Origin of the sequence: Advenella faeciporci (genome assembly GCF_014652395.1) — a bacterium.
Lineage (GTDB): Bacteria > Pseudomonadota > Gammaproteobacteria > Burkholderiales > Burkholderiaceae_B > Advenella > Advenella faeciporci.
This window is the reverse complement of sequence record NZ_BMYS01000003.1, coordinates 173,015-216,685: the sequence shown is the minus strand read 5'-3', so window position 1 is coordinate 216,685 and position 43,671 is coordinate 173,015. Positions and strand designations below refer to the sequence as shown.

Annotated in this window: 42 protein-coding genes and 3 tRNA genes; 22 read left to right on the top strand and 23 right to left on the bottom strand. The window is 50.3% G+C overall.

From position 1 onward, the window contains the following. Nucleotides 1-144: 144 nt before the first annotated feature. From mutS to IE074_RS04155, 4 genes are all read right to left on the bottom strand, one after another. Nucleotides 145-2,799, bottom strand: coding sequence for a DNA mismatch repair protein MutS (gene mutS / locus IE074_RS04170; RefSeq protein ID WP_189384191.1), 2,655 nt, complete (start codon nt 2,797-2,799; stop codon nt 145-147). 18 nt (nt 2,800-2,817) lie between these two features. Beyond that, nucleotides 2,818-3,741: an AEC family transporter gene (locus IE074_RS04165; protein ID WP_189384190.1), complete on the bottom strand. Its 924-nt coding sequence runs from the start codon at nt 3,739-3,741 to the stop codon at nt 2,818-2,820. Nucleotides 3,742-3,757: 16 nt separating this feature from the next. After that, the gene (locus IE074_RS04160) at nt 3,758-5,254 is read right to left on the bottom strand and encodes an AMP nucleosidase (RefSeq protein ID WP_189384189.1); all 1,497 of its coding nucleotides are present in this window, start codon (nt 5,252-5,254) and stop codon (nt 3,758-3,760) included. A gap of 99 nt (nt 5,255-5,353) precedes the next feature. Continuing rightward, on the bottom strand, nt 5,354-6,118 hold the full coding sequence (locus tag IE074_RS04155; RefSeq protein WP_189384188.1) for an RNA methyltransferase: 765 nt from the start codon (nt 6,116-6,118) through the stop codon (nt 5,354-5,356). A gap of 113 nt (nt 6,119-6,231) precedes the next feature. Between IE074_RS04155 and IE074_RS04150 the strand changes: the two genes are divergently transcribed. Further along, nucleotides 6,232-7,026, top strand: coding sequence for an inositol monophosphatase family protein (locus IE074_RS04150; RefSeq protein WP_189384187.1), 795 nt, complete (start codon nt 6,232-6,234; stop codon nt 7,024-7,026). A 16-nt stretch (nt 7,027-7,042) separates the two neighbouring features. Continuing rightward, nucleotides 7,043-7,897: an undecaprenyl-diphosphate phosphatase gene (locus IE074_RS04145; protein WP_189384186.1), complete on the top strand. Its 855-nt coding sequence runs from the start codon at nt 7,043-7,045 to the stop codon at nt 7,895-7,897. A gap of 101 nt (nt 7,898-7,998) precedes the next feature. Here the strand turns inward: IE074_RS04145 and IE074_RS04140 are convergent, their stop codons facing one another. The 3 genes from IE074_RS04140 to IE074_RS04130 are packed head-to-tail and all read right to left on the bottom strand — an operon-like array spanning nt 7,999 to nt 11,010. Next, nucleotides 7,999-9,210 (bottom strand): CaiB/BaiF CoA transferase family protein, encoded by a 1,212-nt coding sequence (locus IE074_RS04140; protein WP_189384185.1) that lies wholly within the window; start codon nt 9,208-9,210, stop codon nt 7,999-8,001. Beyond that, nucleotides 9,211-10,068 carry a MaoC/PaaZ C-terminal domain-containing protein gene (locus IE074_RS04135; RefSeq protein ID WP_189384184.1) on the bottom strand — a complete coding sequence of 286 codons (858 nt, stop codon included), beginning with the start codon at nt 10,066-10,068 and terminating at the stop codon, nt 9,211-9,213. Between the two features lie 27 nt (nt 10,069-10,095). Further along, nucleotides 10,096-11,010: an SDR family NAD(P)-dependent oxidoreductase gene (locus tag IE074_RS04130; RefSeq protein ID WP_189384183.1), complete on the bottom strand. Its 915-nt coding sequence runs from the start codon at nt 11,008-11,010 to the stop codon at nt 10,096-10,098. Between the two features lie 155 nt (nt 11,011-11,165). Here IE074_RS04130 and IE074_RS04125 point away from each other — a divergent pair, with 155 nt between their 5' ends. Both IE074_RS04125 and IE074_RS04120 read left to right on the top strand, forming a co-directional pair. Further along, the gene (locus IE074_RS04125; RefSeq protein ID WP_189384182.1) at nt 11,166-12,074 is read left to right on the top strand and encodes a LysR family transcriptional regulator; all 909 of its coding nucleotides are present in this window, start codon (nt 11,166-11,168) and stop codon (nt 12,072-12,074) included. A gap of 104 nt (nt 12,075-12,178) precedes the next feature. Beyond that, nucleotides 12,179-13,177, top strand: coding sequence for a Bug family tripartite tricarboxylate transporter substrate binding protein (locus tag IE074_RS04120; RefSeq protein WP_189384181.1), 999 nt, complete (start codon nt 12,179-12,181; stop codon nt 13,175-13,177). Nucleotides 13,178-13,252: 75 nt separating this feature from the next. Here the strand turns inward: IE074_RS04120 and IE074_RS04115 are convergent, their stop codons facing one another. The 7 genes from IE074_RS04115 to IE074_RS04085 form a co-directional block, all read right to left on the bottom strand. After that, the gene (locus IE074_RS04115) at nt 13,253-14,230 is read right to left on the bottom strand and encodes a Bug family tripartite tricarboxylate transporter substrate binding protein (RefSeq protein WP_189384180.1); all 978 of its coding nucleotides are present in this window, start codon (nt 14,228-14,230) and stop codon (nt 13,253-13,255) included. Between the two features lie 78 nt (nt 14,231-14,308). Beyond that, entirely contained in the window at nt 14,309-15,301 is a 993-nt protein-coding gene (locus tag IE074_RS04110) for a Bug family tripartite tricarboxylate transporter substrate binding protein (protein WP_189384179.1), read from the bottom strand. A gap of 35 nt (nt 15,302-15,336) precedes the next feature. After that, nucleotides 15,337-16,038 (bottom strand): 3-oxoacid CoA-transferase subunit B, encoded by a 702-nt coding sequence (locus IE074_RS04105; protein WP_189384178.1) that lies wholly within the window; start codon nt 16,036-16,038, stop codon nt 15,337-15,339. Then, nucleotides 16,031-16,705, bottom strand: a complete 675-nt coding sequence (locus IE074_RS04100; RefSeq protein WP_189384177.1) for a 3-oxoacid CoA-transferase subunit A — start codon at nt 16,703-16,705, stop codon at nt 16,031-16,033. The genes IE074_RS04105 and IE074_RS04100 overlap by 8 nt, the downstream gene beginning before the upstream one ends. An 8-nt stretch (nt 16,706-16,713) precedes the next feature. Next, nucleotides 16,714-17,676: a Bug family tripartite tricarboxylate transporter substrate binding protein gene (locus IE074_RS04095; protein WP_189384176.1), complete on the bottom strand. Its 963-nt coding sequence runs from the start codon at nt 17,674-17,676 to the stop codon at nt 16,714-16,716. A 66-nt stretch (nt 17,677-17,742) separates the two neighbouring features. After that, nucleotides 17,743-18,915 carry a thiolase family protein gene (locus IE074_RS04090; protein WP_189384175.1) on the bottom strand — a complete coding sequence of 391 codons (1,173 nt, stop codon included), beginning with the start codon at nt 18,913-18,915 and terminating at the stop codon, nt 17,743-17,745. 2 nt (nt 18,916-18,917) lie between these two features. Next, nucleotides 18,918-19,307 carry a Zn-ribbon domain-containing OB-fold protein gene (locus IE074_RS04085; protein WP_189384174.1) on the bottom strand — a complete coding sequence of 130 codons (390 nt, stop codon included), beginning with the start codon at nt 19,305-19,307 and terminating at the stop codon, nt 18,918-18,920. Between the two features lie 247 nt (nt 19,308-19,554). On the opposite strand from IE074_RS04085, the gene IE074_RS04080 reads away from it, so the two are divergent. The 3 genes from IE074_RS04080 to paaG are packed head-to-tail and all read left to right on the top strand — an operon-like array spanning nt 19,555 to nt 22,703. Next, a complete protein-coding gene (locus IE074_RS04080) occupies nt 19,555-20,745 on the top strand; it encodes an acyl-CoA dehydrogenase family protein (RefSeq protein ID WP_189384173.1) in 1,191 nt (396 codons plus the stop codon). A gap of 48 nt (nt 20,746-20,793) precedes the next feature. Next, nucleotides 20,794-21,906 (top strand): acyl-CoA dehydrogenase family protein, encoded by a 1,113-nt coding sequence (locus IE074_RS04075; RefSeq protein ID WP_189384172.1) that lies wholly within the window; start codon nt 20,794-20,796, stop codon nt 21,904-21,906. Beyond that, complete coding sequence (paaG, locus tag IE074_RS04070) at nt 21,903-22,703, top strand: 2-(1,2-epoxy-1,2-dihydrophenyl)acetyl-CoA isomerase PaaG (protein WP_189384171.1); 801 nt, start codon at nt 21,903-21,905, stop codon at nt 22,701-22,703. The genes IE074_RS04075 and paaG overlap by 4 nt, the downstream gene beginning before the upstream one ends. Nucleotides 22,704-22,709: 6 nt before the next feature. Here paaG and IE074_RS04065 read toward each other — a convergent pair whose 3' ends face one another. Genes IE074_RS04065 through IE074_RS04055 form a run of 3 tightly spaced genes read right to left on the bottom strand, consistent with a single transcriptional unit; the run spans nt 22,710 to nt 24,761 of the window. Further along, the gene (locus IE074_RS04065; protein WP_189384170.1) at nt 22,710-23,507 is read right to left on the bottom strand and encodes a UDP-2,3-diacylglucosamine diphosphatase; all 798 of its coding nucleotides are present in this window, start codon (nt 23,505-23,507) and stop codon (nt 22,710-22,712) included. After that, on the bottom strand, nt 23,500-24,126 hold the full coding sequence (locus IE074_RS04060; RefSeq protein ID WP_189384169.1) for a peptidylprolyl isomerase: 627 nt from the start codon (nt 24,124-24,126) through the stop codon (nt 23,500-23,502). Before IE074_RS04060 ends, IE074_RS04065 begins: the two co-directional genes overlap by 8 nt. A 2-nt stretch (nt 24,127-24,128) precedes the next feature. Then, on the bottom strand, nt 24,129-24,761 hold the full coding sequence (locus IE074_RS04055) for a tetratricopeptide repeat protein (protein WP_189384168.1): 633 nt from the start codon (nt 24,759-24,761) through the stop codon (nt 24,129-24,131). A gap of 194 nt (nt 24,762-24,955) precedes the next feature. On the opposite strand from IE074_RS04055, the gene cysS reads away from it, so the two are divergent. The 5 genes from cysS to IE074_RS04030 are packed head-to-tail and all read left to right on the top strand — an operon-like array spanning nt 24,956 to nt 29,840. Then, nucleotides 24,956-26,407 (top strand): cysteine--tRNA ligase, encoded by a 1,452-nt coding sequence (gene cysS, locus IE074_RS04050; protein ID WP_189384167.1) that lies wholly within the window; start codon nt 24,956-24,958, stop codon nt 26,405-26,407. 9 nt (nt 26,408-26,416) lie between these two features. Continuing rightward, on the top strand, nt 26,417-27,061 hold the full coding sequence (locus IE074_RS04045) for a DNA-3-methyladenine glycosylase family protein (protein ID WP_189384166.1): 645 nt from the start codon (nt 26,417-26,419) through the stop codon (nt 27,059-27,061). A gap of 38 nt (nt 27,062-27,099) precedes the next feature. Continuing rightward, a complete protein-coding gene (locus IE074_RS04040) occupies nt 27,100-28,056 on the top strand; it encodes an acetyl-CoA carboxylase carboxyltransferase subunit alpha (protein ID WP_189384165.1) in 957 nt (318 codons plus the stop codon). Beyond that, the gene (tilS, locus tag IE074_RS04035) at nt 28,019-29,098 is read left to right on the top strand and encodes a tRNA lysidine(34) synthetase TilS (RefSeq protein WP_229793874.1); all 1,080 of its coding nucleotides are present in this window, start codon (nt 28,019-28,021) and stop codon (nt 29,096-29,098) included. The genes IE074_RS04040 and tilS overlap by 38 nt, the downstream gene beginning before the upstream one ends. A gap of 46 nt (nt 29,099-29,144) precedes the next feature. Then, on the top strand, nt 29,145-29,840 hold the full coding sequence (locus IE074_RS04030; RefSeq protein WP_189384164.1) for a metallophosphoesterase: 696 nt from the start codon (nt 29,145-29,147) through the stop codon (nt 29,838-29,840). A 104-nt stretch (nt 29,841-29,944) separates the two neighbouring features. On the opposite strand, the gene IE074_RS04025 is transcribed toward IE074_RS04030, so the two are convergent. Together IE074_RS04025 and IE074_RS04020 are read right to left on the bottom strand one after the other, a co-directional pair. Beyond that, nucleotides 29,945-30,022, bottom strand: a tRNA-Arg gene (locus tag IE074_RS04025). 17 nt (nt 30,023-30,039) lie between these two features. Next, nucleotides 30,040-30,117: transfer RNA gene (locus tag IE074_RS04020), tRNA-Arg, on the bottom strand. A gap of 308 nt (nt 30,118-30,425) precedes the next feature. Between IE074_RS04020 and IE074_RS04015 the strand changes: the two genes are divergently transcribed. The 8 genes from IE074_RS04015 to IE074_RS03980 all read left to right on the top strand — a co-directional run bounded on the left by IE074_RS04015 (nt 30,426) and on the right by IE074_RS03980 (nt 39,077). After that, nucleotides 30,426-31,640 carry an MFS transporter gene (locus IE074_RS04015; protein WP_189384163.1) on the top strand — a complete coding sequence of 405 codons (1,215 nt, stop codon included), beginning with the start codon at nt 30,426-30,428 and terminating at the stop codon, nt 31,638-31,640. A 49-nt stretch (nt 31,641-31,689) separates the two neighbouring features. Continuing rightward, nucleotides 31,690-32,568, top strand: coding sequence for a LysR substrate-binding domain-containing protein (locus IE074_RS04010; protein ID WP_189384162.1), 879 nt, complete (start codon nt 31,690-31,692; stop codon nt 32,566-32,568). A 271-nt stretch (nt 32,569-32,839) separates the two neighbouring features. Further along, a complete protein-coding gene (locus IE074_RS04005; RefSeq protein ID WP_189384161.1) occupies nt 32,840-34,063 on the top strand; it encodes an aromatic ring-hydroxylating oxygenase subunit alpha in 1,224 nt (407 codons plus the stop codon). A gap of 14 nt (nt 34,064-34,077) precedes the next feature. Further along, nucleotides 34,078-35,046 (top strand): PDR/VanB family oxidoreductase, encoded by a 969-nt coding sequence (locus IE074_RS04000; protein WP_229793873.1) that lies wholly within the window; start codon nt 34,078-34,080, stop codon nt 35,044-35,046. Between the two features lie 22 nt (nt 35,047-35,068). Continuing rightward, the gene (locus IE074_RS03995; RefSeq protein ID WP_189384160.1) at nt 35,069-35,941 is read left to right on the top strand and encodes an NAD-dependent epimerase/dehydratase family protein; all 873 of its coding nucleotides are present in this window, start codon (nt 35,069-35,071) and stop codon (nt 35,939-35,941) included. A gap of 45 nt (nt 35,942-35,986) precedes the next feature. Further along, nucleotides 35,987-36,601: an NAD-dependent dehydratase gene (locus IE074_RS03990; RefSeq protein ID WP_189384159.1), complete on the top strand. Its 615-nt coding sequence runs from the start codon at nt 35,987-35,989 to the stop codon at nt 36,599-36,601. A gap of 12 nt (nt 36,602-36,613) precedes the next feature. Beyond that, nucleotides 36,614-37,789 carry an oxamate carbamoyltransferase subunit AllG family protein gene (locus tag IE074_RS03985; RefSeq protein WP_189384158.1) on the top strand — a complete coding sequence of 392 codons (1,176 nt, stop codon included), beginning with the start codon at nt 36,614-36,616 and terminating at the stop codon, nt 37,787-37,789. After that, nucleotides 37,770-39,077: an amidase gene (locus IE074_RS03980; protein WP_189384157.1), complete on the top strand. Its 1,308-nt coding sequence runs from the start codon at nt 37,770-37,772 to the stop codon at nt 39,075-39,077. The genes IE074_RS03985 and IE074_RS03980 overlap by 20 nt, the downstream gene beginning before the upstream one ends. 212 nt (nt 39,078-39,289) lie before the next feature. Here IE074_RS03980 and IE074_RS03975 read toward each other — a convergent pair whose 3' ends face one another. Further along, the gene (locus IE074_RS03975) at nt 39,290-39,724 is read right to left on the bottom strand and encodes a hypothetical protein (RefSeq protein WP_189384156.1); all 435 of its coding nucleotides are present in this window, start codon (nt 39,722-39,724) and stop codon (nt 39,290-39,292) included. Between the two features lie 310 nt (nt 39,725-40,034). After that, nucleotides 40,035-41,414 (bottom strand): MFS transporter, encoded by a 1,380-nt coding sequence (locus IE074_RS03970; RefSeq protein WP_189384155.1) that lies wholly within the window; start codon nt 41,412-41,414, stop codon nt 40,035-40,037. Nucleotides 41,415-41,730: 316 nt separating this feature from the next. Here IE074_RS03970 and IE074_RS03965 point away from each other — a divergent pair, with 316 nt between their 5' ends. Both IE074_RS03965 and gloA read left to right on the top strand, forming a co-directional pair. Continuing rightward, nucleotides 41,731-42,663, top strand: coding sequence for a LysR family transcriptional regulator (locus IE074_RS03965; protein WP_189384154.1), 933 nt, complete (start codon nt 41,731-41,733; stop codon nt 42,661-42,663). An 87-nt stretch (nt 42,664-42,750) separates the two neighbouring features. Beyond that, on the top strand, nt 42,751-43,155 hold the full coding sequence (gloA, locus tag IE074_RS03960; protein WP_189384153.1) for a lactoylglutathione lyase: 405 nt from the start codon (nt 42,751-42,753) through the stop codon (nt 43,153-43,155). 14 nt (nt 43,156-43,169) lie between these two features. Here gloA and IE074_RS03955 read toward each other — a convergent pair whose 3' ends face one another. Both IE074_RS03955 and IE074_RS03950 read right to left on the bottom strand, forming a co-directional pair. Continuing rightward, the gene (locus tag IE074_RS03955) at nt 43,170-43,367 is read right to left on the bottom strand and encodes a globin family protein (RefSeq protein WP_189384152.1); all 198 of its coding nucleotides are present in this window, start codon (nt 43,365-43,367) and stop codon (nt 43,170-43,172) included. A gap of 125 nt (nt 43,368-43,492) precedes the next feature. Then, nucleotides 43,493-43,585 (bottom strand) — tRNA-Ser (locus IE074_RS03950). Between the last annotated feature and the right edge of the window lie 86 nt (nt 43,586-43,671).

The following is a 43,671-nucleotide window of genomic DNA, read 5'->3' as shown; positions in this document are numbered from 1 at the left end:
GAGGCGATAGCCACTCTGGCCGGACAGATACTCTTGGACTAATTTGATTTTGAACGGCAAATCATATTTTGTCATTGAAAAGACCCCTAAAAGTTGAATGGGTGTCCAACTTTTTGGGGTCAGTTCACTCCTGCGTGGGAATGCCTACTCCTTCTGCCCAAAAAGATTACGCAGTTTATACAGGGCATCCAAAGCCTCCCGTGGGCTCATGCTGTCAGGGTCAAGATCGTTAATGGCTTCCCGCAGGGCCTGCAGTTCAAGCTGGTCATCGCTGGCCTGGTCATTGGCCGGGGCGGTTTCGGCAAATAAATCCAGTTGTGCCGTGTTGCTGGCCTGGTTTTCAAGGCGTTCCAGTTCACGCTTGGCCTGGCGGATAACCGCAGCGGGAATGCCGGCCCGCTGGGCAACCTGGATCCCATAGCTTCGGCTGGCTGGGCCTTCCTGGACTTCATGCAAAAAAACAATGCCACCGGGTGATTCGGCGGCGGCCAGATGAACGTTGACGGCGGCCTCGTTTTGTTCGGGCAGGCGCGTAATTTCAAAGTAATGGGTGGCAAACAGGGTAAGCGCCTGGTTGTGGGTTAACAGGCGGCAGGCAATTGACCAGGCTAAAGACAGGCCATCATAGGTCGAGGTGCCGCGCCCGATTTCATCCATCAGTACCAGACTGTGTGGCGTGCTGGCGGCCAGGATCGCAGCGGCTTCGGTCATTTCCATCATGAAGGTGGAGCGGCCGCCGGCCAGGTCATCGGCAGCGCCAATGCGGGTGAAAATACGGTCTATCATGCCAATGCGGGCAGACTGGGCCGGTACGAAACTGCCCATGCGAGCCAGCAAAACAATCAGGGCAATTTGCCGCATGTACGTGGATTTACCCCCCATATTGGGGCCGGTAATCAGCAACATGCGCCGGTTGGGGTTCATTTGGCAGCTGTTGGGGGTGAAGCGTTCTATGCTGCGTTCAACCACCGGATGGCGGCCCGCCTCAATCTCAATAATGGGGGCCTCGCACAATTCAGGGGCCACCCAGTCATTGTTGCGGGCATGTTGCGCCAGTGATAAATACACGTCAATTTCAGAAACGGCCTGGGCGCATTGCTGCAGCGCCGGTACGGCCTGGGCCAGTTCTTCCACCAACTGTTCGTAAAGCCATTTTTCCCGGCTTAATGAACGGTCCTTTGCCGACAGGATCTTGTCTTCCCAGGCTTTCAGTTCGGGTGTAATGTAGCGTTCAACATTTTTAAGGGTCTGGCGACGGCGGTAATCATCGGGGACTTTGTCAATCTGACCTTTGGACACTTCAATAAAGAAACCATGGACCCGGTTGTATTCAACCCGCAGGTTGGCAATGCCGGTGCGGCTGCGTTCCCGGGCTTCCAGCTCCAGTAAGTAGGTGCCATTGTCGCTGGCCAGGGAACGCAGTTCATCCAGTTCGGCATCAAAGCCCGCGGCAATCACGCCACCTTCACGGATTAGCGCAGCGGGTTCTGTATCAATGGCCTGGTGCAGGCGCTGTTGCAGGGCCGGGTCTATGGCCAGAGCTGAAAACAGTGTCTCCATGCGCGGGGTAGAGGCAATGTGCTCATTGAGCAATTGGTGCAAATCGGGCAGGCGGGCCAGCGCATCGCGCAGGCTGGCCAGCTCGCGGGGGCGAACTGATTGCAGCGCAATACGGGTGGCAATGCGTTCCAGGTCGGGGAATGATTTTAATAACTGGTTGATTTTTTCCAGCACGATGGCCGGGTGCATGGGACTGTCTGATTTGCCCATCAGGAAAGCCTGAACGCAGGCCTGTCTGGCCACTACCGGTTCATTGGCACGTAGCGGGTGGTGCAGCCAGCGGCGCAGCAGACGACTGCCCATGGGGGTTTCGCAGGCGTCCAGCAAAGAGAACAGGGTTGGGCTTTCTTCGCCGCTAATGGTTTCGGTAATTTCCAGGTTTTTGCGGGTTACCGGGTCCAGGACCAGGTAATCGCTGGCTTGGTCAACGCTAATGCCCTGCACATGGGACAGCGACTGGGTTTGCGTTCTTTCGGTGTAACGCAGCAGGGCACCGGCAGCGGTGACTGCCGAAGGCATGTCGTGAATACCGAAACTGGCCAGGGAATCAATACCAAAATGCTGGCATAGCAGAGTGTTGGCTTCGTTTTGGTCAAAGTGCCAGTCTGCGGTTGTGCTTAAAGTGCCTTGCCAGCTGGTTTCCGGTTGAAAAGAGTCTGCATGCACGATTTCGGCCGGGGCAATACGGTGGATTTCAGAATCCAGCGAAGCCACATCGCATTCGGTAAGACGGAATTCGCCACTGGCCAGATTCAGCCAGGCCAGACCATACTTGGGCTGGCGGCCTTTATGGGGCAGGTAAATGGCCATTAAAGGACGGTCGGATTTGGACGGCAACAGGGTTTCATCGGTCAGGGTGCCGGGGGTGACAATACGTACAATCTTGCGCTCAACCGGGCCTTTGCTGGCAGCCGGGTCACCAATCTGTTCACAAATGGCCACCGATTCACCCATGGCCACCAGGCGTGCCAGATATTGTTCCATGGCATGCATGGGTACACCAGCCATGGGAATCGGCTCGCCATTGGAGGTGCCGCGCTTGGTGAGGGTCAGATTCAGCAGGCGTGCCGTTTTAATGGCATCGTCATAAAACATTTCATAAAAATCGCCCATGCGATAGAACAGCAATATTGAGCCTGCTTCTTCTTTAAGGGCAAGGTATTGCTGCATCATGGGCGTGTGGCCGGCAAAACGGTTAGGGACCGCTTCGGCTTTGGAAGAAAGGGACTTTGTGCTCATAGAGGGGTATTGTAGCGGTTAAAACCAGGAAATAAGCAATGAAATGGTCAGGACCGAGATGACCGTAGACAGGAAAATGCTTTGGGAAACCAGCTGTGAATTGCGCTTGTACAGGGTGGCCAGCATGAAAGGGCCCGTGCCGGTTGGCAGTGCGGCCAGCAGGATGGCGGCTTGCTGGTAAACCAGCGGCATATCAAAAACGTAAAACACCAGAAGTGCCGTAAAGGCGGGCAATAGCAACAGTTTCAGGGTAAGTACGGTCACCGTGCCGGTTTGCAAACCCTTATTGGGGGTTTGTGCCAGAAAAAGGCCAATGGTTACCAGGGCACAGGGGCTTGCCGAAGCGCCCAGCAAACGGGTAAATTCCAGCAGTGGGGCCGGAATGCTTACAGGGCTTGCCGCCACCACACCACCCAGAACCGGTGCGGCAATAAGCGGATTTTTAGCCAGGGAAAGCGCGGTTTTGCGCAGGGTTTCACTGAGTTTGGGTGAAGACTGAATGCCAAACTCAATGAAAATAATGGCCATCGCAAACAGCACGCAGGCGGTTAATAGCATGGAAATGATAGCCGGTATCAGTCCTTCCGGCCCAAATACAAGCGCGCATAAGGGAAGACCCATATAACCGGTATTGCTGTAGGCGGCGCTTAGGCTGTTAATGCTCCGGTCGGCTAGTGGTGCTGTTTTTTTCTGCCAGACCAAAAACACAAGAAAGACAATCAGCATGGAGCCCATGGAGGCACTAATGAAGCCCGGCTGGTACAGTTCTTGCCAGGGCGTGGTGGCCATGGCCTGAAACAGCAGCGCAGGCAGGGCCAGCCACACCACGTAAAGATTCAGGTGGTGGGTGGCCTCATGACTGAGTATTTTCTTTTTCGCAGCCAGATAACCGATCAGGATCAGGGAAAAAATCGGTATTACCGCATTTAATACAGCCGTCAAGCTGAAAATTCCTTTGTTATTTGAAAGCGGTTTCTATAAAGCTGCGTAGTTTACGCGATTGCAGGCGTTCGCGTGGCATTTCACGCAAAATTTCCAGGGCTCGCATGCCAATATATAAATGCTGGTTAACCTGTGTACGGTAAAAATCGGTGGCCATGCCGGGCAGTTTCAGTTCGCCATGCAGGGGTTTGTCTGACACGCACAGCAAAGTGCCATACGGAACCCTGAACCGGAAACCGTTGGCGGCAATGGTTGCCGATTCCATATCCAGCCCAATGGCGCGCGATTGCGACAGCCGTTGGACCGGCTCATCGTGATCACGCAATTCCCAGTTGCGGTTGTCAATGCTGGCTACGGTGCCGGTGCGCATAATGCGTTTGAGTTCCCAGCCATCCAGACCGGATACCTGGGCGACGGCTTCTTCAAGGGCAACCTGGACCTCAGCTAGGGGTGGAATGGGTACCCATAAAGGCAGGTCGGCGTCCAGTACGTGATCATCGCGCACATAACCGTGTGCCAGTACGTAGTCACCCAGTCTTTGGGTGTTGCGCAGGCCTGCGCAGTGGCCCAGCATGATCCAGGCAGAGGGGCGCAGTACGGCAATGTGATCGGTAATGGTTTTGGCATTAGAGGGGCCTACACCCATGTTGACCAAGGTGATGCCGTTGCCATCAGGGCGTTTAAGGTGATAGGCCGGCATTTGTGGCAGGCGCACCGGTTGACTGCCTGCTTTGGGGCTATGTGTGGCGGTGGTGACCAGGTTGCCTGGCTCAACCAGTTCGCTGTAGCCACTGCTGGGGTCACGGACCAGTTCGCGGGCTTTGTTGCAAAAGGCATCCACATAAAACTGGTAGTTGGTAAACAGCACAAAACCCTGGAAGTGTTCAGGGGCCGTTGCCGTATAGTGTTGCAGGCGGTGCAGGGAGTAATCAATGCGCGGAGCGGTAAAGGGAGCAAGTGGCGCCGGCGTATTGGCTTCGGTTTTCAGGGTGCCATTGACAATGGCATCATCCATGACCGCCAGGTCAGGTACATCAAAATAGTTGCGCAGGGTCAGGGTGTTGGTATTGCCATATACCCCTTCCACATACTGGCTGCCAGTAAATGCAAAGTGCAGTGGAATAGGCGTCTTGGATTCGCCAATTTCAACCGCGAGCCCGTGGTTTTTAATCAGCAGGCTGATTTGTTCCAGCAAATACGATTTATACAGTTCGGGTTGGGTAATGGTGGTGGAGTAAATGCCTGGCTCGGTGGCGTAGCCGTAAGAAAGACGGGAGTCAACTTCCTTGTGATCGGTAACGCGTAGCCGAATGGCCGGGTAAAATGCCCGGACGCTATATTCGGGCGGGATTTCGTTATTGATGAAATGCGTAAATGCCGTGCGAATAAACCGGGTGTTACGTTGATAAATAAATACCAGCTGCTCATAAGCCTTTTCAGCATTGTCGAAGGCGGTAAAAGCAATATGCTCCGGGGTAGAGATTGCCTTGGGAGAAAGATGAGTATGTGTCATTGCAGTAACGGTTCTATTTTGTTATTGGAATTCAAGGAATCAAGTGATTTTTCTTTCCGGACAGTATAGCGTCATATTATGACAATGACAGCACGCTCATTATTTTTTGCTGGCATGTTTGATGATATTGGTGCAAACACCGCGCATCATGTCCACTTCTTCCTGGCTCATGTGAATGCGGGTGAACAGGTAGCGCATGCGGGGCATGAGTTTTTTCGGGTGTGCGGGGTTCAGGAAATCAATGGCGACCAGGGCCTGTTCCCAGTGTTTAACCAGGGCTTCCACTTTTTCACTGGGGGCATACGCTGCTTCAGGCGGTATGTCGCTGGCCGGTGTGGCAGTGGAATTGCTTTCCATCAGGGCGTAACGCAATTCCCAGGCGGCCAGCTGCAAGGCTTGGGATACATTCAGGGAGCTGTAGGCCGGGTTGGCCGGAATGTGACAGATTCGGTGGCAACGGCTGATTTCATCATTCTCAAGGCCGGTTCTTTCCGTACCCAGTACCACCGCCACTCGGTTTTCGGGGGCGCTGGCCAAATGACGGGCGCTTAATTGGGCGCTTTGGCGGATGTCCAGGGCTGGCGGGCCCATGTCCCGGCTACGTGCGGTCAGCGCGAATGACAGCGTGACCGGGGCCAGGGCTTCATCCAGGGTTGAAACAAGGTGGGCATTGTGCAGGACATCGGTTGCGCCACTGGACAGGGCAATGGCTTCGGGGTTGTTTTTGATGTCCGGGTCTTTGGGAGACACCAGTACCAGCTCGTTAAAGCCCATGGTTTTGATGGCCCTGGCGGCGGCACCGACATTGCCGGGATGACTGGGTGCCACCATGATAAAACGGGTATGGGCAAAGCTGGGAAGCATGATATTCCTTCAAAAACCATATATTCTAGTGAAAAACAGGTGTTTGGCTAGAACTTGAGGCGGTTGTCATTTAAAATGCCTATTTTACCCAACTCGATTAAAACAGAACAAATATGCATCCAATGCTCACCATTGCCATCAAGGCAGCAAGACGTGCCGGCGCAATCATCAATCGCGGCAGTCTTGATATTGATAAAATTCAAATCGCCCGTAAAGGCCATAATGATTATGTGACTGACATTGATCACGCTGCAGAAGAGGCGATTATTGATGTGTTGCGCGATGCTTACCCTGATCACGCCTTCCTGGGGGAAGAGTCCGGCTTTGTATCCGCACAAGATGGCGACGCCAGTGCCGCTCCCGAATATCAATGGATTATTGATCCGCTTGATGGCACCAAAAATTTCATTCACGGTTTGCCTAATTATGCGGTTTCCATTGCCCTGGCGCATCGTGGCGTCATTACACAGGCCGTTATTTATGATCCGGCCCGCAATGAAATGTTCACCTCTACCCGTGGTGGTGGCGCTTTCCTTAACGACCGTCGTGTACGTGTTGCCAACCGTGCCCGTTTTTCCGACGCCATGCTGGCTGGCCGCTTCCCTTCCGTGACCAGTTCCAATCGCAAAGGAGCCGAGCGTTTTTATCCCCTGATTGATGAAAGCTCGGGTTTTCGCCGTTTGGGTGCTACGGTGCTTGAATTGGCCTATGTGGCCTGCGGGCGTCTTGACGGTTTCTGCGGTGTCAACCTGAAACCCTGGGATATTGCGGCAGGCAGCTTGCTGGTTCTGGAGGCCGGTGGCCTGATTGGTGACTTTGAAGGAGAGCAAACCTGGATGAAAACTGGCAATTTGCTGGCAGGTGGTCCCAAAGTATTTACTCAAATGATTGCTGCTTTGCAAGAATAACGCCAAGAAAACCTGAATGGAACAGTTTATTTATTTACTGAAGGCGGCCTTCCTCGGGGTGGTGGAAGGTCTGACCGAGTTTTTGCCTATTTCAAGTACGGCGCATTTGTTAATTCTTGGCGACTGGATCAATTTTGATTCGGGTGACTTCAAGGTTTATGAGATTGTCATTCAGCTGGGTTCCATTCTGGCGGTTATGTGGATTTTCAGGTATCGTCTGTGGCAGGTCATACGGGGTACTTTTACCGGTGATCGCACCGAGTTGCTGTTTACACGCAACCTGATTCTTGCTTTTTTGCCCGCCGCCGTTATTGGGCTTATTCTGATCAAGCAGATTGCCCAGTTGCTTGATGGCAAGTTTATTATTTATGCATTTACCCTGGTACTGGGTGGCATCCTGATGTTGTGGGTTGAACGCCGCCCCGATATGGCCAAGCATGCTCCCGCCAATTCCGAATCCCAAAGTGCCAAGGTGCAACGCCTGGAAGACATTACCTGGAAACAGGCGTTGGTGGTGGGTTTTGCCCAGTGCCTTGCCATGATTCCCGGTACGTCCCGTTCGGGCGCCACCATTATTGCCGGCATGATGGCGGGCATACACCGCAGAACCGCCACCGAGTTTTCTTTCTTTCTGGCCATGCCTACCATGCTGGGGGCTACGGTCTTAAGCATGTATAAATATGGTGGCGAGCTTAGCGACAGCAATATGCTGGCCGTGGTGATTGGTTTTATTGCGGCTTTTATCAGTGCCCTGTTGCTGGTTCGTGCCTTGCTTAAGTTTATTAGCGTTTATTCTTATCGGCCGTTTGGCTGGTATCGTATTGTGCTGGGCCTGATTGTCGGCCTCTGGGTGTGGTCGGCAGCCGCGTAAGGTTCTCTGCGACTCCCGGGGTTCTGTTAATTTCTGGTTCCCACGCGGGAGCGTGGGAACGAGTAGCGTGGAACGAGTAAACGAGTAAACGAGTAACGAGCTTATTGGTTCAGCTTGTACTGGTCATCCAGATTGAATTCACGCAGGATTTCTTCAGTATGCTCACCCAATAAAGGCGGGGCCATGCGATATTGAATGGGCGTTGCCGAGTAATTAATGGGGTTGGCCGTGGTGGGCGCAACACCGGCAATCGGGTGCTCAATCGTTTTCCAAATGTTTCTTGCCTTGACTTGTGGCATTTCAAAAACCTGGTCAATGGTATTGATAGGGCCACAAGGCACGCCTGCCGCTTTCAGTTTTTCCAGCCAGTTGTCCCGGGTATCGGTACGCATGATGAGTTCCAGAATGGCAATCAATTCCTTGCGGTTTTGCAGGCGACTGCTATTGGTCGTGTAATCCGGATTTTCTGCCAGATCGGGGCGGCCAATGGCCTTGCTGTAAGCGGCAAATTGACGGTCGTTGCCGACGGCGACAATCAAATGCCCGTCGCTGGAAGCGAAAACCTGATAGGGTACGACGTTCTGGTGAGCATTGCCTGCCCGTTTGGGGGCAACGCCTGAGGTCATGTAGTTCAGGTTCTGGTTGGCCAGCATGGCAATATGGCAGTCCAGCAAGGCAACATCAATGTGCTGGCCAAGCCCGCTTTTGTTGCGTTCTTGCAAGGCGCCCAGGATACCAATAGTGGCATACATACCCGTCATGAGATCGGTAACCGCCACGCCTGCCTTTTGCGGGCCACCGCCAGGCAAGTCGTCGCGTTCACCGGTAATGCTCATCAGGCCGCCCATTCCCTGGATGATGAAATCATAGCCGGGCTCCTTGGCCATGGGGCCAGTCTGGCCAAAGCCGGTAATGGAGCAATAAATCAGCCTGGGGTTGATTTCCTTGATGCTATCGTAATCAAGGCCGTATTTTTTCAGGCCACCGACCTTGAAGTTTTCAACCAGAATATCGCATGATTTGGCCAGTTCACGAACCAGATTGCTGCCTTCTTCACTGGCAATATCTATGGCGATAGAGCGCTTGTTGCGGTTGGCACTTAAATAGTAGGCCGCTTCACTGGTGTCGTTGCCTTGCGCATCTTTCAGGTATGGAGGCCCCCAGGCACGGGTATCGTCGCCCGTTTCGGGGCGTTCAACCTTGATGATATCGGCACCCAGGTCGGCCAGGTTTTGCGAGCACCAGGGGCCTGCCAGCACACGCGACAGGTCAAGCACCTTGATGCCTTCTAATGGTAATCCACGTTTAGTCATTTATTTAATCTCGGCAAAGCCATTGCTTAATACAATAATATTTCTTTCTTTGACTTTAGCCTGGAACTGGATTTCGTGCTCATTGCGTTTCCACATTTCACATACCAGCGTTTCACCCGGATAAACAGGTGCTGAAAAACGGGTATCAAAACGAACCAGACGCGCAGGATCATAGTCGCAGAAGGTCTTCATGATAGCATGAGCCGCTACACCATAGGTGCACAGGCCGTGCAAAATGGGTTGTGGATAACCAGCTGCACTGGCAACGGCCGGATCGATATGCAGGGGATTCGGGTCGGCATTGAGACGATACAAAATGGCCGCCTGCGGCAGGATGGGTAATTCACAGACCTGATCCGGTGCCGTATCGGGGACCTTGGGCAGGGCTGGGGGCGGTTCATCACTAACACCAAAGCCACCATCTGCACGGCAGAAGGTGGTTTGTTCGATGGTGGCCAGCAAGGTACCTGCCTCATCGTAAAGCTTGCGCTCGGTAATCACCAGGGCGCCTTTGTCGGCACCCTTGTCAATTACGTGGGATACCCTGATTTTACCGGTGATTTTTCCGCTGGCAGGCAGCGGTTGATGAATCGTGGTGCGTTGCTCGCCGTGAACCAGTTTTACCCAGGTAATGCCGGCGGCCGGATCTTGCATCCAGAAGCCGGGATAACCCAGAACAACCGCCATGGTGGGGAAGGCTTTGATGTTTTTCTCGTAAACAAATTGCAGCTGGTTTTCATCAAGGGGGTCTTGTCCCAGGCCAATACCCAGCGCGTACAGGATGCTGTCCTTGACAGTATATTCCTGCACGACATCGGGGAACGTCCAGTTTTTAATAAGGTTATAGTCTAAAGCCATTCTTGTCTCCTTGTTGATCAACAGGAATTAAATAGGATCCCAGTTGATGACTTCGGGAGAGCGCTCAAGTTTGAAGAAGCTGCCTTTCAGTGCAGGTGCGGCCACTTCGGCAATCAGTTCGGGCGTCCAGCCGGTAGACATGTGAACTGAACGGATAGGACGAGGCTGGCTGAACAGCATGATTTCGTTGGCACGTACACCAAAGATCTGGCCGGTTACTTCAGAAGCGGCGTCACTGCCCAGATAAACGGCCATTGGCGCGATTTTATTGGCTTCCATTTTTTGCAATTTTGCAACGCGTGCTTTTTCTTCGGGTGTTTCGGCTGGAATGGAGCTGGTCATGCGGCTCCAGGCAAACGGAGCAATACAGTTTGAACGTACGTTGTAGCGGGCCATGTCAAGGGCAATGGATTTGGACAGGCCAACAATTCCCATTTTGGCGGCAGAGTAGTTGGACTGGCCAAAGTTGCCAATCAGACCGGAAGTAGAGGTCATGTGCACGAAAGCACCGGATTCCTGTTCACGGAAGTAAGGCGCAGCGGCGCGGCTGACAAAGAATGAGCCATGCAGGTGAACATCAATCACCTGGCGCCATTCTTCTTCGCTCATTTTGTGGAACAGACGGTCACGCAGGTTACCGGCGTTATTAACAATAATGTCAATTTTGCCGAAACTGTCAATCGCGGTCTGAATGATATTGTTGGCACCTTCGTAGCTGGCAACGCTATCCAGATTGGGCACAGCCTGGCCACCCGCCTTGATGATTTCATCGGCAACCATTTTGGCCGGGCCGTCGCCACCGCCTTCACCGGTCAGGGAAACGCCAATGTCGTTTACGACAACTTTGGCACCTGCTTTGGCGTAAGCCAGGGCAATATCACGGCCAATACCGCCACCTGCACCGGTTACAACAACAACTTTTCCTTCTGCAATTCCGCTCATTTTTGATCTCCGAGGTTTTTTTAGGATATAAATAAGAGTTGAACCATAAAAACACGATGTTTTCAGGGTCTACACGTATGGTTGGAGTATAGTAGGCCATAAAATGAATTTTACTTATTCATATTTTTTAACTACCCCCTTTCAATTTATTTAAGATGCGCTACGATTTAACGGATTTAAAATTATTTATTAATATTGGTGAGACATCGAATCTGACTCGTGCTGCCGAAAAAACCTTTCTTTCTTTGCCGGCGGCCAGTGCTCGAATTAAGAATCTTGAAGAGTCACTGAAGGTGCGATTGTTGATCCGTCAGGTTACCGGGGTAAAAATGACACCCGCTGGCGAGATCCTGCTTAAATATGCAAAAGGGGTTTTTCAGCAGTTGGAGTGTCTGCATTCCGACTTGCAACCTTTTTCAACCGGTATCAAAGGCAAGCTTAGAATTCTTGCCAACATGACCGCCACCCATTCTTTTCTTTCTGAAGCCCTTTCTTCTTTCCTGCTTGAGAATCCTGATGTGGATATCGAGCTGGAAGAAAAACTGACCAAAGACATTGTTTCAGCCATTCGGGCCGGGTCTGCCGATTTGGGGATTGCGTCTGGCAGCATCAACCTGGATGGTTTGGATATTGTTCCCCTTTTTAAAGACGAACTGGTGGTGATTACCGATCTTGAACATGAATTAAAGGATGTTGAAGAAATCCGCTTTGAGGATTTGATCGAAAAATATCAGTTTGTCGGGATTCATCCAGAAAGTGTCATCCAGTCATTCCTGGAAGAAAAAGCGTACAAACTGGGCAAGCGCATTCACCAGCGTGTGTATGTGGGCAGTTTTGAAACGGTCTGCCGCATGGTTGACGCCAAGATTGGCCTGGCAATCGTACCCATAGAGTGTGCCCGTAATTACAGCAAGCCAGAGCGGTTGAATATGGTGCGCATCAGCAATGATTGGGCCAATCGTGAACGCTTCATCTGTCGTCCGGGTGGCAAGGATATTCCTGCTTTTGCCGAGAAATTCATCGAGCATGTGATGAAAATTGCCGGTAACATCAAGCGGCAGTAAGCATGGCTTTCAATTTAATGAGGGATGCCTTTCAAAAAGAAAACTATTAAAAACATGAATAAAAGGGATAATTAACAGTTAAGTATATAAAGGAGACGTTAGTGATGTCAGTTTTATTCAAATATCGCAGGGCAGTAATTAAAACATGTGCAGCCGTGCTTGTGTCGGGCTTGCCGTTGGGTGCCAGTTGGGCTGATGCCGGCAAATGGCCAGAGCAGGCGGTTAATTTCGTGGTGCCATTTGCACCAGGCGGCCCGGTTGATACGGCTGCCCGCATTGTGACTGCGCCTTTAAATGAGAAATGGAAGCAGCCCATTGTGATTGATAACAAGGCCGGTGCGGGTGGTATTGTGGGTGCCCGATATTCAGCCAAGGCCAAACCCGATGGTTATAACTATTTTTTTACCGCCATCCATCATGCGATTTTGCCCAGCATGAACGACAATCTGGGTTACGATGCCCAGAAAGATTTTGAACCTGTTGGGGGAGTTGCCCGTTTTCCTTTAATTCTGGTGGCCCATCCTTCGCTTAATGTGAAGTCAGTCCAGGAGCTGATTGACTTGGCCAAAGAAAAACCCAATACCATCTCTTACAGTTCATCGGGCACGGGGGGTGGCACGCACCTGGCTGGCGAACTGTTTGCCAGTATGGCGGGTGTACAGTTGCAGCATATTCCTTACAAAGGCAGTGCACCTGCGGTACAGGATCTGGTAGGCGGGCAGGTACAGCTGATGTTTGCCGATGCCACTTCTGCTTTGCCGTTTATTAAATCCGGTAAGGTAATCCCGTTGGGTGTGGGCAATAAAGAACGTTCTGCCTTGTCGCCCGATGTGCCCACCATCGCTGAGTCCGGTTTGCCGGGCTACGAGGCTTATTCCTGGAGTGGCTTGTTTGCGCCCAAAGGCACACCGGCTGATGTCATTGAAAAACTGAATGCAGACTTGAACGAAAGCCTGAATACGCCTGCAATTATTGAAAAAATGAATGGTTCCGGTTCTGAGCCTATGCCTACGACTCCTGAAGAGTTTGGTCAGTTCCTGGATGTGGAAATCAAGAAATGGCGCGATACGATCCAGAAGGCAAACATTAAAATTCAGGGTTGAAATTTGAGTTTTGGTAACTGACATAAAAAATCCGGCTATATAGCCGGATTTTTTGTCAGGAGCAGGTTTGCCGGATTATTGATTGGGCTGGATACCCGCTTTCTCAATCACCGCTTCCCAAAGCTTGTATTCACGGTCAACCTTGGCTTTCAGGTCGGTACCGTTGCTGAACGTACGGGTGTAGCCACCGGTCTCCATGAGTTTGTCGAACTCGGGGTTTTTGTCAATGTTTTGCAAGGCCACTTCAAGACGTTTGGTAATGGTGTCTGGCAAACCGGCAGGGCCAACCAGGGCATACCAGCCGGTCACGGCATAGTCTTCAATGCCTGCTTCAATCATGGTGGGTACATCGGGCAAAGCTTTGTTACGGGTAGCAGACGTAACGGCCAGCGGGCGGACTTTATCGCCGTTGATATAAGAAATGGCGGTGCCGCTAATGTCAAACATGAAAGAAATTTTGCCACTCATCACGTCAACCATGGCGGGTGCATTGCCGCGGTAAGGGACGTGCAGCATTTCAGTGCCGGTTTTTTGCTTCAGTAACTCGGCGGACAGCTGGTTGGAAGAACCAATACCGGCAGAGCCGAAAGAAATGGCGTTGGGGTTGGCCTTGGCGTATTCAACCAGTTCCTTGACCGATTTGATAGGCAAGTCTTTGTTGGCGACCAGAACGTTGGTGTAGTCAACAATGTTGCCAATATAAGTGAAGTCTTTATCAAGATTGATGTTGGCTGATTTCTGGATATGCGGTGTGATGGTGGGGGTTGGGCTGGCAATAAAATACAGGGTATAGCCATCGGGTTTGGAACGAATGACGTTTTCTGCGGCAATCATGCCACTGGCACCGGTTTTGTTTTCAATAACGACCGATTGCTTGAGTTCGTCGGACAGGAATTTCGCAAAGGAACGGGCAGCGGTATCAACCGGTCCACCTGCCGCATAGCCAACCAGCAGTTTTACGGGACGCTCCGGCCATTCTGCCGCAACGGCAGACATAGAGGCTGACAGTGCGGTAAGGGCAGTTGCTGCCACTAATAATTTCTTGACTAACATTGGGTCTCCAATAAATATCATCTTAAAATAAATACCTTAATATGATTTAGAATTAAAGTTTTTAATATGCCATCATTCTTATTGAATTTTGGCGCCTGATTTTTCAACAGCCACTTTCCATTTCTGGATTTCGCTGCTGATATGTTGTTTGAATTCGTCTGGTGTGGAACCTGCGATTTCGTAGCCGTAGCTGTTAAGCTGTTTTTTGATTTCCGGATCATTGGCAGCATCAACAAATGCCTTATTCAGTTTCTGGACAATGGCATCGGGTGTTTTGGCTGGGGCAATAATTCCGTACCAGCCGTCAACCGTAAAATCAGGAAGGCCCGATTCGCTAACGGTAGGCACATCGGGTAATACGCTTGAACGGTTCTTTCCGGTTACGGCCAGGCCCTTGAGCTTGCCACCTTTGACGTGCGGCATGGAAGTGGAAATGCTGTCAAACATCAGTGAAACCTCTCCGCCCAATAAAGCAACGACAGCCGGGCCGCTGCCCTTGTAAGGGATATGAATCATATCGGTATTGGTGGCTGCCTTGAACAATTCTGCAGCCAGGTGACTGGTATTGCCATTGCCCGCCGAGGCAAAAGTAAGGGCTCCCGGATTCTTTTTTGCGTAGTCGATGAGTTCACTGATGCTGTTGGCTGGCGTCTTGTGTGGGGCTGTGACCAGCATGGGCAAGGTGGCCAGCAGGGATACGGGTGCAAAGTCCTGTTCGGTGTTGTAAGGCAATGAGGCATACATGCTGGGGTTAATGGCGTGCGCTGCCAATACCATCAGGACAGTGTAACCATCAGGCTTTGATCTTGCCAATTGGGAAGTGGCAATACTGCCGCCAGCACCCGGCTTGTACTCGATCACAATGGGCTGGCCCAATGCTTTTTGCATTTGTGCGGCAACCGGGCGAGCCAGCATGTCTGCACTGCCACCCGGTGGGTAAGGAATAAGTAAAGTGATTGGCTGATTTGGGAAATTGTCGGTTTGTGCTTGGGCAACCGTCAATCCGCCACATAACAACATGGCCCCCATGCCAGCCAGCAGTTTTGCCATTATTTTATTTGATGAATTCATTTTATGTCTCCTCGCTATGTTTTTGTTGGAACCGCTTAGTTTTTGTAATAAGGCTGTTGGTTCTCGTCCAGGACGATTTTTTTGGGCGGGGACTCCGCCACCAGTTTGCCTTCGGTTTTTGCCTGCAGCTCCTCAAGGCTTAAACCGTCTATCATGGCATAGACATGAAAGGTATTATTCTTGACTTCAATGACGGCCAAGTCTGTATAGACCCAATCAACCACCCCGATACCGGTAAGCGGATAGGTGCAGGCATTCAGCAATTTGGGCTGCCCGTCCCGGGTGGTATGGTCTAACATGACGATGACATTTTTTGCGCCAACCGCCAGGTCCATGGCACCGCCAATGGCTGCGATGGCATCGGGTGCATCGGTAATCCAGTTGGCCAGGTCTCCGTTAACCGCCACCTGAAAACCGCCCAGAATGGAATAGTCCAGGTGACCACCTCGCATCATGGCAAATGAATTGGTGTGCTCGGTGATGGAAGCACCGTCCAGAAGCGTGATGGGCGTGCGGCTGGCATTGATAATGTCGTAATCAATTTCATGATCAATGGCCGTGCGACCCATCCCTAAAATGCCGTTCTCGCTGTGAAGAATGATTTCCCTGTCTTCGGGAAGGTAATCGGCAACCAGGGTAGGCATGCCAATACCCAGATTAACGTAGGCGCCATCGGGCAGGGTTTGGGCGACAAGTTTGGCAATCTGGGCCCGGTTCAATGAAGTAATACTAGACATTGCCGGCTCCTGCCAGAACAATTGATTTGACAAAAATACCCGGTGTCATGACGTGCTCGGGGTGCAGTTCACCCAGTTCTACAATCCTGTCAACCTGGGCAATCGTGTTTTTGGCTGCCGTACTCATAACCGGGTTGAAGTTGCGGGCGGCCCAGCGATAGGTCAGGTTCCCCCAGCGATCCCCCAAATGGGCTTTGATCAGGGCGAAATCACCGTGCAGGGGTTGTTCAAGAATATAGCCAATACCATCGACAACACGCTGCTCTTTTCCTTCGGCAACACGGGTGCCATAGCCGGTGGGGGTGAAGAAGGGTCCCAGGCCGGCACCGGCCGCACGCAGGCGCTCGGCCAGCGTGCCCTGGGGCATGCACTCGAGTTCAACTTTGCCGGCACGGTAGGCTTGGGCAAAAACATCTGACAAGGGCGGGCGTGGGTGCGAGCAGATGATTTTTCGAACCTGACCGTTTTTAATCAGGCCGGCAATGCCGTTCTCACGGGTGCCCGCATTGTTACTGATAATGGTCAGGTCTTTGGTGCCCAGTTTTCTCAGGCTTTCCAATAGCTCGAAAGGAATGCCGGCATCCCCAAAACCGCCAACGATGACGGATGCACCGTTGGGGATTTGTTCCAGTGCTTCAAGATGGGATGAAACGATTTTATTGATCATGCTACTTGTTAATCCATTTTCAGATTGGCAGCTTTGACGGTATCGGCCCACAAGGCTTGCTGATCTTCAATATATTTGGCGAATTCCGCGGGTGTGTTGCCGCCCGCCTGGCCACCCATGCCGGCAAAACGGGTTTTGACGTCTTCACTTTCCAGGGCAGCCTTGGCCGCTTTATGGAGTTTGTTAACCACTTCATCGGGTGTACCGGCCGGTGCCAGCAGGCCAAACCAGGCAGTCACAACCATGTTGTCAATGCCGGCTTCTTTCATGGTGGGCACGTTGGGCAGCTCTGCAACACGGGTGTCGCTGGTAACTGCCAGTGCCTTGAATTTGCCAGACTGGATGGAAGGCAGTGAGCTGGGCAGGTTGTCAATCATGAAGGTGTATTGATTGCCAAGCAGGGCACTAACGGCAGGACCAGCCCCTTTATAGGGAATATGCTCGGCATTCAGGTTGGCCCGTTGCAGGAACATTTCTGCCGACATGTGTGGAGACTGGCCTTTGCCAGACGAACCAAAGGTTTGATGCTGCTTGTTTTCTGAAACGTATTTGATCAGCTCGGCCACCGTCTTGACCGGTGTTTCTGCATTTACAACCAGAACATTAGGCACGGAAATAACCAGGGTGATGGGTGCAAAATCTTCTTTTTTGTATGGAAGCGAGTCGTACAGGCTGTAGTTAATGGCATTGGGGCCAATGTTACCCATGATCAGGGTGTAGCCATCGGGTTTGGCACGAACCAGTGCCTGGGTACCGATAATGCCAGCGGCACCCGCCTTGTTTTCAACCACAACGGTTTTACCCAGTTCCTTACCCATTTTTTCACTGATGATGCGGGTGGCAATATCCGTGGTCCCACCGGGAGCGGCGGGCACAATAATAGTGATATTTTGCTCTGGCCATTCTGCCATGGCAGAGGTGCTGAACAAAATGCCAAGCGAAAGGGCCAGTGCTGATTTAATACGTTTCATGAAGTGTCTCCAATCTTGGTGTTATTAGCCAGCCGGCCCATTGTTAAAAAGGGCCGGCTGGGTAAATTAAAGTGTTTCGGCCGTGCCCAGAATAGCGGTAGACTGGCTTGACAGTGTGCCGCCATTCCCATGGACAACCGCAAGTTTGGCGTCGTTCACCTGACGTTCACCGCAGCTGCCACGCAATTGACGCACTGCCTCGATGAGAATGAAAATGCCGTACATGCCGGGGTGAACGCATGACAGGCCACCGCCGTTGGTGTTAACCGGCAAGATGCCGCCTGGGGCAATATTGCCATTGCTCACGAATGCACCACCTTCACCTTTTTTACAGAAACCAAGGTCTTCCAGGAACAGGATTGTATTAATCGTGAAGGCGTCATACACCTCAACCACGTCAATGTCGGAAGGCTTGACCTGAGCCATTTCAAAGGCGATTTTGCCTGATTGTTGTGCGGCGGTAACGGTCAAATCATGCATGGAGGAAATCTGGCGATTCCAGCAGGCAGTAGAGTTGCCCAAAACATAGACCGGTTTTTGCTTCATGTTTTTGGCCCGGTCGGCACGCACCAGCACAAATGCGCCGGCACCATCGGTAACCAGGCAACAGTCACGTACAGTCAAGGGGTCGGAAACCATTTTTGAAGACAGGACGTCTTCAATGGAAAGCGGATCACGCATAGTGGCTTCCGGGTTCAGTTGTGCCCATTTGCGGGCAGCAACGGCGACTTCGGCCAGGTTTTCACGGGTGGTGCCGTATTGATGCATGTGACGTGCGGCAGCCAGGGCGTATGAGCTAAGCGGACTTAGCGGGTTGTACGGATTTTCGTAAGGCTGCGGATCCATTTGCTTGCGCATATTGCCAATGGCACTGCGGCTAAGCGTAGAGGTGCGTTGTGTGCTGCCATAGCAAACCAGTACGGCATTGCATTGGCCTGATTCCAGCGCCTGGATGGCGGGCATCAGGTGTGCAACAAAACTGGAACCACCAATCATGGTGCTGTCAATAAAAGTGGGACGAATGCCCAGGTGTTCGATAACCGGCATGACCCACATGGTGGAAGCCACACTGGCGGTGGCAATACCATCAATATCCTGCATGGTTAAACCTGCATCATCAACAGCACGCTTGGCTGCCTGGATCAGGATTTCCATTTCGGTATAACCGGTTGCCATGCCCAGGCCTGCCTGGCCTACACCTACAACAGCGGCAGCACCCCTTAGTTTTTTGTCAATCATTCTTATGCTCCTGCTGGTGTGAAAATGATGATGTTCTGGTCACCGGACTGGCGAATGCCCGCCTGTACTTTTTGTCCAATTTTGACGTCGTCTGGCGCTATGCCTTCAACATGCCCCATCATGCGTGGGCCTTCTTCCAGGTCGATCAGGGCAACGTTATAGTCACCACCGGCTTCAGGCTTTCTGCGTACAACGGTGGTCGAATAAACGGTTCCCTTGCCTGAAGGGGCGTACCATTCAAGCTCATCCGAACCGCAGTGCGGGCAGACCATGCGGGGAAAGAAAATGCTTTTGCTGCAGTCGTTGCAGCGCTGGATCAGGAAGTTTCCCTGTGCAAGTTGATCGTGGTAATGCTTTTCGGCACCCACGCTTAGTGTTTTATTTTGCGTCATGAAAATTCTCGTAAAGTGATAATAACGTGTCCATAGTGAGTAACAGTATTCCTTCATATGAAATTTAAGACAATCTTGATTTTATGAAGCCTGTCTTAAGGCTGATTTAATGATGGTTTCTACTAATACGAGGCGTTCAGCCTGGTTTTGCAGTTCAGTCTACCTTGAATGGGGGGTTCCAAAAATGTAAATTGTGAAACCTTGTTTTTTGTAGTGTCATAGCATGAATTAAAAAACGGAGGACATCATGGATCTGAATTTAACGCAGGAAGATATTGCATTTCGGGAAGAGGTCAGGCAGTTTGTGGCAAACGCCTTGCCCCAGGATATTAAAGACAAGGTGTTCAAACACCAAAGACTGGATAACAATGATTACATCCGCTGGCATCGTGCGCTGGATGATCATGGCTGGGGTGCGCCCAGCTGGCCGGTTGAGTTCGGTGGTACCGGCTGGAACGCATTGCAAAAACTGATTTTTGAAATTGAAAGCTTTAAGGGGGGCGCTCCCCGTTTGTTGCCATTTGGCCTAAGCATGATTGGCCCTGTCTTAATGAAATACGCCAGTCCTGAAATGCGGCAGCGCTTTTTGCCCCGCATGTTAAGAATCGAAGACTGGTGGTGCCAGGGGTATTCGGAGCCGGGCTCAGGTTCAGACCTGGCCTCACTGAAAACCCGTGCCGAGAAAACCCCCGAAGGGTATGTGGTTAACGGACAAAAAACCTGGACGACGCTTGGTCAGTATGCTGATTGGATGTTCTGCCTGGTTCGCACAGACCCTGATGCCAAGCCTCAGTGTGGTATTTCCATGCTGTTGATTGACATGCGTCAGCCTGGCGTGACGGTGCGCCCCATCAAAACGCTGGATGGCGGACATGATGTGAATGAGGTTTGGCTGGAAGATGTCAAAGTCCCTTATGAAAACCTGGTGGGTAATGAAAACGAAGGCTGGACCTATGCCAAGTATTTGTTGGGTCACGAGCGTACAGGTATTGCCGGTATCGGTCTGTGTTATCGCGAGTTGCAGATCCTTAAAAACCTGGCGGCCGAGGTGCAATGGAATGGCAAGCCGGCCAGCCAGGATGTTCGCATGAAAGACCAGATATCCCTGATCGAGGCGGATATTCTTTCCCTGGAAATGATGTTGCTGCGCGTGGCGGCAGACAGTACGCAAGGGCCTGGCCCACAGGCATCAGTCCTGAAAATCCGTGGTTCGGAAATCCAGCAGGATCTGGCACGCCTGCAGCTAGAGGTAATGGGCCTGAACAGCTGGCCTTATAGTCCATCATGGCTGGAGGCCGGCGAGGACGTTTTTGGTCCCGGCCACCCGTTTGCGGCAGCCGCATCGGCCAACTATTTCGATATGCGCAAAACCACCATTTATGGTGGCACCACAGAAGTTCAGAAATCCATTATTGCCAAGCAGATTCTGGATGTGTGAGCACTTGTGGAACGTACAACAAAGAACTAAGGGATATTGGAGAAAATAATGGATTTTGCATATAGTCAAGAGCAGCAAATGCTGGCGGAAAGCCTGGGCAGGGTAGTCAAAGAAGACTGGAGTTTTGAAAAACGGCGCCAGCGCCAGCAGAACAATGAACTGGACGGCAATAGCTGGAACACCCTGGCTGAATTGGGCGTACTGGGCCTGAGCGTGCCGGCCGAGTATGACGGTTTTGGTGAGTCGGCAGCTTCCTTGCTGGCGATTCATCAGGAACTGGGCCGTGGCCTTGTTTCAGAGCCGGTTGTGCCCAGCGCGGTTATTTGTGCCAGAATTCTGGCCAACAGCAACAACGAAGCGGTCAAGCAGCAATACTTAAGTGCAATTGCCAGTGGACAGGTCATTTTCAGCCTGGCGTACCAGGAAGGCCAGCGTAGCGACAATCTGGCAAACATTGGCACACAGGTGGTTAGCCAGGATGGCCAGTTGGCGCTGTCTGGACAGAAACAGGCGGTATGGCATGCCGGTGCCGCCCATGCCTTTGTGGTTAGCGCTTTGCTCAATAATGAACTGGTCTTGCTGGTGGTGCCGGCAGACGTGGAAGGAATTGTCATTAACGACTACCCCACCATGGATGGCAGCCGCTGCGGCAATGTGGATTTTGATGGGGTGCGGCTTGATGAAACCGCTTTGCTGGCAAGCGGTGAGGCTGCCTTGCAGTTGCTCAACCAGGGGCTGGATGACGGTATTGTTGCCTTGTGTGCCCATGCCGCCGGTGCGATGGATTATCTGCTGCAAATCACGGTTGATTATCTTAAAACCCGTCAGCAATTTGGCAAGCCGCTGGCCCAGTTCCAGGTGCTGCAACACCGTCTGGCTGATATGTACATCCAGAAAGAAGTGGCTTTGTCGATGGCTTATGTGGCTGCGGCCGGGGCAGGCGAGCCTGACCAGGATAAAAAGCGTCGCATGCTGTCTTCGGCCAAGATCAAGGTGGCGATGGCGGGCCGTTTTATTGGGGAGAGTGCCGTGCAGCTGCATGGTGGCATGGGTATGACCCATGAACTTGAAGTGGGCGATTATTTCAAACGCCTGATATTTATTGATTATTTACTGGGCGATACCAAGTATCACCTGAAACAGCTGGAGGCACTGGAATGATTGCCAAGTCATATGAAACCATTCTGTTTGCTTATCGCGAAGGCGTGGCTTACATTACCCTTAACCGGCCCGAGCGGTTAAACAGCTTCACTTCACAAATGCATGATGAGCTTAAGGATGTCCTTTCCCTGCTGGAGTCCCGGGTGGATTTGCGCGGCGTCATTTTGACCGGAGCCGGGCGGGGTTTTTGTGCCGGTCAGGACTTAAGTGAGCGTAAACCCCTGCAACCGGGTGAAGTGCGGGATTTGGGTGAAAGCCTTGAAAAAAATTACAAGCCGCTGGTTTTGCGCTTGCGTGCCTTGCCCGTGCCGGTCGTATGCTTTGTTAATGGGGTGGCTGCCGGTGCCGGGTTTAGCCTGGTGCTGGCCTGTGACATTATTTATGCCGTCGAGTCAGCCAAATTCATTCAGGCGTTTGCCAAAATCGGTTTAATTCCCGATGCCGGGTCAACCCACTTTTTGCCGCGTCTGATTGGAACACAGCGTGCCATGGCGGCCTCTATGCTGGCTCAGCCTATTTCTGCCCAGCAGGCGCTTGCATGGGGAATGATATGGAAATGCATCCCCGATGCATCTTTGCAGGAAGAAATGGCGCAAATGCATCAAACCCTGTTGAATGGGGCCACCAAAGCCCTGGCGGCTACCAAGCAGGCGATTTATGCCAGTAGTGAAAACTCACTGGAGCAGCAGCTTGACCTGGAAACCGAATTGCAGCGGGAAATGGGGGCAACCAAAGATTATCGCGAGGGCTCTGTCGCCTTTATCGAAAAACGGCCTCCTGTGTTTCAGGGTGCCTAGTCTTTGTTAATTTGCCACGCTTTGGGCGTTGGCAGGCAAGTCAAAGCGGTGTAAACAGACACCGCTTTTTTTTATTTCTATATAGCCACCGCGAACCGGTTCGTGGTCATATTCCCAATCGGGCAAGACCCAGCGTTCATAGAGGGCACCATGAAGCATAAGGGTGTGATGGCCTGGCATGTGGGTGTGGCCATGGATCAGGGTACGAACCTGGGTGTTTTCAAGGAAGGCCTGCTTTATGGCGCTTGAAGACACGTCGACCATGGTGTCGTTTTTAAAGGCGTGCGAATTTTTGCTTTGGCTGCGTATATGGCTGGCAAGACGGTGACGCAAACGGCGCGGCAGGGCAAGAAAAGTGGCCTGGATCAAGGGGTTATGCACGATTTTTCTGAAACGCTGGTAAGCCGGATCGTCGGTGCAGTATTCATCTCCGTGACTAAGACGGATGGGGCCGGCTGCCGATTCTATAATAACCGTGTCTGCCAGAAGGGTAGCGTTTATCTGTTTGGCCAGTTTGTGCCGGATAAGAAAATCGCGGTTGCCATGCATTAAATACAAGGGAATGTGGGTGGCTGTTTTTTTGAGTTGGTCAAGTGCTTCTTGCAGCCAGGGTTCGGATGATTTCAGGGCAATGTCGTCACCGGCCCAGAAATCAAAAATATCCCCGGCCAGTACCAGTGCATTGGCATGGGCCCGCGCACTGTCCAGGAAAGCATAAAAAGCCTGTCTGGTTCTGGGGATATGCTCGCCCAGATGAATATCCGAGGCGAGCCAGAGGGTTCCGTCAAGTGAAAGCTTATTCAACGATGCTTGCTTTCTGGATAACCACGTCATCAACCGGGACATCCTGGTGGAAGCCACGATTGCCGGTTTTTACTTTTTCAATCTGGTCAACAACTTCAGTACCTTCCACTACTTTACCGAAAACGGCATAGCCCCAGCCTTGTGCGGTAGGTGCTGTATGGTTCAGGAAATCGTTGTTATTCGAGTTAATGAAAAACTGGGCCGAGGCAGAGTGCGGGTCGTTGGTGCGCGCCATGGCAATGGTGTATTTGTCGTTTTTCAGGCCGTTGTTGGCTTCGTTGTTGATGGGTGCACGGGTGTTTTTTTCTTTCATGCCCGGTTGCATGCCGCCACCCTGGATCATGAAGTTTTTAATGACGCGGTGAAAAATAACGTTGTCATAGAAGCCTTCCTTGACATAGCCCAGAAAGTTTTCTGCAGTAACGGGGGCTTTTTCGGTATTCAGTTCAATAACGATATCGCCGTGATTGGTTTCCAGTTTGACACGGGGTAGTGTGCTCATTGTTGATTCCTTTGTTGATGGTGAGGTTTCAGCAGCCAGTGAAGCAGGCACCATGGCCAGCCCACTTAGCAATACTAGTGAACGGGCAAGCAGGCTTGCCCCGGAAAATAAATGCATGCTTAGTTTCCATTGATGATTTGTTTGGTTGCCGCAGCCTGTTTCGCGGCACTGGCTACACCGTTTTGTACGGCCTGGTCAAAAGAATGGTTGGCCATGATGAGCTGAACCAGACCCAGATTGCGATGGGCGATCCCGTATTTGGGATTGATGCCAATGGCCATTTTCAGGGATTCATACGCCTGATCCAGCAAGCCTGCCTTCAGTTGCAGGGTGGCCATATTGTTCCAGGGTTCGGCAAGCTCAGGATATTTGCCGGTCATGTCCTGGTAAACGTCAATGGCTTCGGCGGTTCTTCCCAGTCCGGTTAAGGCACGTGCGCGCAAGAAACGCAGCTGCACATCGGTACCGGGTTGTTCCATATAAGAAACCGTTGGCTGTTTTTTTTCAATTTCATCCAGGGCCTGCTGGAATTTTCCGCTGGCAATGAGCTGGTTGATGCGAATGCTGGCCTGTACCGGCGTTTCGGGAATGGAAGTGTCAACCGAGGGCTCAAGCTTTTTCAGTACATCCGCCAGCGCCTGCCAGCCACCGTCGGGTTTGCTGGCAGATAATTCTTGTGCGCTTGCTCCATGCATGAATAGTGAAATTGCAGCGATACCGGCCCATTTGAAAAAATTTAATCGTTGTCTCACTGATCATCCAAAAAATAATTGATCCATAAATTAAACCAGGTGCAGATATGCAGATGGAATTGCTATACTTCTGATATTGCGTATTTTAGCCTCAGTTCAGATTAGAACGTATTAAACTCTCACTGAACCTGATTAAATTCTTCGATTAACTGCATCCGTCATTTTTTCCGGATGATTTTCTGTTTCTTTTTTCTATGCATATCTATAACTCTTTATCCCGTACGAAAGAGCCGTTCAAGACGGTTGAGCCCAATAAGGTGCGCATGTATGTATGCGGGATGACAGTGTATGACTATTGCCATCTGGGCCATGCCCGGATGCTGGTCAGCTTTGATGTTGTGCAGCGCTGGTTGCGGGAAAAGGGATACGAAGTTACCTATGTGCGTAACATTACCGATATCGACGATAAAATCATTCGCAAAGCGGTAGCCACCAATAAAACCCTGGCTGAGGTGACCGGTTTTTATACTGATGCCATGCATGCCGATGAGCGGGCGTTGGGTGTTCAGTCGCCCGATCACGAACCCCGTGCCACCTTGCACGTGCCGGGCATGCTTGAAATCATCCAGCGTTTGCAAGACAAGGGCCTGGCCTATCAGTCTGATGATGGTGATGTGAATTTTGCAGTCCGTAAATTTGACGGCTATGGCAAACTGTCTGGCCGTTCATTGGACGATATGCGTGCAGGTGAGCGGGTGGCGGTTTCTTCCAGCAAGCAAGATCCGCTTGATTTTGTCCTTTGGAAATCGGCCAAGGAAGAGGAGCCTGATGACTCCAAATGGGAGTCCCCCTACGGGTTTGGGCGCCCGGGCTGGCACATCGAATGCTCGGCCATGAGTAAAGAATTGCTGGGCTTGCCCCTGGATATCCATGGGGGCGGTCCCGACCTGAAATTTCCTCACCATGAAAATGAAATAGCTCAGACCGAAGGTGCCTATGGCGGCAGTCTGGCCAATTTCTGGATGCATTGCGGTCCTTTAATGGTGGATAACGACAAAATGTCGAAGTCATTGGGTAACTTCCGTACCATTCGGCAAACCGTGGGTGCCCCTGAAGCGGCCAGTGAGTCGGCTGACTACGAGTGGAATTTGCGTGAAGCCGAAATGCTACGCTTTTTTATTGTGCGCAACCATTACCGCAGTCCACAAAACTTCACGCCTGACAACCTGTTCGATGCCCAGGCCGCCATTGATCGCATTTACCAGACACTTAACAATGTGGGCGTACAGGAAGCTGAGATAGACTGGTCTTCCAGCTACGCAGCCGCTTTCAGGGCCGCCATGGACGATGACTTCAACACGGCGGTTGCAGTTTCGGTGCTGTTTGAAATGGCTACCGAAGCCAATCGCCTGCGGTCAAAAGAACTGGCGGGCCAGATCAAGGCTTTGGGCGCTGTACTGGGCTTGTTATCACACGATCCTGAAACCTATTTGCGTTCGGTTACGCGTTATACCCGTAAAAACCGTGAGGCTGCCGAGTTGGCCGTGCTTAATGAAGACCAGGTCAATGCCATGGTTGAGCAGCGTTTGCAGGCCAAAAAAGACAAGGATTTTGTCCTGGCTGACCAGATTCGCAATACGCTTAAAGAAGCTGGTGTTGAACTGGAAGATAAACCGGGTGGACTGACGCAATGGCGCAGGATATAGGGGTAAAAAATGACACAAGCAATACTCCCCCAGCAGGCCTGTAAGCCTGATTACTGGGATGAGGCGGTTAACTATTTAATGAAACGGGACCGCATTTTGCGTAAGATCATTCCCGACCATGATGGTGTCTGGCTGGCCAGCAACAAAACGCCTTTCGTTACATTGGCGCGTGCCATTGTAGGGCAACAGGTGTCTGTCAATACCGCTGAAGCGACCTGGAAAAAATTTACCGCCCTGTGTGGCAGTCGTCCTGCACCGGCCAAGGTTTTGGAATATGATGTCGAGCAGCTTAGGGCTGCCGGTCTGGCAAAAAGGAAATCGGAATACATTCTGGATTTAGCCATGCATTTCAATGAAAAGAAGGTGCATCCGGCAAAATGGTCTAAAATGAGCGATGAAGAAATTGTTGATGAGCTGTGCAGCATTCGTGGCATAGGTCGCTGGACGGCAGAAATGTTTTTAATATTCAACCTGCATAGACCAGATGTTTTACCTTTAGATGACCCAAGGCTGTTAAAGGCAATCTCAATACATTATTTTAGTGGAGAGCCTGTATCCCGCTATGAAGCCAGAGAGGTGGCGCAAACGTGGCAACCCTGGCGAACAGTGGCAACCTGGTATTTATGGCGTAGCCAGGAATCCGTTGCCGAATAAGCCCACTTCCAGCCAGATTCATATTAAAATCAAAAACCATGAAATTTACATTTTTAGACTTTGAAAAACCCATTGCCGAGCTTGAGCAAAAAATTGAACAGCTGCGTCATGTGTCTTCTGATTCAGCCGTAGATATCTCAGAAGAAATCGGGCGTTTGCAGCAAAAAAGCGAAGCGTTGACCACCAATATTTATGCCAAGCTTACCCCTTGGCAAACAGCCTTGGTGGCACGTCATCCCCAACGCCCTTACACTTTTGACTACATTCGTGAAATATTTACCGATTTTCATGAATTACACGGTGACCGGATGTTCAAGGATGACCAGGCCATTGTGGGCGGGCTTGCGCGTTTTAATGGCGAGGCCTGCATGGTTATCGGTCACCAGAAAGGGCGCGACACCAAAGAGCGCGCCAGGCGTAATTTTGGCATGCCACGTCCCGAAGGCTATCGCAAGGCATTGCGTTTAATGCGCCTGGCCGAGAAATTCAATTTGCCCGTCTTCACTTTTGTGGACACTCCGGGTGCTTATCCGGGCATCGATGCCGAGGAGCGTGGCCAGTCTGAAGCCATTGGTCATAATCTGTATGCCATGGCAGAACTCAAAGTGCCTATTATTGCCACCATTATTGGTGAAGGCGGTTCGGGTGGTGCTTTGGCCATTGCAGTGGGTGACGTGGTGCAAATGCTTCAATATTCCACTTACAGTGTCATTTCACCCGAAGGCTGCGCTTCCATTCTATGGCGCAGTGCTGAAAAGGCTCCTGTTGCCGCCGAGGCCCTGTCAATCACGGCCAACCGTTTGCTTGAGCTGGGTCTGATCGATCGTGTTGTGCCCGAACCTGTTGGTGGTGCGCATCGTGATGTCACTGCCATGTCACGAACCCTGCGTCGTGCCCTAAGCGAGGCATTGCGTCAGGTTGTTAATATGGATCCACAGGAACTGATCAATAAACGTCTTGAGCGTTTGCTGTCATATGGCCGGGTTCAGGAATAAGCAATCCGATCAACAAAAAGCGTCTTTTCTTAAAGACGCTTTTTTATCAGCCCCCCTGCATACATTTTTTCGGATGGCCAAACGCCAGCACATCCCGATGGTGGCGGTGGGCGTTAGTGGCGGGCCTGATTCGGCCATGTTGCTGGTTTATGCTGCCCATATTGCCCGGCAATACCAGGTAATAGTTCAGGGTGTGCATGTACACCATGGCTTGCAGGCTATTGCCGATCAATGGGTTTTGCATACGCAGGCGTTGGCTAAAATGCTTGATGTGGATTGCAGCATTGAATATGTCAAGGTGGATGCGGCATCGGGCCTGGGCACAGAGGCTGCGGCACGAAACGCACGCTATCAGGCCTATGAAGATTTCGCGGCCAGAACTGGCATCCGGCATTTTTTGCTGGCCCATCATCTTTATGACCAGACTGAAACGGTTTTGCTGCGTCTGTTGCGGGGTGCCGGTGTGCAGGGGATGGCAGCCATGGGGCCATATACGCAAAGAGGTAATCTGCATTTTTATCGCCCCTGGCTGGAGGTAAGCCGCCAGAATATTCTGGGTGCGGCCGAGCAGTTTGCCCTGGAAACCGGCTGGCAGGCTGTGCACGATCCCACCAATCTTGATCCAAAATATACACGTGCCGCCGTACGTGAAATGTTGGTGCCCGCTTTGGATGAGCGCTGGCGGGGCTGGCGTAAAAACCTGGCCCGTCACAGTCGTTTAATGGCGGAAAATGCCTTGTTGCTAAGGGATCTGGCGCAACATGATTACGCGGTGCTGGATGCAGGCAGTGATAACCGCAGTTTTTCTTTAAGAAAATGGCGCGAGCTACCCGAGCATCGGCAAGCCAATCTGATGCGTTATTGGCTTGATCTGCAAAATATTGCCATGCCAACCGAAGCAAGGCTGAGCGAGTGGATAAAGCAGTTGCGACAGCTTCATCAAATGGGGTCTGACCGTAACCTGCGACTAAAACATGGTGATGCCGAAATACGTGTGGTCAAGGGCAGGGTTGTCATGGTTCCTGGCATATTGAAGGACTAAAATGAACCTGGGCTTTTCGTCAATATAAATACGGTCGTCGGGTTTCATGCAATTATCTTCGTTCAAATCTTTTCCTCTTAATACGCTTGGCCGCGATTTTGCGGTGGGTGACATTCACGGTATGTATTCCCTGCTGGAAAAAAAGCTGGTCGCGGTTAATTTCAATCCACAAAAAGATCGCCTGTTTTCGGTAGGAGACCTGGTGAATCGGGGACCGGAATCGTCCCGTGTCATGTCTTTTCTGGGGCAGCCCTGGTTTCATGCCATCAAGGGTAACCATGAAGATATCGCCATACGTTCGGCCACAGATCCGGATTATATGGATTTGATGCTAAGAATTGGTGGTGCCTGGTTAATGGATAAATCTCCAAAAGAACAAGCCAGGATTCGACAGACCTTTACTGCCTTGCCTTTAGCCATGGAGGTGCAAACACCGGCCGGAAAAATTGGCCTGGTTCATGCTGAATGCCCGCTGGACTCCTGGGATGACATGATTTTTCTGCTGAAAGCAGGCAAGCAGGACGCTTTGCATCTGGAAGAGAAACTGTGCTGGTCCAGAAGACGCTTTAAAGACCGGGATGAAACTCTCATACAAGGGTTACATGCCTTGGTGGTTGGGCATAACGTGGTTGAAGGTATGCAGATCATGGGCAATACCTATTATATTGAAACCGGTGCTTTTCTGCTGGACGGGGAGCATGGCATGACCTTGCTGGATTTGGTGGCATTAAAACCGGTGTAAACACAGATTGGTTTTTTTGTCACTGCCTGGAAATTAAGGATGTTTGTGCTGTTTGGACGGAATGTAAAAAAGCCACTTCATATGAAGTGGCTTTTTAGAAAAACTGGCGCGCCCGGCAGGATTTGAACCCACGACCCCTTGGTTCGTAGCCAAGTACTCTAATCCAACTGAGCTACGGGCGCATTTATTTAAAGATTGTTGGCGCGCCCGGCAGGATTTGAACCCACGACCCCTTGGTTCGTAGCCAAGTACTCTAATCCAACTGAGCTACGGGCGCATCTTTAAAGAAAGCTATTATGACTAATTTTTAAGGGGTAAGCAAGTAATTTGTTGGTGAAATAAAAAATAATAGGAAAAATGATGTTTTTTTGGGTGATAGTTGTTTTTTTTGTTTTTTTTTCACAACGAATTGAAAAAAATATTGCTTAATGAGTGGTGGCAGGGAAATTGGGTGCTTATTGAGTTATTGTCCTGTTTTGCCGGTCATTCTTGTAAATACCACCGGTGACACATACAATGACAGCCATTGCAATGCACAAAATCTCGTTGTGCAGTCTCAAAACTTAATCCAACAACTAAATAGTAATGCAAACCCTTCCCTTGAAACAATTAAGATTGATGCTGGCTTTTCTGTTAACCGGTTTCATTCTTAGTCAGGCATACCGGACGATTGGTGGTGTGCTTTCAGTACCCCTCAAAAACGAGTTTCAGCTTGATAATGAAACCTTGAGCAGTATTGTCGGCTCATTTCACCTTACTTTTGGCAGCTTGCAATTGCTGATTGGTATTTGGGTTGACTGTTTTGGTATTCGCAGAACGATTCTTTCTTTCGCCCCCTTCACCGTTATTGGGGCTGTGTTGTCAGGCATGGCCACTTCACCCGGCATGCTGTTGCTGGGTCAGATATTGCTGGGTCTGGGGTGTGCACCGGCATTCCTGGTATGTATTGTGCTTATTTCCAGAAATTTTCCGGCCCAGAAATTTGCGCCCATGTATGGTGTTGCGCTTGGCTTGGGTAGTATCGGACTGATATTTACATCTACCCCGGTGGCCATGATAAGTGATGCGTTTGGCTGGCGCGCCTGTTTTTATGTATTGGCGGCTGGCAGCTTCCTGTCGTGGCTGCTTATTTATTTTACGGTCAGGGATATTGACGATAGTGTTGATTTTTCTTTGAGTTTTAAACAAAAAATGTTTAATGCCATACATGCCGTCTCTGGCTATAAAGTGTTGTTCAAAATGAGACACACCTGGGGTATTTTTTCGTTGTTGTTTGTCTGTTATGCCGCTTTTCTTACCCTGCGTGGCTTGTGGCTGGGACCTTTGCTCGTAGAGCGATTCGGGCAAAGCCTGGTGTTTGCCGGAAACCTGGCGCTGGCGCTGTCCATTCTTTCTTTGTTCAGCCCTTCGCTTTTTGGTCGCCTTGATCCCGGCACCGGCAATCGATATCGATTCCTGTGTTTCGTTCCATGGATCATGGTGATAGGTTTTATTGTGCTGGCGTTCAGCACTTCGCTATGGGTTAGCGTGGCCTGTACCATTGTGATTGCTATCGTTAACAGTTGCAGTGTCTGGCAGGTGGCGGATATCCGCGATATTTACCCCAAGGAAATGCAGGGCAGGGCCTTGGCGTTGGGTAACAGTGCTTTCTTTTTAGGTGTGTCGTTCATGCAGTCCCTGTCAGGAAATGCGCATGCCATATTGGGCATTAATGGCATGGATGTCTTTGCATCAGTTTTCCTGATGTGTGCGTTTGTGATGACAGGCGGCGTTGTCGGGTATATCCTGTTGCGAAAATAACTATTAATTTTCTTAAGTCGTAATACAGGATCAGGAGACATTATTTGCCATGCAGGTGCCCTTATTAAACGCTTTAAAAACTTTTACCGTATCAGCACAAAGGCTTAACTTTACCAAAGCGGCAGAAGATTTGCTGGTTTCGCCATCGGCGATCAGCCATCAAATCAAGATTCTTGAAGAGTATTTGGGGTGTAAGCTTTTCTTGCGTAAAAACCGTTCTTTGGAGCTGACTGATAAAGGTCTTTTTTTATTTAACCGCCTGCAAAGACCGTTTTATGAAATCAACCAGGCTTTAAGCGAATTGCGCATGCCGCATGGTAAAAGCCGTATCAATTTGTCCTTGCGGCCATTCGTGTCAAGCATGTGGTTTACCAGGCAATTAAGTGATTTGTGGTCGAAATATCCTGATATTGAAATTAATCTGATACACAGCTTGCAGGCACCGGATTTTTTTCGTGACAACATTAACTTTGCCATTGTTTGGGGCAAGCAGGGAGATTGGCCCCATTTAAATACTTTGCGGATCATTCCCGGTAATCTTACACCGGTGTGCTCTCCCTCTTATTTACTCGAACACGGCAACATTAAGGCGGCTGTTGATTTAAACCGGCACATCCTGATTCATGAGGAAAACCATCTGGGTTGGCAGCAATGGCTTTTTAAGGCAACCGGAAAGGAAATGACAGCCGTCAAGGGGTTTCATATCGATGACACGAATGTTCGCATGAATGCGGTGTTAAATGGTCAGGGAGTGATGTTGGGTTGCCCGGTGTTGTTGCGTCCTTTAATTGAGAAGAAAGAAATTGTCCAGTTGTTTGACGTGTATCTGGATGAGTATGCCTATTTTCTGGCGTATCCCACAAAGGCCAATTTAAGTCGCCAGGAGCAGGATTTTATTGATTGGGTTGCTTCGATTGCAATTACTTAAAAATAACACAGCCTGACTATTCCGTGATCGTACGCCTGCAAGTTTGCGGGCGTTTTTGTTTTTCCTGCCGGTTCTTCTCCCTGATTGAAGCGTGTTCTTTAGGTGCCAGACGCTGCATATTTAATCTAAGGGAAAGTACTCATCTTTAAAAAAATTCATCTATTCATCAAATTTGCTCAATTTTCAAGATTGGATATCTGTCGCATGATTGCTATCAATTGAATAACAAACCATTGAATGGTGTTTACATGAATTTAAAGGAGACACAAAGATGAATACAACCGTACGCTCACCTATTGCCATTGAAGAATTTGACCAAAGTTATTTCCAGCATGAGACCGATGAGGTTTATGCTTTGCCACCCGCCTGCTTTACCTCTGAGGAATTCTTTCAGTTTGAATTAAATGCGGTATGGAAAAAGCAATGGTTCTGTGTGGGACGGGCCAGTGATATTCCCAAGGCAGGTGATTTTTTTACCTTTGAAGTGGGCGATGATGCCCTGTTTGCCATCCGTACCCGTGAGGGCAAAATCAATGTGCTGTCAAATGTGTGCCGCCATCGCAATATGCTGTTGCTGGAAGGGGCGGGTAATGTACGTCGTATCAGCTGTCCTTTGCATGCCTGGGTCTATAACATGGAAGGTGAGCTGGTTTCTGCTCCGGGGCTGACCGATTCAGGTGCCGATTTCGATCCGAAAAGCGTCTGTCTGCCCAAAATCCGCACCGAGATCTGGGAAGGGTTTATTTTCATCAACTATGATGCCCTGGCGCCTGATTTGCATAGTCGCCTGGGGCATCTGGGTGAGCAGCTGGCAAATTACCGTATGGCTGATCTGAAATCCTCAGAACCTTTGAAAATGGAAAATTTTGACTGGAACTGGAAAATCTTCAATGATGAGTGCTACCACTGCAGCTTCCTGCATGCGTCCTCTTGGGGGGCCATGTATGAAACCAGCCCGGAAACAGTGGATGAGAACGTCGCTTTTAATGATGTGCCCAATGGCATCGTATCTTACAACCTGATTTCTCCGCACAAGGATGCTGCCCCCACCAACACCGGTTCCATTTTGCAACCACCCATGTCAACCCTGACCGATGAAGAGCGCTCACAGCTGTCCTACATTACCGTTGCGCCCAATCTGTTGCTGGTGGCCATGCCCGATAAAGTGAAGTACTTCCTGTGGTTACCAAAGAGCGCCAACCAGTCCAGTTATGGCGTGTCATGGATGTATCCGCAGTCTACGCTGGAGCGTGAAGATCACAGGGAGAAATTTGATAAAGAGCATGATGATCTGTACCCGGTGATGATTGAGGACCTGTTTGCATGGCGCCGTTCACATATGGGCATGAAATCCAATTTTGCGTCGCGTGGCCGCTTGACCAATGAGGAACTGGTGATCAAGCGCTTGCAAAACTGGCTGATTGATCAGTACCGTGCCGAAGACCGACGCGTGGAAGAAGAGCGCCGTGTATTGCCGATCAAAGCGGTTGCTTAAGACCAAGAGGTGGCATGATGCAGCAAATATTGCAAACACGTGTATTGAAAAAAACCATGCTGTCTGATCGGGTGGTGGGTTTGACGCTGGGCCTGGATAATGGCGCCGCATTGCCTGCCTGGGAGCCGGGGGCGCATATTGAACTGGAACTGGCCGCGCCGCACACAGAGCCTTTGTATCGTCAGTATTCGCTCTGTGGCCAGCAGGATAATACCCATGCATGGCAAATCGCAGTGCTGAAAGATGAGGCCAGTCGTGGTGGTTCGGTTTTTATTCATGAGGTGTTGCAAGAGGGTGATGTAGTACCGGTTAGTGCCCCGAAAAATCACTTTCCATTTGCTGCCAATAAAAAGTGTTTATTTATTGCCGGCGGGATTGGTATTACACCCATCGTGCCAATGGTAAAGGCCGCAGTAGCGGCCGGTCTGGACTGGCAGTTGCTGTATTTGGCAAGAAATACGTCTGATTTTATTTTCCTTGAAGACCTGCAGCAACTGGATCGTTCGCGTATTAAAGTACATGCCTCGGATGTTGAGGGGCAGTTTGATTTGCAGAAAACCCTGATGGCACAGGACGGGCAAACCACTGTGTATTCCTGCGGGCCACAGGGCTTGTTGAGTGCCCTGGAGCAATATCAGCAGGAACAGAAAGAGCTTGGCTGGAAACTGGTGCTGGAGCGTTTTGCCGTTGAAGCCGATGCAAGCACCTTAACCGGTAACCGTTTTACCGTAACCTTGCAAAAGTCGGGTAAACGCATCACGGTTGACAGTCATGAAACCATTCTGTCTGCCTTAAAGCGTGAAGGCATCAAAGTGAAATGTTCATGCCAGAACGGCACTTGTGGTACCTGTGAAACCGTTGTGATTTCAGGTCAGCCCGAGCACCGGGATTTTGTGCTGTCAGAAGAGGAACGGGAGTTGAACGAAACCATGATGATTTGCGTGTCACGCGCCAGATCAGCTGAATTGGTGTTGGATTTATAACAATAAACAAGGAGCAGGAAGAATGAAGAAAGTAGTGGTAACAGGCGGCTCGGGTCGTGTTGGTTCGTATGTGGTGCAGCAATTAATGAAAACCATGCAGGTGGTGGTGGCAGACTTGAAACCCAGCCAGCATGCAGTGGAATTTATTGAAACGGATGTGATGGATCTTGAAGCGGTACGGGCGGCCACCAAAGATGCCGATGCCGTGATTCACTTGGCCGCCATTGATTTTGACTGGAAGGCGCCTGAAGAACAATACATTAATGTGAATGTACGTGGTACCTGGCATGTGTTGCAGGCCTGTCGCGACAATGGCGTGAAAAAAGTGGTGCTGTGTTCCAGTATTTCCGCCTGCGGTCTGTCAGAGATGCGTGCTGACTGGAAACCGCAATACCTGCCGGTTGATGAAGCCCATGAAAACAAGCCCTATCAGGCTTACAGCGTGAGCAAAATCATGATGGAGCAAATGGCAAAAAGTTTTAGTGATGCCACTGATATGGAAATTATTTGTTTGCGTCCATTGGCGGTGGTCTTGCCAGAAACCATTGAAGAGTACATCAAGTTTGTTGATGACAAAGACCGTCACTGGCTGTTTTACTATATTTGGGCAGCCGATCTGGCGCGCGCTTTTGAGGCAGCGGTAAATCTGCAGGGCTTGCGTTATGGTGTGTTTTTCATTAGTGCCGATGATACTTCGCATCCGCTGCCAACCAGCGAGTGGTATCAAAACATTATTGGTTCGGTACCTGAAATTAAAAACCCGCGTTGGTATCAGAACAATCCGCGTGCATCGATTTTCAGCAGCAGTGCGGCCAAGGAAATATTGGGCTGGCAACCCAGCACTGATTTCAATCAATTGCGTGAAGCATACGCGGTGGCAGAAACTACGGTTTAACAGTTCAAGTTTAATTTATTAAAAATTCAAGGAAGGAGATTTATCATGACCGGCATTAAAACAGGTACTTTGGACTGGACTGGCGATAACCCGTTTATTTATCTGAAAACCGATCCTGACCAGGAGTGGTCTTCCCTGTCACTGTACTTTCGTATTGCCAGTTCAGCCCATGGCAGTGGCCAGGCTATTCTGGTGCTTGATAATCCTTACGAAGAGGGCAGTGGCGAAGAAACCCGCTTGCTCATCACCAATAACAAACCGCTGGCCGACTATCTGGTAAGTGATTTTGTGCGTTATTTTGGCCTGTTCCGCAAGGCAGTGGCCTTGGATAAGCTGAAAGTGATTGATGATGGTGTTTTCAATACGGTTAACCGTTTTCCCGAGATAGTGATTGAATCGGTGGAGTCGGCCAGTGCCGGGGTGAAAGTCGAGATGGAATGGCACCAGATGACGCAGCCGGCCATCTGTGTTGATTTGCCACAAAGTGAAACCCAAACCCAGAAGCATGAAATGATGTGTGTGTTCCATCCGGCGCAGCGTGCCCGGGTGCTGGTCAATGGAGTGCCGTTAGCGGGCAACACGATTGAACGTGACTTTAACGGTACGCGTGCGCAATCGGCCAGCCTGGCCAATAGTGAAACCTGGGTCCGAGTGGCCTGAAGGGGGAGAGAAATGGTTCAGCATGTCAATCACAGCCCCTCAAAAACGGTCAGGCCGTTCTGGACAGGGGTCAGGCAACTAAAACAGGTGTTGCCACAGCAAACGCGTCTGGTTTTGCATGCCGGGCCACCTTTTCGTAACGTATCCGAGTTGCCACAAGCCATTCTTAACTCGGTGCTGGTCGGCATTCAGTATGAAGGCTGGGCACCCGATAAAGCCGCTGCGCAGGCACTGCTGGAAGAGGGGGGCGTACAACTGGCACCGGCGCAGGATTATGACGTGGTCGTGCCACTGGCCGGTGTCGTGACACCGTCCATGTATATGATTGAAGTCAGCAATGCCGGGCAGCCTGAAAATAAAAAATACTCGGTGCTGAATGAAGGCATGGTTTGGTGTACCCGTTTGGGTATTGATGGCGAAGAAATGGTGCCACACCTGCGCTGGCTGCATCAGGATCTGGGCGCCAGGCTGGCGGCCGGTTTTGGGGGCAAGGTTGACCTGGCGCCTGTTTTGCAAGCCTCTTTGCTTAATGGTGATGATGGTCATGCGCGTACCATGCATGCCTCACGTTTGCTGGCCGATATCATTGTATCGTGGGGCATTGATGACGAGCAAAGCAAGGCTTTCCTGTATGGTGCCATGGCATGGGCCCTGAATTACTGGATGGCCGCCAGCGCCCTGATTCTGGCGACACAAGAACAGCCTGAAGGCCTTGATCCCATTGTGAAAGTGGGTGGAAATGGTTTACGGTTTGGTTTGCAGCTGGCCGGTTCGCAGACCTGGCTGGTGACTGATGCTCCGGTGATTGAAGGGAATAAAGAGGCCGCCAAAGCGCACGCACAGGCACTGGGTGCCCTGGGTGACAGTGCGGTGATTGATTTTGTGGGACTGGGTGGGCAATGTCTGGATCTGGCCAGTTTAAGTGCCCGGAATCTGCAGGGATTTTTGCCGGAAGACTATCTGACCCGTCAAAGCCGTTTCCTGAAAACCAGCTTGCCATTTTTAGGTGGGCGTGCCGGTATTACCGATTTCAACAGCGTCATTCAAAGCGATACCGGGCCCCTGGTGCTGCTGGGCATGATTGATGGCAGTGGCCGGCATGGACGTATTGGTGGCGGGGTTGCCACGGTGAATGCCGCATTATTGCAATCCCTGGAGGAGTGGCAAGATGAAACAACAATGGTTTAAGCGACCCCTGCATCAATTGCTGCGTGCCCTGAATTCGGATGAAACCAGTTTGCCGGAAGTGGTGGCGTCATTCTATGAACGCATTGCCAAACGTGATGGGCAAATTGGTGCCTGGCAATATCTGATTGATCAGGATGACTATTTGGCTGAATATGAAAGCCGTCGCGAGTTCTACGATGCGTCACCCTTGAAAGGCTTGCCCTTTGCGGTCAAGGATGTGATTGATACCGCTGACATACCCACCACCATGGGTTCGGTCATTCACCAGAATCGCATTCCCGATATGGATGCTTCTTGCGTAACGGCCATGAAGGCAGCAGGTGGTATTTTAATGGGTAAAACGGTGACTACCGAGTTTGCCTATTTTCAGGCAGGTAAAACCAATAACCCGCATGACCCTGAGCGAACACCGGGAGGTTCTTCCAGTGGTTCAGCTGCGGCGGTGGCCGATTATATGGTACCCATTGCCTTTGGAACCCAAACGGCAGCGTCTGTTATCAGGCCCGCTTCATATTGTGGTTGTGTGGGTTATGTTGGCAGCAAAAATGAATTTTCACTGCGTAACATCCAGCCACTGGCGCAATCCCTGGATTCACTGGGTATCATCAGTAATGATGTGCTTGATACCATTCTGGTGCGTAATATACTGCTGCACAAGTCTTTGGATCCAATGCCGCAGGCAAATGGCATGCCTTATGTTTTTGGCGTGTTTTCAGGTCAGGTGCTGGGGCCCATGCAAGACCCGATGCTGGAAACGCTCGCAGGCTGTCAGCAAGCGCTGGTCGGGCAGGGGTTAAAGAGCGTGAGTTTTCCTTTGCAGGATACCGTGGTTGAATTGACTGCACTGCATGGGCAAATCATGGCCTATGAGGTTGCCCGTAATTTGGTGTACGAGCAGCAGTTTGACACGCTGGGTGAGCATATGCAGACACTGGTTGCAAGTGGCCTGGATTTGCCCTATAACGATTATATTGCAGCGCTGCAAAAAGCGGATAGCCTGAAACAGGGACTCATGCAATGGTTTGAGACCAGTGGGGCGGATTTCATTCTGGCGCCGTCGGCATCAGGCGTTGCACCTTATAAAACCGAAGGTACGGGTGCGCCATTCATGAGCCGCGCATGGCAGCTTGCCGGTTTGCCGGTGGTATCTTTACCTTTGGGTTACTATCAAAAAATGCCAATGGGTTTGCAGCTGATTGGCAAACCTCATCAGGATGATGGTTTGCTGTTGCAGGCAAGGCATTTGCAACAATTGTTTTTAAGTGAACAGGCAGCGGCCCCGGTGTAATATTGCTGTAGCGCTTTCAGTTTTAAGTTTAAACGTCCTGTTTTTATGGGACGTTTTTTTATTGGTTCTGCAATGATCCAAATTCCAGGCGCAAATAAGTGCCTGGCAGAAGGAATGTTTTTTTCCTCATTCCCATGCTCTCTGCGTTTCTCATTACCATGCTCTCTGCATTCCTCGTTCCCATGCTCCGCGTGGGAATGCATCCAGGCTGTTTACAGGCGTGGCAAGACGTATTTCTCAAACAGCCATTTCAGGCCATAAAGTGCGGCAACAATAATGCACACGATTGACAAGAAATCGGCACTGAAAACATTCTGCTGCTTGTGTGGCAGGGCCATGTAAACATTTTCATTGGCTGGCCTGGCGTGCGTCATGGGTGTGGCGGACATGGGCAGTTCGGCTTCTAAAATAACGTATTTACCGTCATTGGCGGCCTGCAGTAATAAATGCTTAACCGGAATGTGTTGCAGATCCTGTTCCTGGTTAGTGTTGCAGATGCGTTTGGTACCTTTAGCCCAGTTGTCGTTGCCCTGCGGGCAGAAAGCGGTAATGGTTTTGCCATTGCTGAAGTGAACGTTCATCCACCCTTCAGCACGTGAGGCGTGATCGCTGCTTACCGTTACATCAGTCAGGTTTATGGTGGTCATGATGTTTGTCTCTTTTGCAATAAAACCTTGCCCTGTTTTTTTGCCAGGTAAGGAAGCCAACTTTGAATCAATGATCAGATAGAACCTTATTCTATCGAAAATAGCATGAAAAGGTGCCGTTGGGGTGGCGGCATTTTGATTTGTTTTTATTGTTTTTAATATGAATCAATTAAAGATGATGGTCTGATTTTCGGGCTGTTTTTGTTGCCCGGGATTTTTTTGTCAAGTGAATTGAAACAGATAAAAAAAACAGCCCTGAAAAAACAGGGCTGATAAAGAGTCAAGAAAATATATGAGTTTGGTTAATTAATTAGCTGGCGCTCACTTTACCAAGACTGACGGCCGGTTTGGCATCATGCTCTGGTTCAGTATGGTAACGACGCAAAGGCTTGTTGGCGGTTTCTGGCATTAAAACAGTCACCCAGAAGAAGCACAGAACTGCTACTACGGTTACGTAAAATGCCGGGGCCAGATAAGTGCCTGTTTGTGCTGTCAACCAGATGGCCAGATAAGGGGCGGTACCACCAAAAATGGCAAAGGTAATGTTGTAGCACATGCTGGATGCGGTATAGCGCATATCGGTCGGGAACATTTCTGAGAGTAATGTTGCAGCCACTACGCTGGCGGCAACCTGGCCAATACCAATAATCAGCATCCCGGCAATCGCCGCTTCCAGTGAGGCGCCATTGTTCACAACCATATAGGCGGGAATGGTAAACAGGGCATGCCAGATGGCGGCAAACTGCATCATTTTACGACGGCCGACTTTGTCGGAAATGATGCCGGCAATTGGGGTTAAGGCGGTTACAAACAACAGGGCAACCATACTGGCCGTTAAGGATTGTGCCGGGGTCAGGCCAATCACGGTACGCAGGAAGGTATTCATGTAGGTTGAGAAAATATAGAATGACAGCGCATAGAGCACTACAAAGCCACCCAGTTTCACAATATTGTTACCTTCTGCCTTGAATACCTGTGAGGCCGTGTAGCTGACCTGACCCTTTTTCTCGGCACGCATTTGCTGGAATTCAGGGGATTCAGACAGATGGTCACGAATGAAGAAGGCGACGACACCCATTGGAACAGCCAACAGGAAAATGGTACGCCAGCCCCAGGCACCCATGGCCTCACTGCCAATAATGGCCACCAACCCGGCACAGACGCCAGCAGCCAGGGCAAAAGCGAAATAAGTCGCGGCAGACATGGCCCAGGCATAAGAGTTGCGTTTGGTCATGGGACTGTGCTCAACCGTATAAATGGTGGCACCTGTATATTCACCACCTGCCGATAAACCCTGAATGCAGCGAATGATAACCAGCAAAATAGGTGCCCAGATACCAATGCTTTCATAGTTGGGAATAAGGCCAATGGCAGCTGTAGAGCCAGACATGAGCAATACGGTTAAAGCCAGAATTTTTTTGCGACCCAGTTTGTCGCCCAGCTTGCCAAAATAGATACCTCCCAGTGGCCGAACAATAAACGATACTAAAAATACCGCAAAGGTAGCCAGCAGACCAGCCATCTTGTCTTCGGTGGGGAAGAAGTTTTGTGCGATATAAACGGCCATGTAGCCAAATAAGGCAAAGTCGAACCATTCAACGACAGTGCCTGCCGCTGAACCCATCATTACCTTTTTAATATGGCTGGTATCGGTGTGTTCCGATGCTGCCACAGTTCCTTCCTGTTGCATGTTGATGTCTCCTCAAATTAGCAATTTTTTTGTGTTCAAATAAATCCCCGTGGGGAATAGGTTTTTATTGTTTATCTGTGAATGTATTGGTTATTTAAAATTTATTGATCAAAAAATCGAATAGTGAATACTAAACGATTGGAACAAGATAGATGTCTCCTTTTTTTTGAATGTGTATTCATAAATTTAAAAGTTTTTCTTTGTATGCCTTATTACGCATAAACAGTAAACTAATACTGTACCAGTAGTTTGTCTATTCAGTATTGGCGCGGTATTATTGATCGTAATGTTATTAATGATAAAAAAGAGTTGAGTCATGAATCCTGTTCGCTTTGATCTGCATCACTTACGCGCTTTTAAAATGGTTGCCGAGCAACTGCATTTTAAAAAAGCGGCAGAACTTTTGCATATTACCCAGCCTGGCCTGACGCGTATTATCAAGGCGCTGGAAGAGGCTTTGCAGGTTGAGCTCTTTGAACGCAGTACCCGTCAAGTCAAACTGACTGCTGCCGGTTACCTTTTTTTGCAGGAAACCGAACACGTGTTCATGCATCTGGCGCGGGCCATTGAATTGGCCCAGAAAGCCAAATTCGGGGATATTGGCCATTTGATTATTGCCTATAATGATTATGCGATTCAGGATGTCTTGCCCAATACGCTGGATCATTTCAGGCGGCAATATCCCAGTATCACCACTGATCTTCTTTACATGCCAACCCAGGAGCAAATTCAGGGCCTGCAGCAGGGCAGCCTTGATCTGGGATTCGGTTTTGCGTTTTCCGACGATCCGGAAGAGCTTGGCGTGCAGTGGAAGCCGGTGTTCCAGGATGATCCGGTTGTGCTATTGCAAAAAGATCATCCTTTGGCAGGCCGAAAGGTCATTTCGCTGGCGGATCTTGCCAATGAGCGTTTTGTGGTGGGTTCTAAAAATCACTGGCAGGTCTGGCGGCGTTATTTTTATTCTTTATGCCGTCATGCCGGCTTTCATCCAATTATCGCACAGGAGGCAAGCACGATTACCGGCATTATGAGCCTGGTGGCGGCTCATATGGGGATTGCCATTTTGTCTCAATCATTGCGTAAATATGTGCACCGGGATTTGGTGGCCATTGACCTGGCTTTATCAGGGCAATATCCGCAGTCGTACATCAGTATCATGTGGCAGGAAAACAATGCCAACCCCTGCGTGCCTTTGTTTATCCAGAACATATCAGCGGGCCTTACGATGCGACCGTCATTGACATATTGAATATTTCTCATTGATGCTTGATAAATGGTCATGATTGAACAGTGATTATTTTGCTACATTGCCATTTTCAATTACATACCTTTAGCCATGAGTACATCTGTCATTCAATTTAGTCTTGATCATGTCATGTTGCGCGTGTTGGACCTGGAAAAGTCGCTGGCGTTTTATCGGGATATTCTTGGCATGAAAGTGCTGCGCCATACCGAATATGAATCGGGCAGATTCACCAACGTTTTTTTAAGCTTTAATGAGAATGCCGAATCCAGTCTTGAGTTGACGTATAACTGGGACCGGAAAGACCCCTATGAAAAAGGCCAGGCGTTTGGTCACCTTGCATTAATGGTTAATGATATTCATAAAGCTGTAGAAAAACTGGCTCAATCCGGTGTCGGAATCAAGACGCCCCCCAAACGAATGAATCACGGGCAACGCATGATTGCCTTTGTGTTTGATCCGGATGATTATTTGATTGAGTTGATCGAGCCGATTTAATCGATTGAGCTGATTTAATTCAGTGCTTCTTTGGCCGCTTCTTCAGGTGTCAATCCCTCGTAGAATTGGTCTGTAAACCACTCGGCATTCTCTTCGATGTAGTCCTGCGCCTCACGCAGGGTTGCGCCTGCCTTTACCAAAAAGCCCTCAACTTCAATACACCATTCAATGAGTGCCACTTCGTCCGGATCGGGCGTGTTTTTCTTGCTCATGTTTTTCCTTTGCTTGAAACTAGATCAGGTTATTGGGGCGTTACATCGTCCCGCAATGTTGTCGGATGAGAATTTATATCATAAAAAAAGCCCTTGAAATAAATTCAAGGGCTTTTCAGTATCTTTGGCGGAGATGGAGGGATTCGAACCCTCGATGCGGGTATAAGCCGCATGCTCCCTTAGCAGGGGAGTACCTTCAACCTCTCGGCCACATCTCCAAAGAAAAGAGGATTCTAACCAATGCTGGCCGCTTCTGTCAACAGCTTGTAGTCGAAATGCTGCTTTTTAGCTAAAAAACAGCATT

Coding starts and splice junctions, on each gene's coding strand:
- mutS (WP_189384191.1), bottom strand. CDS start 2,799: ATGAGCACAAAGTCCCTTTCTTCCAAAGCCGAAGCGGTCCCTAACCGT.
- IE074_RS04160 (WP_189384189.1), bottom strand. CDS start 5,254: ATGACACATACTCATCTTTCTCCCAAGGCAATCTCTACCCCGGAGCAT.
- IE074_RS04155 (WP_189384188.1), bottom strand. CDS start 6,118: ATGCTTCCCAGCTTTGCCCATACCCGTTTTATCATGGTGGCACCCAGT.
- IE074_RS04150 (WP_189384187.1), top strand. CDS start 6,232: ATGCATCCAATGCTCACCATTGCCATCAAGGCAGCAAGACGTGCCGGC.
- IE074_RS04145 (WP_189384186.1), top strand. CDS start 7,043: ATGGAACAGTTTATTTATTTACTGAAGGCGGCCTTCCTCGGGGTGGTG.
- IE074_RS04140 (WP_189384185.1), bottom strand. CDS start 9,210: ATGACTAAACGTGGATTACCATTAGAAGGCATCAAGGTGCTTGACCTG.
- IE074_RS04135 (WP_189384184.1), bottom strand. CDS start 10,068: ATGGCTTTAGACTATAACCTTATTAAAAACTGGACGTTCCCCGATGTC.
- IE074_RS04130 (WP_189384183.1), bottom strand. CDS start 11,010: ATGAGCGGAATTGCAGAAGGAAAAGTTGTTGTTGTAACCGGTGCAGGT.
- IE074_RS04125 (WP_189384182.1), top strand. CDS start 11,166: ATGCGCTACGATTTAACGGATTTAAAATTATTTATTAATATTGGTGAG.
- IE074_RS04120 (WP_189384181.1), top strand. CDS start 12,179: ATGTCAGTTTTATTCAAATATCGCAGGGCAGTAATTAAAACATGTGCA.
- IE074_RS04115 (WP_189384180.1), bottom strand. CDS start 14,230: ATGTTAGTCAAGAAATTATTAGTGGCAGCAACTGCCCTTACCGCACTG.
- IE074_RS04110 (WP_189384179.1), bottom strand. CDS start 15,301: ATGAATTCATCAAATAAAATAATGGCAAAACTGCTGGCTGGCATGGGG.
- IE074_RS04105 (WP_189384178.1), bottom strand. CDS start 16,038: ATGTCTAGTATTACTTCATTGAACCGGGCCCAGATTGCCAAACTTGTC.
- IE074_RS04100 (WP_189384177.1), bottom strand. CDS start 16,705: ATGATCAATAAAATCGTTTCATCCCATCTTGAAGCACTGGAACAAATC.
- IE074_RS04095 (WP_189384176.1), bottom strand. CDS start 17,676: ATGAAACGTATTAAATCAGCACTGGCCCTTTCGCTTGGCATTTTGTTC.
- IE074_RS04090 (WP_189384175.1), bottom strand. CDS start 18,915: ATGATTGACAAAAAACTAAGGGGTGCTGCCGCTGTTGTAGGTGTAGGC.
- IE074_RS04085 (WP_189384174.1), bottom strand. CDS start 19,307: ATGACGCAAAATAAAACACTAAGCGTGGGTGCCGAAAAGCATTACCAC.
- IE074_RS04080 (WP_189384173.1), top strand. CDS start 19,555: ATGGATCTGAATTTAACGCAGGAAGATATTGCATTTCGGGAAGAGGTC.
- IE074_RS04075 (WP_189384172.1), top strand. CDS start 20,794: ATGGATTTTGCATATAGTCAAGAGCAGCAAATGCTGGCGGAAAGCCTG.
- paaG (WP_189384171.1), top strand. CDS start 21,903: ATGATTGCCAAGTCATATGAAACCATTCTGTTTGCTTATCGCGAAGGC.
- IE074_RS04060 (WP_189384169.1), bottom strand. CDS start 24,126: ATGCATTTATTTTCCGGGGCAAGCCTGCTTGCCCGTTCACTAGTATTG.
- cysS (WP_189384167.1), top strand. CDS start 24,956: ATGCATATCTATAACTCTTTATCCCGTACGAAAGAGCCGTTCAAGACG.
- IE074_RS04045 (WP_189384166.1), top strand. CDS start 26,417: ATGACACAAGCAATACTCCCCCAGCAGGCCTGTAAGCCTGATTACTGG.
- IE074_RS04040 (WP_189384165.1), top strand. CDS start 27,100: ATGAAATTTACATTTTTAGACTTTGAAAAACCCATTGCCGAGCTTGAG.
- IE074_RS04030 (WP_189384164.1), top strand. CDS start 29,145: ATGCAATTATCTTCGTTCAAATCTTTTCCTCTTAATACGCTTGGCCGC.
- IE074_RS04015 (WP_189384163.1), top strand. CDS start 30,426: ATGCAAACCCTTCCCTTGAAACAATTAAGATTGATGCTGGCTTTTCTG.
- IE074_RS04010 (WP_189384162.1), top strand. CDS start 31,690: ATGCAGGTGCCCTTATTAAACGCTTTAAAAACTTTTACCGTATCAGCA.
- IE074_RS04005 (WP_189384161.1), top strand. CDS start 32,840: ATGAATACAACCGTACGCTCACCTATTGCCATTGAAGAATTTGACCAA.
- IE074_RS04000 (WP_229793873.1), top strand. CDS start 34,078: ATGATGCAGCAAATATTGCAAACACGTGTATTGAAAAAAACCATGCTG.
- IE074_RS03995 (WP_189384160.1), top strand. CDS start 35,069: ATGAAGAAAGTAGTGGTAACAGGCGGCTCGGGTCGTGTTGGTTCGTAT.
- IE074_RS03990 (WP_189384159.1), top strand. CDS start 35,987: ATGACCGGCATTAAAACAGGTACTTTGGACTGGACTGGCGATAACCCG.
- IE074_RS03985 (WP_189384158.1), top strand. CDS start 36,614: ATGGTTCAGCATGTCAATCACAGCCCCTCAAAAACGGTCAGGCCGTTC.
- IE074_RS03980 (WP_189384157.1), top strand. CDS start 37,770: ATGAAACAACAATGGTTTAAGCGACCCCTGCATCAATTGCTGCGTGCC.
- IE074_RS03975 (WP_189384156.1), bottom strand. CDS start 39,724: ATGACCACCATAAACCTGACTGATGTAACGGTAAGCAGCGATCACGCC.
- IE074_RS03970 (WP_189384155.1), bottom strand. CDS start 41,414: ATGCAACAGGAAGGAACTGTGGCAGCATCGGAACACACCGATACCAGC.
- IE074_RS03965 (WP_189384154.1), top strand. CDS start 41,731: ATGAATCCTGTTCGCTTTGATCTGCATCACTTACGCGCTTTTAAAATG.
- gloA (WP_189384153.1), top strand. CDS start 42,751: ATGAGTACATCTGTCATTCAATTTAGTCTTGATCATGTCATGTTGCGC.
- IE074_RS03955 (WP_189384152.1), bottom strand. CDS start 43,367: ATGAGCAAGAAAAACACGCCCGATCCGGACGAAGTGGCACTCATTGAA.